This window comes from Rhizobium sp. Leaf262, from assembly GCF_001422245.1.
Lineage (GTDB): Bacteria > Pseudomonadota > Alphaproteobacteria > Rhizobiales > Rhizobiaceae > Agrobacterium.
The window spans coordinates 230687-286912 of sequence record NZ_LMMM01000012.1 but is presented as its reverse complement, the minus strand read 5'-3'; the positions used below and the strand labels follow the sequence as shown (position 1 = coordinate 286912).

The window sequence follows — 56226 nt, the reverse complement described above, 5'->3', positions numbered from 1 at the left end:
GAGAACGACAGTTCAGCCGCAGCAATAGTGCCTTCAGCTTTTTGTCATGCGTATTTCCGTTCGGAGAGGTGGTACGGCTCCACAAGGCAATCGGCTGGAATGCCCCATTCTTTATGCAGCTTGTAGATCATATCAACGGTAAGAGCGCGTTTCCTGTTCAGGACTTCCGACGCGCGCGAGCGCGAGCCGAACAGTGCGGCAAGGTCGCCCTGCGTCCGCCCTGTCATCTCCATATGTGTTTTGATCAAATCCACCGGCTCAGGCGCGTCAATGCGGTGATGTTTGTCCTCAAAGGCTTCTATGAGGGTAGCAAGCACATCGAACCTGTCAGCGTCAGGCGTTCCAAAATCAGGCGGATTGTCGAAATAAGGGCTGATCTCGGCAAGGGCCCACGCAAGATCAGCATCGTTTTTGATGGCACGAATATTGTCCATTACACTGTCTCCGGGTCGATCTGGTCGTATTCCTTATGGGTACCAATAAACTTGATCAAAACGCGTTTGTAAGCATATGCGATATGGACAATCAGGCGATATTTATTGCCCGAAATATCGAAAATGACGCGGTTATCCGAAACGAAATCCACCGTTGCACCAAACGCAGTTTTTACGTCTGAAGGACCGTTCCACTCTGCCTTGCTGACAATCGCGTACCACGTCTTCAAAGGCGTTTCGGCTTGCGCATGACGCTCCCAAAACAGCTTCAATGTAGACTTGGCGATGATCTGCATGTTGAAGATTATAGCGCATTCCCAAATCGGGAACAATGACTAATTCCCAACTTGGGAACTTTAGATGCGCGCATGGAGATTGGCAGGATATCGACGCCAAGAGCAGATTGTGAAAGTGAAATGCTGCGGAGAAAAACTGGTGCCGCTTGCAGGACTCGAACCTGCGACCCCATCATTACGAATGATGTGCTCTACCACCTGAGCTAAAGCGGCTTGCCGGGCGCCGAATATATGTTGGCGCGGCGTATGGCGGGCTGATACAGGCATTGGGGATGGATTTCAAGTCTTGAATACGGCTTCGATCAAAAATCCCGCACCAATCCTTGCAAGATCCATCAAGCCAGAATGCGGGTCTTGGCGGCTTCGTATTCCTTCGCAAGCCGATCCACCAGTGCGGAAACGGGTTCGACTGCCTTTACCGCGCCCACGCCTTGGCCAGCACCCCAGATGTCCTTCCAGGCTTTTGCGCCGCTCGTTGCTGCGCCGAAATCCATTTTAGAGGGATCGGCCACGGGCAGGTTGTCGGGGTCCATGCCGGCTGCAATGATCGAGGCTTTCATGTAATTGCCGTGGATGCCGGTGAAGTAATTGGAATAGACGATGTCACTGGCCTGGGCGTCCACGATGGCCTGCTTATAGGCGTCCGATGCTCTTGCCTCGGTGGTGGCGATGAAGGGGGAACCGATATAGGCCATGTCAGCGCCCATGGCCTGCGCCGCAAGGATCGCGCCGCCATTGGCGATGGCGCCTGCCAGAAGCAGGGGGCCGTCGAACCATTCACGGATTTCCTGCACCAGCGCGAATGGAGAAAGTGTGCCCGCATGACCACCTGCACCCGTCGCCACCGCAATCAAACCGTCCGCACCCTTGCGGATGGCGGAATTGGCGTGTCGGTTGTTGATGATATCATGCAGCACGATGCCGCCATAGGAATGGATCGCGGCATTGACTTCCGGCACTGCGCCTAGCGACGAGATGACGATCGGCACCTTGTATTTGACGCAGAGGCCGAGATCATGCTCCAGCCGCTTGTTGGAAGTGTGGACGATCTGGTTCACCGCAAAGGGTGCTGCCGGTTTTTCAGGGTTGGCGGCGTTATAACTGGCCAAATCCTCGGTCATCATGGCCAGCCATTCGTCCAGCTGGCTTTCCGGGCGGGCATTGAGCGCCGGAAATGCGCCGACGACACCCGCCTTGCATTGCGCGAGCGTCAATTCTGGATGGGAAATGATGAAGAGCGGTGAGGCAACCACCGGCAGTCGAAGATTGTCCCTGAGTACGGACGGCAGCATGTTTCCTCCCATGAATGACGTTTACGCGCACGTAAGATGTAGCGAAGCCGGAAGCGGATGAAAAGCAAAAAAAATCCCAGCAATGTTGCGGCGCGGCTGCCTGTTGCAGCGCTTTGTTATATAACGCGTTGAAATCTCGATAGAGAGAGTGTGGGAGGTGCACACAAGAGGCCATTCGATGCGCCGATATCGCCACGGTGACGTTTTCCCCAAGCCATTCCAATATTTAACAGTTGTCTCTCTTGCGGTTGGGCATGCGAGAGGTTACCGAATCGTAAACGAGCATCGCGCAACGTCGCCGGAATGCCGTTGCGTGCCTTCGGGTGCATAAATGATGCTCTGAATGACGTATCCGCGCATCGCGCTTTCCGAAAATAGACGTAATTTTCGGGCGAATGCGCTGAGCCTGTCGGATGGCAAAGAAAAGGACCGGTAGTGAGCGGACTGGAAACGGCAATCAGAAATGCCCTTGAGAAATCGGACAGATCGAGCGCCGAGGTTCGGGCACGCATCTATCAGTCTTCCCGGCAGGCGCTGGAAGCGGGTCTGCGCAAGCAGGGCATAGACGACCCGGAAATCGTCGCCCAGCAACGACAGCGCCTGGAAACGCTCGTACACGCCATCGAAACCGAAGAGCGAAACCGGCTGCTCAATGTCGTGGAAGACCATGTCCGTCGGGAAGCTGCACGTGCTCCCGTGCCGCCGCCGCCGGTGAGACCAGTAACGCCTGCCGTCACTGCGCCTCAGCGTGACGAGAGGCTTGAGGACGATGTGTTGCCGGTCGAGTCGGATCGTCGAGACGAGCCGCAAAGCGAGATGTCGACGTCAGACGATATCGGTGATTTTAGCGCAGAGCGTGGCGTGGTCGCGCCTGATGCACGATCGGCACCAAGGGCAGATATCGGCTCGCTTGCCTTTACTCCGGAGCGCGCCGCCAAGGCACGTCGCAAGAGGGGATTGGTCGCAAGGCTTTTCATCTATTTCACATTGCTGGCGTTTATCGCATTCGGTGCCTGGTGGGTTTACAGTTCCGGCCTGTTGTTATCGCCCAGCGAACGCGACACCGGCGTGCCTAACCCACCGCCACAGGTGCAATCGGAAGACTTCAATGGGACTGAGGCCCCGCCTGAGCCGAGTGTGGAGGCAGGTCGCGGTTTCTCCGACGACTGGCAGGAGGTTTTCAATGCCGAACGCGGCAATGAAGGTCTCCAGACGGGATCACTTTCAGTCGTCGAGCCCATCACGACACCTGCGGGTAAGGCGGTAAGGCTGACATCGCGCGTTTCGGAGGCCGATGGCGACGTCGCCATCACCGTTCCCACCGAAGTCTTGCGGGAAATGGCGGGCAAATCGTCAACCATTTCGATCACGCTGCAATCGTCAAGCGACCGCCAAACGCAGCTTTCTATCAGCTGCGATTTCGGAAGCCTTGGAGATTGTGCCCGTCACCGCTTCACGGCAACGCCGGAGCGTGCCGATATGTTGATCAATGTCACATTTGATCGGACACTTGCCCCCAACAGTCCCGGACGTATCATCATCAACAGCGATATTGACGGCAACGGTCGCCCGATCAACCTGTATTCGGTGCGCATTCTGCCGGGCCAGTGAGCGGCGCGCGCTTCCGCCAGCCCGGCATGGGATGTATCTTGTCTCGAGCTATTTGAGGAAATCGGGACCGAAGCCGAGAATCTTGCTGTCGATATCGCCGATGACCTTCTTGTCCTTGCCGGCATAGTCCAGCGATTTCAAGATATGTCTGATGAGATTGATGCGGGCGCGACGCTTGTCATTGGCGCGGATAACCGTCCATGGCGCCTCGTCATTGTGGGTCTTTTCCAGCATCAGATTCCGCATGGCCGTGTAATCGTCCCACTTTGTCAGTGCGGCAATATCCATGTCGGATAGTTTCCAGGCCTTCAAAGGGCTGTGGCGTCGGTCATGAAAACGGTCGAGCTGGGTTTCCCGCCCCGTATCCAGCCAGAACTTGAAGAGATGAGTGCCTTCGTGGACGATCATCTTTTCGAGGCGGGGTGCTTCTTTCAGGAAGCGCTTGTGTTCGTCGGGCGTACAGAAGCCCATGATCGGCTCGACACCAGCGCGATTGTACCAGGAACGGTCGAACATGACGAACTCGCCAGCCGTCGGGAAGTGCGAAATATAGCGCTGGAAATACCATTGCCCGCGTTCTGTTTCTGTCGGCTTGGTCAAGGCCACGACACGCGCGGAGCGGGGGTTGAGATATTCCTTGATGACGGAAATGGCGCCACCTTTTCCGGCGGCATCACGCCCCTCGAAAACAGACATGACGCGGGTGCCGGTCGCCTGCAGCCAGGATTGCACCTTAACCAGTTCGATTTGCAATGCTTCCAGCGTCTGGTCGTAGTCTTCCCGCTTCATCTTCTTGTCATAGGGAAAGTCTCCGGCAGATAGCTTCTTCTCCTCCACCCAGTCCGGCAAAACAGGATCGTCGATGTTGAAGATACGTGTCTTTCCGCCGATCTGAAGTTCGACCGAACGGTCCTTGGCGTTTTCGCTCATTATCGCTCCCCGGGTGGCGCCGGTGCTTATCCGGCTTCGTTTCCATCAACTCACAGGCGGACCAAAATTTCAATATGCCGGTCAGGCATGACATCGACCTGTGGGAAAAGACATAGTGATGAATCTCTGTCATGAAAGAGAGATAAAAGGTTCGATACGCTGATTTCAGCGACAAAGGAAAGCGAATGGAAATGGCAGTGACGGAAAGCAGCGGCGCATTCGCACGATATTGGCAGGGTCTGCGACGCAACTGGCTCTCTATTCTTGTCGTCACGCTGCTCGCCATCGTCACGCTCATGGAACTGCGGACACCCTATCTCCCGTTGATGTTGTGGTTCCTGGCGGTGATCGCAATCCTCGCAGCAAGTTCCACAAAGGTTTCGAAGGCAGCCAAACGCTCTGCCGTGGCAGAGGTGAATGAAGACCAGATCGTCAGCGAAAGCCTGATCGCTGGCGTGCGTTCCGGTCTTGCGGTGCTGGATACGCCGGTGTTCATTCTGGATCGAAATGGCAGCGTTCTGTTTGAAAATGCCGCTGCCGAGCGGGCTTTCGGGGTGCTGCCTGTCGGATCGCATATTTCCGGGCGCCTGCGCTCGCCCGGCCTGCTGGATGTCATCAGGGAAACCATCGCCACGGGGCAGCCCAATCAGGTGGAGCATTCCGAGCGCCTGCCGTCAGAACGGGTCTTCATCGTCCGCATTGCACCCGCTGCGATGCAGGAGCAGAAAGACGCAATGCTTTATATCCTGTCGTTCCGCGATATTTCCGAACTGCGCCGTATCGACCGCATGCGCAGCGATTTCGTTGCCAATGCCAGTCACGAGCTGCGCACACCTTTGGCGTCGCTGCGAGGCTTCATCGAAACCATGCAGGGGCCGGCCCGTGACGATCCCAAGGCGCGCGAGCGGTTTCTGGGCATCATGCTCGATCAGGCCACCCGCATGAGCCGTCTCGTCGACGATCTGATGTCGCTGTCGCGTCTCGAACTGCGGGCCAATATCGCGCCGGACCAGCGGGTGGATCTGGTACCGCTGCTGGGTCATGTGCGCGATTCCCTTTTGCCGCTGGCCGACGATCTGGACATCGAGATCAATTTGCACGTTCCGGAGGGCCAGGTGGAGGTGACAGGTGACCGCGACGAACTGGTGCAGGTGTTCCAGAACCTGGTGGAAAATGCGTGCAAATACGGACAGGAGGGAAAGGTGGTCGAAGTCTTCCTGCGCTCAGACGCGGGAAGCCCGGTCGAGGTCAGCGTGGTGGACAAGGGGCCGGGCATTCCGGCAGAGCATGTGCCGCGTCTGACGGAGCGCTTTTACAGGGTCAGTGTCGCAGACAGCCGGTCAAAAAAAGGCACCGGTCTTGGCCTTGCCATCGTCAAACACATCCTCACCAGACACCGCGCTCGTCTGATCATCCGCTCGGAACTGGAGGTCGGTACCGACTTCACCGTCAGATTTTGACATATGATGCTGCGCTCATGAACAAGTTTCAAAAATAGATATTATCATTCAGATACTTAAGTTGTCACAAATACTTCATCGAAATGACATAAAAGGGTGTGGCAAGACTGGTTAAGAAGAGGCCGCCGGGGCAGCCCAGATTGGGCAAGAGGGTAAAAGCTACAGCCGGCAGCGTCCATAAAAGCCCCATGCGGGCCCCATACGGGAGAGTCACATGAATATCGTTAAATTGTACGCAACAGCCTTGGTGGCTTCCGTTGCCTTCGCAGGTGCTGCCGCTGCTCGCGACCAGATCCAGGTTGCCGGTTCGTCCACCGTTCTGCCATACGCAAAGATCGTTGCTGAAACTTTCGCTGAAACCTTCCCTGACTTCAAGGCTCCAGTCGTCGAGTCCGGCGGCACGGGTGGCGGCTTGAAGGCGTTCTGCTCGGGCGTTGGTGAAGGCACCATCGACATTGCAAACGCCTCGCGCCCGATCAAGGCTGACGAACTGGCTGCCTGTAAGGCTGCTGGCGTCACCGACGTTCAGGAAGTCAAGATCGGTTACGACGGCATCGTTTTCGCGATGGACAAGTCCAACAAGGACGTCAAGCTTGAGCCGAAGGACCTGTACCTCGGTCTGGCCGCTGAAATCGTCAAGGACGGCAAGCTCGTTGCCAACCCTTACAAGAAGTGGTCCGAAATCAACAAGGAACTGCCTGATGTAGCGATTGCTGCCTACATCCCTGGTTCCAAGCACGGCACACGTGAAGTCTTCGAAGAGAAGATCATGGCTGACGGCTGCAAGGAAGCAAAAGCAGCTGACGCTATCAAGGGTCTGGTTGCCGACGCCAAGCAGGCTGCTGCAAAGTGCATCGCAGTTCGTAAGGACGGTGCGGCTGTCGACATCGACGGCGACTACACTGAAACGCTCGCTCGTATCGACGCCAACAAGACCGGCCTCGGCGTATTCGGCCTCGCATTCTATGAAAACAACAAGGACAAGCTGAAGGTCGCGACCGTCAGCGGCGTTGTTCCAACAACTGAATCCGTTGCAAGCGGCAAGTACCCTGTTTCCCGCCCGCTGTTCTTCTATGTCAAGAAGGCACATGTCGGCGTTATCCCGGGCCTCAAGGAATATGTCGAGTTCTTCACCTCTGACGAGATGATCGGCCCTGACTCCCCGCTGGCCAACTACGGCCTGGTTGCTGCTCCTGAAGCCGAGCGTAAGGAAATCCGCGCTCAGTTCGAAGCCGGCAAGATCATGTAATCCTGACCGAAGGGCGCGGCATTTCTGTCGCGCCTTTCACCCATCTTTCTGTTGGCAAGACATCGCGTGGGTTGACAGGTCCTATTTATCGTATGACCAAGCGGCCGATGAATATGATGTATCAACCCGGAATGCCTAAGCCAAAAAACGGGAATACGGCACCTGTCGCGAAACCGTCGGACCGCAGGGTTTGATGACGGTTTTCGGATGATCCGATGTGCAAATAACAAAGCTGCCTGATACCGCATCCCCGCTCCTGGTGCGCCGAGGAAAGTCTCCATGAACACATCCATACTTTTACTTATATTAGCGCTGATCGGCATTACCAGCTATCTGCTTGGCTCGCGCCGCGCTGTCGCTCTGGCGGGCGCACGTCCGTCGTCTATGCATTCGAGGGCCGGGTACCATGGCTCCTATGTTCTCGTCTGGGCCATCCTTCCATCGGCGTTCATACTTGCGCTCTGGCTGGCCATCAGCCCCTTCATCATCACGGCTTCGGTGCGTGGCGAGTTTCCCGACGACATCAAGGCGCAGTCTGAGGCGCAGCAAAGCCTCAACTATGGCATGGTGGGCTCGATTGCTCGAGGTTTGCAGCGTCTGACGGCGGAAGAGCTTGCCCAGGCAAAGGCCGATCCTCTGACCCTGCGAGCGCTTCTCGGTTCCAAGGGTGTGGCCATCGCCGGCGACCCGCAGCCTTACATGGTCGAGGCCGCCGAAACGCTGAATACCATGACGTCGGCCAGCAGGCTCGGCATGGTCATCGTGGTGCTGGGCGCAGCGCTCGCTGGTGCCCTCTACGCTCTGCGGGGCATTGCGCCGCGGTTTCGTGCCCGTAACAATGTCGAGAAGGTCATTCTTGCGGCTCTGATGCTGGCGTCCTCCATCGCCATCCTGACGACCATCGGCATCGTCTTGTCGATGCTGACGGAGGCCATCCAGTTCTTCAACATGGTGCCTGCGCAGGAGTTTTTCTTCGGGACGGTGTGGGACCCCCGGTTTGCCGCCGCCGGTTCCACCGATAGCGCCGGTCAGTTCGGTCTCATTCCACTGCTGGCAGGTACGCTCTACATCGGCTTTGTCGCCATGCTGGTTGCGGTCCCCGTTGGCCTGTTCTCGGCGATCTACATGGCCGAATATGCCAGCCCGCGCCTGCGTTCGGTTGCAAAGCCGCTGCTGGAGGTTCTGGCGGGCATTCCGACCATCGTCTACGGCTTCTTCGCCCTGACCACCGTCGGCCCGTTCCTGCGCGATATTTCCTCGCAGATCAACGGTCTGGCCACGGGTGACTATACCAACTTCATCCAGGCGCAGAGTGTTATCACGGCTGGTTTCGTCATGGGCATCATGCTGATCCCCTATGTCTCCTCGCTATCGGACGACATCATTACCGCCGTTCCCCGCGCGCTTCGCGACGGTTCGCTGGGCCTTGGTGCGACGCGCTCGGAAACCGTAAAGAGGGTCATCCTCCCCGCTGCCCTTCCAGGCATCGTCGGCGCCATCCTGATGACCGCCTCACGTGCCATCGGTGAAACCATGATCGTGGTTCTGGCCGCCGGTGTAGCCGCCCGCCTTCAGCTCGATCCTTTCGAGCCGATGACGACGGTGACGGTCAAGATCGTCAGCCAGTTGACGGGCGACCTTGAATTCACCTCGCCGCAAACGCTCGTCGCCTTTGCGCTTGGCATCACACTCTTTGCCATCACGCTTTGCCTCAATATCTACGCGCTCTATATCGTGCGCAAATACCGGGAGCAGTACGAATGACCGACGTCGTTACTCCGGGCGCTATCGCCCCAGCCGCAACGAAGAAGGTCCGTCGCGATATCGGCATCAAGCGCCGTTACGCGTCAGAGCGTCGCTTTCAGGCCTATGGTCTGGCAGCGATCTGCTTCGGCCTGCTGTTTCTGTTTCTCCTGCTCTGGTCTGTCGTCGGCAAAGGTTATACGGCCTTCCAGCAGACGATGATCACTGTGCCGGTGGAGTTTTCCGAACAGATCATTGATCCCGATAATGTCCGTGCGCAGAACCCTGGCAAGCTGATGACCGCGAATTACCCCGTGGTCGCCCGCAATGCCGTTGCCAAGGCACTCGGCGTTTCGCTGGATGATCGCACCAGCCTTCGTGCCGTCAATGCGATGATTTCGGACAGCATCCGTACGCAGCTTCGCGATCTCGTGGTTGCAGATCCCGGTATCATCGGCACGACACGGACCGTGGCGCTTCTTGCCTCCGGCGACCTCGACAGCGTCGTGAAGGGTCAGGTCGACGTATCGGTCAACGAGCAGAACCGTCGTATCTCCGACCAGCAGCTGGGCTGGGTAAAACAACTGACCGAAGCAGGACAGTTGGGCAAGCATTTCAACACCGGCATCTTCTTCAACGGCGCATCCAGCCGTCCGGAAGCGGCAGGTGTGGGCGTCGCCCTCATCGGTTCCTTCTACATGATGCTGATCGTGCTGGTTCTGTCGCTGCCCATCGGCGTTGCCGCCTCCATCTATCTGGAGGAATTTGCTCCGAAGAACCGCCTTACGGATCTGATCGAGGTCAATATCAACAACCTCGCTGCCGTTCCCTCCATCGTTTACGGTCTACTCGGCCTGTCGGTCTTCATCAACTTCATGGGCTTTCCGCGCTCTGCCTCGCTCGTGGGTGGTCTGGTGCTGACGCTGATGACGCTGCCGACGATCATTATCGCCACGCGTGCGGCGCTGAAGGCCGTGCCACCGTCCATCCGTGCTGCGGCTCTTGGCCTTGGCGCATCGAAAATGCAGACGATCTTCCACCATGTGCTGCCGCTGGCCATGCCCGGCATTCTGACCGGCACCATCATCGGTCTGGCGCATGCGCTGGGTGAAACCGCACCCCTGCTGCTCATCGGCATGGTCGCCTTCGTTGCGAACTATCCGACGACGCCGATGGATCCGTCCACGGCGCTGCCCGTGCAGATCTACATGTGGGCGAACGAAGCAGAACGTGCCTTTGTCGAGCGAACATCAGGCGCTATCATCATCCTGCTGATGTTCCTCATCGTCATGAATGTTGGAGCAATCCTGTTGCGCCGCCGCTTCGAGCGTCGCTGGTAGAGGGAGCGGAAATTATGAATATGTTGTCGGAAGCAGCAGTTGAAAAGGCGCTGGACAAGAAAATGAATGAAGCAATGTACAAGATGATCGGCAAGGACGTTTCCGTATATTATGGCGAGAAACGCGCTCTTTACGACGTGAACCTCAACGTGCGGGAAAACACCGTGACAGCGCTGATCGGTCCATCCGGTTGCGGCAAGTCTACCTTCCTGCGAACGTTGAACCGCATGAACGATACGATCGACGGCTGCCGCGTCACGGGCAAGATCACGCTCGACGAGGAGGATGTCTACGATCCATCTATCGACGTGGTTGAGCTGCGCGCCCGGGTCGGCATGGTGTTCCAGAAACCGAACCCGTTCCCGAAGACGATCTACGAAAACATCGCTTACGGTCCGCGCATTCACGGTCTGGCTCGCAACAAGGCGGATATGGACCAGATCGTCGAATCCAGCCTTCAGAAGGCCGGTCTGTGGAACGAAGCCAAGGACCGCTTGCATGAATCGGGTACGGGCTTGTCCGGTGGTCAGCAGCAGCGCCTGTGCATCGCCCGCGCCATCGCCGTCTCTCCGGAAGTCATCCTGATGGACGAGCCCTGCTCGGCGCTCGACCCGATTGCCACTGCCAAGGTCGAGGAACTGATCCACGAACTTCGTGCCAACTACACCATCGTTATCGTGACCCACTCCATGCAGCAGGCAGCCCGCGTGTCGCAGCGCACCGCCATGTTCCATCTGGGCCATCTGGTGGAGGAAAACGACACCGACAAGATGTTCACCAACCCGGACGACCAGCGCACGCAGGACTACATCATGGGTCGCTTCGGCTGATCTGCCGCTGGTTCAAAACCGCCGCGTAGACCGTTGGAGCCCAGTCGGGCTCACGGTCAACCGCACCGAAACTGGAGAATTCGAACATGCCGACACATTCGCATATTACGTCCGCCTATGACGAAGAGCTGAAGTTCCTCACCCGCCGCATCGCCGAAATGGGCGGCCTGGCAGAGCAGATGTGTGCGGATGCCGTCCGCGCGCTCGTCAACTCCGATGCGGCACTCGCCCAGAAGGTGATCTCCGACGATACCATTCTTGATCACGCCGAGCGCGAGATCGGCGACAAGGCCATCGTCACCATTGCCAAGCGTCAGCCTATGGCCGCCGACCTTCGTGAAATCATCGGCTCGCTGCGCATCGCCGCCGATCTCGAGCGCGTTGGCGATCTGGGCAAGAACACCGCAAAGCGCGTCATCGCGGTTGCCGGAACCGGCGTTCCGCGCAAGCTGGCACGGGGACTGGAACATCTTTCCGAACTGGCGCTGGTGCAGCTGAAGGAAGTGCTGGACGTCTATTCCACACGCTCCGCAGAAAAGGCGCAGGCCATTCGCGAGCGCGACGAGGAAATCGACGCCATGTACACCTCGCTGTTTCGCGAGCTGTTGACATATATGATGGAAGATCCGCGCAACATCACCACCTGCACGCATTTGCTGTTCTGCGCAAAGAACATCGAGCGCGTTGGTGATCACGCGACCAACATCGCCGAGACCATTTATTACATGGCGACCGGCAGCCAGCCGCAAGGCGAACGTCCAAAGGACGATAGTTCCAACACACTCGGTGCTATCACTGAGTAAGTTCTGACAACAGCGGCACAATGGGTTCGGAAACGATCTTCGGATGCCGCATGTGTAGATCAACAGGCCAGAGCATCTAGCATGCGTGCGAATGCGCGCATGTCTTTCTGGTAAGACTGGCGGAGTCCTGAGCCATGGTGCCGAAAATCGCAGTTGTCGAAGACGAAGAGGCCTTGAGCGTTTTGCTTCGATACAATCTCGAGTCCGAAGGTTATGACGTGGATACCATTCCACGCGGCGACGAGGCGGAAATTCGTCTGCAGGAGCGGACGCCCGATCTTCTGATTCTGGATTGGATGCTGCCAGGCGTCTCAGGCATCGAGCTGTGCCGCCGCCTCCGAATGCGACCGGAAACCGAACGTCTGCCGATCATCATGTTGACGGCAAGAGGTGAAGAAAGCGAGCGTGTGCGCGGATTGGCAACGGGCGCTGACGACTATGTGGTCAAGCCCTTCTCCACGCCGGAACTGATGGCACGCGTCAAGGCCATGCTGCGACGCGCCCGCCCGGAAGTGTTGTCGTCGGTTCTGAAATGCGGCGACATAGAGCTGGATCGCGAGACCCACCGCGTTCACCGCAAGACCCGCGAAGTGCGCCTCGGCCCAACAGAATTTCGCCTGCTGGAGTTCCTCATGGTCTCTCCCGGACGCGTCTTCTCCCGCTCGCAATTGCTCGACGGTGTCTGGGGTCACGACATCTATGTGGATGAACGCACCGTGGACGTCCATGTCGGTCGCCTGCGTAAGGCATTGAATTTCTCCAATATGCAGGATGTGATCCGCACCGTTCGCGGCGCGGGCTATTCCATGGAAGCCTGAAGGCATTCATCATAGTTGCACAATCACGCGCGCTTGTTCCCTCCATCGAACGGCGCGCGTTTGCATTGCGCGAGGGGCAATGGCGCAGGGAGCGGTTATCTGGTGCTTTTTCAAAAATATATTTTTAGCTGATCCCGATTGAATCGGCGCTATCCAACCTATGAAAATGGGATGTTCTCATCTTCGCCGAAAACAGGATTTTTCTGAGTAAAAACAACCTTCAGGCGCTTCTGCCAAATGGAAAATGCAGCATTCGATATTATATCCCGAAACGCGTCGGTTCTGTTGCAAGATAAATGCTGATTCCAATGATCTGAAATTTAAAGTTTGACTATCCATCGATAAACCTCTATCACTGGTTTATCGATATTTTGCTTGCTGAGCTTTGGTTGCCGCGCGATTAGCACCGCGTTTTGAACTAACCCTTTCCTCTCAAAAACATCGCTATATTCGCACGCAGGGCACATGTTCTGCGATCTACAACTTATGCTTTGAAAGGGTTCATTATGACCACAGGCACTGTAAAATGGTTTAACTCCACAAAAGGCTTCGGCTTCATTCAGCCAGACAACGGCGGAGCCGATGCATTCGTGCACATCTCCGCTGTAGAGCGCGCAGGTATGCGCGAAATCGTAGAAGGCCAGAAGCTGAGCTACGATCTTGAGCGGGACAACAAGTCCGGCAAGATGTCTGCCTGCAATCTCCAGGCTGCTTAATTCGGAATCTGCTTTCCTTTGACCACGGATGTACTGGCACTGTCGAAAGCATGAGACCAATCGAGGTCAGGCACGTTGCCTGGCCTTTTTTTGTGCCGCTGGTCGGCCAGCCCTTGGTGCGCGTCGCTGTTTTGATGATGCTCTGAGCCACTCAATCTCCACCTCATGAAAGTGCATGATGTGGCATGAAAGGGAACTTCCATGACAGAATCCTACAGCAAATCCCGCCAGCAGGCGGAAATCGCATTCGGTGCGACGCAGTCGCAGTTTTTTGCCAAGGGTCACGCGGTCGACGAGCTGAATTCCATCGCTCAGGCGCGGGATGAAAAGACGCTGCGTTTGCGCGAAGCCAGACTTGCCAAGGAATTGCAGGACAGCATTGCCCCGCCCACAAAGGCACCGTCCAAGCGCGGTAAGAAATCGTGACCCTGTCTGGACGGACACGACAATTGGAGTAGAGATTTGAAAAACAGCAGAAACGTGAAAAACAACGAACTTTCTGACCGTCGCAGTGCTGCTGCCGACGCGAAGGCCGCACTTCTTGACGCCTACAAAGCCGCCAAAGAAGCCGCCGAACCCAACCGGGAAGCCAGGCAGGCAGAACGCATCGCCGTGGCGGAAGCCCGCGAAGCACGGCGTGCCGAGCGCGAGCAGCAGAAGCGCGAAGAACAGAGCCGCCTTGAAGCCGAGCGCCTGGCGCACGAAGCCGAACTTGAAGCCGCTGCCAGTGCCGAAGAAGACGCTCGCAAGCTGGCCGATAAAAACCGCATAGCCCGCGTCATAGAAGACGAAGCCGCCCGCAAGGCCGAGCGCGACCGTCGCTATGCCAACCGCAAGGCTCGCCAGGGCTGACGCTATCTGCCATGATCCAGCAGCCATTCGACTGAAGGGCTGCGATCTGGCGGGAAGGACTTTTTGCCATGCTCCTTCCTGAACGCGGGCGTTGAGTCATCAGCCCGCTATGCCTTTGCATCTCCGCGCAGCCATGCCGCCTCGGAGCATCTCGAGCGCTCGTACAATCGTTTCCGCACGCAAAATCTGTCGCAAAACCTCTCTTTTTATGGGAGGCTTGACGTCATTGCATGCAGATACGGTCCGTTTATATGAGCGCATGGCGTCGTAAGGCTATAGAAGCAGCACCGGATATCCGTGACGAGATCGAGCGGGCCTGGTCGCCCATGGCGGCGTGGATAGAGTTACGCCTGTTCTTCGAGACGTGCGTGAAAACCGACGACATGGAAAAATCACGGCGCATCATCGATTATGCGCGCTACTGTCTTTCGGCCCCCGACCAAGAGGTCAACACCGCTGTCATTGTCGGCTTCATAGAGCATCTGGCGGAAGAAGAGCGGGTGCGGGCACGTCTGCCGGAACTGATCACGGCACAAGAGGCGCGCGACTGGCGTGAGATTTTGACCTACCACAGTGATGGGCGGATCGTCGACGCTCTGATCGAAGCCTGCCGATCCCATCGATCATCGTCTGGGCATCCGCGATCCATTCGAGACATTAAAAAAGCGGGCCAATAGACCCGCCTTCGTCCGTTTCGCATCGTAATCGCGGCTTTTAGGCGCGGCGACGTTCACTTACCGGCTGGTAAGCCATCTTGGCGTGGAACTTGCAGTAAGGCGAAGCCTCAGAAGCCTCGCAACCGCAGAAGTGGAAGTCGTCCTTGAGCGGATCGCCGACCGGCCATTTGCAGGTGCGCTCCGTCAATTCCGTCAACGTCAGGCGCAGCGAAGTCGGCAGGGTTGCATTGTTGACGGGCACATATTCGAGAACCTGCGCCGTTTCCATGTCCATCTCGTCCTTCAGCGCAGTTGCGCCTGCGGTACGGACTGTGTTGCGGGCCGGAGCCACGCGGGCCTGGAAGGTGGTCGTGCGCGGTGTCGAAGCCGTGGCGGTCGGCCGCTTTGTGGCAGGACGTGTGGTTGCAACTGTGCCGCCAGCCTTGGCGCGGCCCGGCAGGTTGAGACGGTGCACCTTGCCGATGACGGCGTTGCGGCTGACGCCGCCCAGCTGGGCTGCAATCTGGCTGGCGCTCAGTCCTTCGGACCATAGGCGCTTCAGTTTTTCGACCCGTTCATCAGTCCAGTTCATGCCGCTTCTCCGCTCTTCGCGCAGGCAGAATCTTCCTCTAATGCCATGGAGCAAACCACGCGCAGAGTATCCGCCAGATTGTAGGTGACTAGGTCCGCCGCTTGCGATCTAGTAATTGAGAGTTAACCTAATCGTAGGCAGACTCCGTGACAAGAGTCGGGAGAATCATCTGGAATCGATTTTCCGGTTTTCCCCAACTTGCTTCGTCAGTGAGTCGGAAAAGCAACACCTTGTGGGTCTCCGTTCTGAAGCTACCATGGCTTGAGAATGCCGCAAAACGAGGACATTTGTTGACATCGGCCAGGGAAGCGACAATAGTGCGCTCGCATTCTAGAAATGCCCGAAGCCGCCGTGAGGCGGCATTTTTGATTTTCAGGCACGGGATAACCGATAAGCCCTATTGACAGCGCCTTTGCGCAGGGAGTGATGCAGCCATGGCCGACACCGCGCCATTGTTCGATACGTTTTCCAGAGCCCCTTTGCGCTTCGAGCGCGGCGAGGGCGTGTGGCTCATAACCGAAACGGGCGAGCGATATCTGGATTTCGGTGCGGGCGTTGCGGTCACCTCCGTCGGCCACAGCCATCCCCATATGGTGGAGGCGCTGAAGTCGCAGGCAGAGAAGGTATGGCACCTCTCCAACCTCTATGAAGTCGCAGGTCAGGAGACTCTGGCTAGGCGTCTGACGGATGCAACCTTTGCGGATAAAGTCTTTTTCACCAATTCCGGTGCCGAGGCCCTGGAATGCGCGATCAAGACGGCACGGCGGTATCATTATACCCACGGTCATCCGGAGAAATTTCGCATCATCACCTTCGAAGGCGCGTTTCATGGCCGTACGCTCGCAACCATCGCCGCAGGCGGCCAGCCGAAATATATCGAAGGCTTCGGTCCCAAGGTCGACGGTTTCGACCAGGTGCCGTTCGGTGACCTCGATGCGCTGAAAGCCGCGATCGTTCCCGAAACGGCAGCGCTGCTCATCGAGCCTATCCAGGGTGAGGGTGGCATTCGCTCCGCCGAGTCCGAATTCCTTCGTGAGCTGCGGGCGCTGTGCGAAGAGCATGGCCTGCTACTGATTTTCGACGAAGTGCAGACCGGCGTTGGCCGCACGGGCAAGTTCTTTGCTTATGAACGGTCGGGCGTGGCCCCCGATATCATGGCTGTTGCCAAGGGCATCGGCGGCGGTTTTCCTTTCGGCGCGTGCCTTGCAACGGCTGAGGCGGCATCCGGCATGACGGCTGGTGTCCACGGCACGACCTATGGCGGCAACCCGTTGGCTATGGCCTGCGGCAACGCCGTGCTGGACATCGTGCTGGCGGACGGCTTCCTCCAGCATGTCCGCGACGTCGCGCTGGTCTTTCGTCAGGGGCTCGCCTCGCTGAAAGATCGCTACCCCGACGTGATCGAGGAAATTCGTGGTGAAGGACTGCTGCTTGGCATCAAGGCAAAGGTGCCGTCTGCCGATCTTCTGCAGGCCATCCGGGCCGAACATCTTCTTGGCGTTCCCGCCGGCGACAACGTGATCCGCCTGCTGCCACCCCTTGTGGTGACGGCGGAGGAAGTGCGCGACGGTCTTGCACGCCTTGAAAAAGCAGCGGAAGCACTGACCACGAAACTGGCAAAGAGCGCCTGACAGGCGCGCCCGGGCTGGCAGGGGTCGCCCGTATTATGGGACTTTTTAAAAATGGCATCAGCAAAGCATTTTCTAGACCTTTCGGCCGTCGGTTCGGAAGACCTGCGGGTCATTCTCGATGACGCACGCAGCCGCAAGATCGCCACCAAGAACGGAACGGCGGAAAAGCCGCTGGCCGGTAAGATGCTGGCGATGATTTTCGAAAAGCCATCAACCCGCACCCGCGTGTCCTTCGATGTGGGCATGCGTCAACTGGGCGGCGAGACGCTGTTTTTGTCCGGCACGGAAATGCAGCTGGGTCGCGCCGAAACCATCGGCGATACAGCCAAGGTGCTGTCGCGCTATGTCGATGCGATCATGATCCGCACGACCGATCATTCGCGTCTTCTGGAACTTGCCGAACATGCGACGGTGCCCGTCATCAACGGCCTAACCGACGATACACATCCATGCCAGATCATGGCGGATATCCTGACATTCGAAGAGCATCGCGGCCCAGTCAAAGGCAAGACCATCGCCTGGACGGGTGATGGCAACAACGTGTTGCATTCGCTGGTCGAGGGTGCCGCCCGTTTCGGTTATCGCATGAACATGGCCGTGCCGATGGGCTCCGAGCCGCATGACCGGTTCTTGAACTGGGCGCGCAACAATGGCGGCGAAATCATGCTGTGCCATGATGCGGATCGCGCCGTTGATGGTGCGGACTGCGTCGTGACCGATACGTGGGTCTCCATGAACCAGGAGCACAAGGCGCGTGGCCACAATATCTTCCAGCCTTATCAGGTCAATGCGGCGCTGATGGGCAAGGCCAACAAGGACGCATTGTTCATGCATTGCCTGCCTGCGCATCGTGGTGAGGAGGTGACGGATGAGGTCATCGACGGGCCACAATCCGTGGTGTTCGATGAAGCCGAAAACCGCCTGCATGCGCAAAAAGCCATCATCGCATGGTGCATGGGCGTCATCTGATTTCGCATCCGGCACCCACCTTCGGGGCGGTGTGCCGGAGGGTTGAAATTTCGCACTGGCTTCCCATTTCTAGTGCCAGTCGATGCTGCCGGATGTTTTGAAGGCGGCTTTTCATCAATTGTTCATCGCACACAGCCCCGGTAGCGGTTTCGCTTTCCGGGCGTCTGTGCAAGAACGAATATTATACCCGTCGCGATATCGGTCACGGCATTGATGTGTCGCAAGCGGTTGCGGACATGCGGACGGGCGTCAAGGAGTTGGATATGGCAGATGTAACGGTAGAGCTGGATAGCCTTCAATTCGCAGGCGATGACAAGGTCGTCCCCTTTCAGGTGGAAGGTCTCGACGTGCGTGGTCGTGCCGTTCAGGTCGGCCCGCTTCTGAATGCTATTTTGGAGCGGCACGATTACCCGCCCGTGGTCGCGCGTCTTCTGGCAGAGGCCGTTGTCTTGACGGCACTGATCGGCACCTCGCTCAAATTTTCCGGAAAGCTCACCCTCCAAACCAAGGGAGATGGTCCAGTCGATCTTCTGGTGGCCGATTTCACGGCGCCGGAAAACATGCGTGCCTACGCCCGTTTCGATGAAGAGCGGCTGGCGGAAGCCACGGCTGCTGGCCAGACTTCGCCGGAAGAGTTGCTGGGTAGCGGCATCCTTGCCTTCACTATCGATCAAGGTGTGGGCATGCAGCCTTACCAAGGCATCGTGCCACTGGACGGGTCGTCGTTGGAAGCCATTGCAGGTGTTTATTTCCGGCAATCTGAACAGTTGCCGACCCGGGTCAGGCTTGGCGTTGCGGAGCTGTTCGATCGGGGTGCCGATGGCAAGCCACGCCATGGCTGGCGTGCGGGCGGCATCATCGCACAGTTCCTCCCGCAGGCACCTGAACGTCTTCGTCCGCAGGATCTGCCGGGCGGAGATGGCGACGAGGGCGACTTCGAGGTTGCCCATGACGATGCCTGGAACGAAGCGGTGGCACTGATCGACACCGTACATATGGACGAACTGACCGATCCGCAGGTTCCAGCCGAAAAGCTGTTGTTCCGGCTGTTTCACGAGCAGGGCGTACGCGTCTTTGATCCGCAATTGATCGTGGACCGCTGCAACTGCTCACGCGAAAAGATCAAGGGCGTTCTATCGGGATTCTCCGCCGAGGAGATCAACGATAGCCAGGAGGACGGCGTCATTTCTGTTACCTGCGAGTTCTGCTCGACGACCTACCGTTATCCGGTCGAGGAAGTCGCGGCGGTCGATTGAGAACGAAAAAGGCGGGAGCTGATCCCGCCTTTTATGCCTAACGCCCAGCGCTATTGTCTAGCGGCAGGTTACTTTGCTCGTTTCGCAGCCAATCCGGTTCATCGTAACGTTGATTGGCGGATACACGAAATCATCCTTTTTCTGGTCGGATGCCGCATTGACCACCGCCATGACGACAATGCCTGCCAGACCGGCATTGCTACCAGATGACATGCGCTGGTCGGCAGATTTGTTGACTGCGACAACATTGGCAACGCCAGGCCTGTAGCCGGTGGCCGTGCAGCGCACGGAGATAGGCCGGGAAGCGTAGCCATAGTCGGGAACGCGTACTTGGGCAGGCGTCTTAATCGACGCCTTATAACCATCGCTCTCGAGCACGCAATCAACAGCTTCAATTTCAGATCGAGTGCTAAAGTCGGAGTCGTTCTTCTTCGTGTACTCGTAGGTTCTTATTGTTGCGATCTCGTTGCCCCGCAGCGCAGGTATATCTTGCCCAGCAGTCCGTTGAGGCGCCAGGACGTCGCCGTGCTGAATGTTGGGTGAAGTCGGCGTTGCGGCAACGCTCATGGCAATTGGCTTATGTGTCTGGCAGCCACTAAGCGCCATTCCAGACACTGCAATGGCGGGAATAAGAAACCGAAAAATCATGCTGTTGAGTCCCTGCGATCAAATATGCGCGCATTACACGCGTATTGCATATTTGAGCAACTCTAATGCGTGAATTTCCCCGTTATCTCGATATAGCCTTATCGAAGTTTTACAAACTGCGGCTAAACTCTAATTCAAAACCCGAGACAAGCCGGGGCTGTCCAGAGAGAAAGCGGGAATGGCGACGGTAAAGACTTCACCCGTATCGGCCTGCATCTCATAATGGCCGAACATCATTCCCGAGGGAGTATCGAGCGGGCATCCCGACGAGTATTCATAGCTATCGCCGGGCTTCAAATGCGGCTGCTCGCCGATAACGCCGGGTCCCGACACCTCGTCCACTTGCCCGCTTTCATCCGTAATGTGCCAGTAGCGATTGACCAGGGTGACTGCAATATCCGAGTTGTTCGAAATCACGACCGTGTAACCCCAGACATAACGACTGTCATCCGGGTCAGATTGCTCTTCAAGATAATAGGGGTCGACAGTGACCTCGATATCCCTCGTCAGCGCACGGTACATTCACAGGGCCTTAAGTAATTGCTTGTTCAACCACTCTACACTACAGGCGCATGCCATCGTCAAGAAACTCAAAGCCATATTAGCTTTGCTTTACAAAACAGTCGCATATTTCGTCTGTCTGAAACGCGGTTGTCGGTAAATATCGCTTGATCCGGCGCTGCTGGATCAGTGGCGAAGGGAAGATAGCCCGACAGCATGCCGGGCCATCATTGATGGATATCAGGCAGAAACCTTGGCCAGCGCGGCTGCAAAATCCTCCAGCAGGTCATCGGTATCTTCGATGCCGCAGGAAAGACGCAACGTGCCACCGGAAATGCCCAGTTCCGCACGGGCTTCATCCGTCAGGTTCTTGTGCGTGGTCGTGCCAGGATGAGTGATCAGGCTCTTGGCATCGCCCAGATTGTTGGAAATCTTGACGACTTCAAGCGCGTTCTGCAACTGGAACGCCGCTTCCTTGCCGCCCTTCAGTTCAAAGCATACCAGCGTCGAGCCGCCCGTCATCTGCTTGGCGATGATATCGGCCTGCGGATGGTCGGCGCGACCGGGATAGATCACCTTGGCGACCTTCCCCTGATCGGCAAGGAAATCGGCAATCTTGCCCGCATTGGCCGTCTGCTGGCGCACGCGAAGCGGCAACGTTTCGATGCCCTTCAGCAGGGTCCAGGCGTTAAAGGGAGACATGGCCGGGCCGGTATGGCGGAAATAATCCTGAAGCTCTTCCTCGATCCATTTTTTGTCGGAGAGAACGACGCCACCCAGGCAACGGCCCTGACCATCGATGTGCTTGGTCGCGGAGTAGACGACGATATGCGCACCCAGTTCCAATGGCTTCTGGAAAAGCGGCGTGGCAAACACGTTGTCGACCACCAGCTTCGCGCCGATCTGGTTGGCGAGCTTAGCAACGCCGGCGATATCGACCACTTCCAGCGTAGGGTTTGTCGGGCTTTCGAGGAAGAACAGCTTGGTGTTGGGCTGGATCGCCTTTTCCCAATTGGCCAGATCACGACCATCGACCAGCGTGCATTCGATGCCGTATTTCGGCGCCAGTGTTTCGACAACCCACCGGCAGGAACCGAACAGGGCGCGCGCAGCAACGATGTGGTCGCCTGCCTTCAACTGGCACAGAATGGCAGCGCTGACGGCAGCCATGCCGGATGCCGTGGCGCGCGCATCTTCGGCACCTTCCAGCAGGCACATGCGCTTTTCGAACATGTCATTGGTCGGGCTGGCGTAGCGGGCGTAGATAAAACCGTCCGTCTCACCCTTGAAGCGGGCTTCCGCCGCTTCCGAACTTTCATAAACGAAGCCCTGCGTCAGATAGATCGCTTCGGATGTTTCACCATATGGGGAACGCCGTGTGCCGCCGTGTACCAGCTGTGTTGCCGGGCGCCATTTCTTGCTCATGTCATCACCTTACAAACAAAAAAACCGGTCGCAAAAGCAGACCGGTTACAAGCACCCGGTCTTTTTAGCCACTTATTTAACGTGGCTGCAAGCCGACCGGCCAAATCACCACGGGATAAGATTGCCTTAACTCCGTTAACGACTTGCGTCAATGCTTTCCTTTTGGTTTTGTCGCCGTGAAAAGGGATGATGAAACCATGACGAGAACGACAGGCATATTGGCGGATGGCGCGATCCGGGAACTGTTCGGCTCTGGCCAGTTGAAGAGCGAGCGGGCTCTGGATGCCGACCAGATTCAGCCCGCCAGCCTCGATCTACGTCTGGGCGCAAAGGCCTATCGCGTCCGCGCCAGCTTCATGCCTGGCCCCTCTACCAAGGTCATCGAGAAGCTGACCCGCCTCAGCCTGCACGAGATCGATCTCAGCAACGGTGCTGTTCTGGAAACCGGCTGCGTCTACATCGTGCCTTTGATGGAAGCGCTAGCACTTCCCGCTGGCATGTCGGCATCGGCCAACCCGAAAAGCTCCACCGGACGTCTCGACATCTTCACCCGCGTCATCACCGATTACGCGCAGGAATTCGACAAGATACCGGCTGGCTATAACGGCCCGCTCTATCTCGAAATAAGCCCGCGTACCTTCCCCATCGTCGTGCGTCAGGGCTCGCGCCTGTCGCAAATTCGCTTCCGCATCGGCCATTCCGTGCTGAACGAGGCAGAACTGCTCGGCCTCCACGAAAGCGAAACCTTGGTGGCCAGCGAGACGCCCAACGTTTCAGGCGGTGGCATTGCTCTTTCCATTGATCTTCAAGGCTTCGGTGAACTGGGGCTGATCGGCTATCGCGGCAAGCATCACACCGCTGTGGTTGACGTCGACCAGAAAGCCGCGCATGAAGTGCTGGATTTCTGGGAGCCGATCCACGCACGCGGTCGCGCCGAGCTGATCCTCGACCCCGATGAATTCTACATCCTCGTCTCGCAGGAAGCCGTCCATGTTCCTCCGCTTTACGCAGCTGAAATGACTCCCTACGACCCGCTGGTCGGCGAGTTCCGCGTCCACTACGCCGGCTTCTTCGACCCCGGCTTCGGCCACGCCAGCGCCGGCGGCACCGGCAGCCGAGCGGTGTTGGAGGTCAGAAGCCACGAAGTGCCCTTCATCCTAGAACACGGCCAAATCGTCGGCCGCTTGGTCTATGAACATATGCTGGCCAGACCCGACGGCCTCTACGGCTCTGGCCTCGGCTCCAACTATCAAGCGCAAGGCCTGAAACTCTCCAAACACTTCCGCGCCGAATAGCGCAAAGCTTGACAGCCCCCAGGAACTATCAGACCTTGGGGTCTGCGCGGGTGTAGCTCAATGGTAGAGCAGCAGCTTCCCAAGCTGAATACGAGGGTTCGATTCCCTTCACCCGCTCCAATCCATTTTTAGAAAAACAGCTCCGAAGCAAAGCCTCGGAGCCATTTTGTTATCTGATGGGCTTGATGAGCCCCTTCTATTTCTTGTTATGGCGCGCGATTTGAGGAGGACGTTACGCGGTTCATCAACTGGCGGGCGGGAGAGCGTCTTTCGTCGGGATGATGCTGGTTGGTTGAGTGGCGTCTGTTTCGAATTTTCCGACAAGGACGAAAAAGGCTTCCGCTTCTCTAGCAAGAGAGTGGCTGGCCCCGGTTCTTCCACCATCGCGCGTTCTGTTGCGTGCCCTGCTCCATCTGCGAAGCCGTTTGATTGATCTCCTTGATCGTGGATTGTTCGCGTGAAGCGTCCACGATGGACAGGACGTTGACGCTAAGAGATCGGCAATTCCATTGGGCGCAGCTCATTTTTTAAACGCTGGCTGGTAACTGACCGTTCTCCAATGCGCAGCGACAACGGAGCTTGCCTCTCACAAACAGCTCGTCCATCTACGTGTCAAAGTGTATGCTATTTACTGTTGTCAACACGAAATTTTAACATTTAACGCTTTTTCGGAACAAAAGCCGTCGGCCTCACGTTGGTATTCCAAATAGAAAAAAGGAATTACCAATGTCTAGCATGGTAAAACTCATTTCTGCCGCTGCAATGATCGCAGGTTTTTCGGCCGTTACTATCGTCCCCGCTCATGCGCTGAGCGTCATCGGCCCTGCCTATGAAGGCCAGGCGGACGTCAAGGGTCAGACCTACAGCAACCCGCCCGTCGCCTTCGTTGGAAGCGCTGCAGAAAACGCAAATTCTACGGGTTTGTCCCTTTCTCCGCAGGAAATTCAGCATGTGAAATGGTGCGCTGAGAAATACCCGTCCTACCACGCGACTGGCAACAGCTATCAAACAAAGCAGGGTTTGCGAACGGAGTGCCGCTCGCCATACTGATGTGGTGGATGTGATGCTACAACGATAATACTATAATGATATAGTAAATTGGTTAGAAATTTCTCATTTATTCTTGGATACGGGCGTATGGGGCGTTTTGTTCCACACAAAGGGTTTATAGCGTAGCTCGTAAATTGCTCGCCAAGCGGCAGCCGATAGCATGAGCCAGTAGATTGGTGTGTACATCCATCGTTTCCCTACCATAACCCGTTCGTGGTCGATCATGGCTCGCTGACCCATCAGCAAAAATATCGTATAGCTCCCAACAAGGTTGAGCGTGTCGATGCAGGCAAGGACCAATTGCGACGACGACAGGGAGGCCGGTCCATGCGTTATGATGGTCCCTCCTACGGTAAGCAGGTAAATGATGAAAAGCGGATGCGTGAGAGATGAGAGCAGCATACCGCCGATCAACAGGTGAAAGACAAGATAGGCTTTCCATCCCATCTCATGTGCAATTTTGATGGGTGAGCGCATCATGACCAGCCAGCTTTGCAGCCATCCCTTGAACCAACGACTGCGCTGCGCAAGCCAGGCCGAGATGTCGGTCGGGGCGTCCTCTAACGTCTGGTAGCTGATGACGTCTGAATAATAGCCCATTCTGTAAAGCCGCATGCCCAGATCCGCATCCTCGGTGACGTTATAGGGGTCCCACGCCCCAACGCTTCGCAAGATGGATGCGCGAAAATGATTGGAAGTGCCGCCAAGGGGAAGCGGCATGCGCATGCGGGCAAGCATTGGCAGCATGCGTCGGAAGAGCGCGGAATATTCCAGCGAAAACGAAGAGGTCATCCATGAGACATTGGCATTGCTGATGATCAGCGGCGCTTGCAGGCTTGCGAGTTTATCGCAGCCATCACGAAATCGGGCATAGGCTTCCCGCAACTGCTTTGGGTGCGGTCTGTCCTCGGCATCGTAAATCGCTATGAATTCTCCGCGCGCGCCAGCCAGCGCATAGGTCAGCGCTTTCGGCTTGGTGCGGGGGAGCGAAAATGGCACATGTACAATCTCGATATGCGGCCCGAGCTGGATACGGTCTATCGATGCCAGTGTGATCGCATCGTCGGCTTCGCAGACGAGCTTTATATCCAACCGTGATTTTGGCCAGTCGAGCCTGTTCAGAGCATTGACGAGTTGTTCCACAACAGCTTCTTCGCGGTAGAGGGCCACGAGAATGGTGTAGACGGGCAATTGCTGATCCTGCGACTGTTCCACCAATTTCAGGGTGCGTCGATCGGGACGGAGGCGCAACGGTGCCAGACGGAACAGGATAGCGGCCATATAAAGAGCCGCTGTGAGGATATGCATCAGGTTGAACGTTAACGAGGGAGAGAATAGCGTGGCGCAAATGAGTATGGCTGCTCCAACGCCAAGCAAAAATCCCTGTGTTCCGAGCAATGTGATGCGCGCCGAATAATGGGGTGTGGCATCTAAGAGCGCATTCAGCGTTTGCCGCGTGCGCCTTTGTTCACCCGCCTGCCACACTGCCTTTCGCAATGAAGAGGGAGTGGTGACGACGAGATCGCGTCCCAGATCCGGAGACGCGTCCAGCGCCTCTTTCAGTCTCTCGATACTGGCGACATCCGGCACGATTGCGATATAGGGCATGGCATTCCTCGGCGACAGGCGTACCATCCTCGTTTCAAGGAGTTGGACGTCCAGCGAAGACGTGTCGACCACTTGGCAACCGTCCAGCTCCGCCATGAAAGGCAACCGTAGAAAGCGGGCGAAGGCCCCGAAATAGGCGTCCTCCGTGACCATTCCGCTGGCGAGTAGCTCAGCCTCGAAGGTTGAGCCATTGTTCAGTGCACGGGCTGTGAATGCTTCAACATAGGGCTTTCCAAGCCCCAGTGATCGGAAAAATGCAGCATCGCTGCTCTCTTGCGGTTCGGCATTCAGACCCCGCACATGGTCGCCGTCGATTGAATCGAACGCGACAATTTCACCCCGCACAAGCATCGCATTTTGCGATTCTTGTGTATACTCAGTAGAACGAAACATACATACCCGCCACCTTTGCAGGTGGTGCCCCGAAATTGCCCCAGCGGATCATACATATGCGCCCTATAGTTGCACCCCTGAAAATCGCGGGTATATTTGCTTCTTTCATCAGCGCGAGCCTTTTTTTGAGCCCAAAGACGCTGCATGCCGAAGGCTTGGGCGATAACGGGCGGCTTCCGGTTCTGTTCGATACGCAGGAGCGTCTGCCGGGTGCAGACTTATCGACGATCCCGCGCGTGCGGTTTTTGATGTCGGTGGATTTTCCACCGTTCAACTTCACTGATCAGGATGGCCGTCTCGTCGGTTTCCATGTCGATCTGGCGCGTGAGATTTGTGCGCAGCTGAAGATAGAGAGTAAATGTCAGGTGCAGGCTTTGCCTTTCGATGAGCTGGAAGCAGCAGTGGAAATGGGCGAGGGAGAGGCCGTCATGTCCGGCATTGCATCCAACGCGGATCTGCGTAAAAGTTTCAGTTTTACAAGGCCTTATATGCTCTTGCCTGCCCGGTTCGCCGTGAACAAGGCATCGCGGCTGGAAGGTCAGGCCGCAAGCGCGCTCTCGGGCAAGAAAGTGGGTGTGATCAGCAATTCACGCCACCAGGCCATGCTCAAGGCCTTCTTCCCCACGCTTGTTGCCAATGGCTTTGATGGGTACGATCCCATGTACGAGGCGCTGAAAACCGGAAAAATCGACGCAATTTTTGCGGATGGATTGCGGTTGCCCTTCTGGGTTTCGGGTACGGCATCAGAAAATTGTTGCGCGATGTTCGATGGGCCATATATGTCGGACAAATTTCTGGGCGAAGGCCTATCGATCATGACGGTCGATCCGGAAAACAAACTGGTTCCGGCCTTCGATCAGGCGCTGGCGGCACTGTCGCGCAATGGCCGGCTGGAAGAAATATACCGACGCTATTTCCCGTACGGGTTGTTCTAATTTAGATTTTACTGACTTGCCCAGATGATACGAGCCATCCACTCCACGTCAGCCAGGTCAAAGCTGCGGTTGGGATGTTCGGGGTTGAGCGAGAAGAGTTCGATAGTCTTTGCGGTTTGACGCGCCAGCACCTTGGCCATGACCTCGCCGTCCTTGCTTTTGACCACGACGCGGTCGCCCCGCCGCACCTGCGCGCCCGGCTCCACGATCAGCACGTCGCCATCGCGGTAAAGCGGCATCATACTGTCGCCTTGAACTTCCAGCGCGTAAACGCCCACCTTGTTGGCGGGGGAGGCGGGGAAGTCGACGATATCCCAACCCTGACCGGCGGGAAAACCGCCATCATCGAAAAAGCCGCCAGACCCCGCCTGGGCAAAGCCCAGCAAAGGAATGGCCCCCGTCTGTGGTGGAAAATTACCGTCGGGAAGCGTATTCTTGTCCGCATGGTTCAGCGCATAGCCAAAAAACTGGTCGATAGTGGCGCCGGTCGCCTCCAATACCTTGGAGACGGATTCGGTGGAGGGCCAGCGCTGCCGCCCATCCGGCCCCAGCCGCTTGGATTTGTTAAAAGATGTCGGGTCCAGTCCCGCTTTCCGTGCCAGCCCGGAAGGCGTCAACTGGTTACGGTCTGCAAGCGTATCGATCGCACTCCAGATATTATCGTGTGACAGCATGGTTCAATAGCCCGGATGGAGCGGCGTCGTCACGCGGCTCGCTTCAGTATCTGGCGAAATTTAGCCAAACGCATGCGAAGAGTAAAGTAAAAAAGGAATAAAATCCTTATTTGCTAGGCCACCAGCGTCGACATGTTGATCTTGGAAAGCTGGATGACGGCTTGGGTGCGGCTGTCCACTCTCAATTTCAGTAATATTGCAGAAACGTGGGCCTTGATTGTGGCCTCCGATACACCGAGTTCATAGGCAATCTGCTTGTTGAGCAAACCTTCGCCCACCATGCCCAAGACCCGGCTCTGCTGCGGCGTGAGCGTGCGCAGGCGGTTGATCAGGTCTGCCATATCGGCGTCCTGCTCCTGCCCGGACTGGCAGGATGCCGGTACCCACACATCACCTTCCAGCACGGCACGAATCCCGGCGCGCATATCCTCGATGCCGGAGGATTTTGAGATGAAGCCGGAGGCGCCGAGCTCGATGGCGCGGCGCATGGTGGCCGGATCGTCGGTGGCGGAAACGATGACGATGGGCAGGCTGGCGAATTCCGCCCGCAGCGCCATCAGGCCGGAAAAACCGCTGACACCCGGCATGGCAAGGTCCAGCAACATCAGATCGGCGTCGGGCTCAAGCCCTGCGGCGGCCTTTGCCGCGTCGAAATCGCCTGCTTCGATGATGGCATTGTCGCCTTCCAGCCCCGTTACCGCCTGGCGAAGCGCGCCGCGAAACAGGGGATGATCATCTGCAATGATAAAGGTGAGTTGTGACATGCAGCGCCCCCTCCCAAAGGCATTTCATGTATATCCCATATTTGGCGCAGATCGGTTGGTCGTCAAGCGACTTCAATCCAAAAGCTAAATCAAGAATTGCGTGAAATGCGGCTGCAACACAAGCGTTAGATTGCTCGCAACACCCGTCAGTTCCCATCTACACGCAAAATTCTGTGTGAAGCGGTGGACAAGGCACGGCATTTGCGGCAAACCGCCCGCATATGAAGGAGACGCCGCATGCGTGACACGCCCCCCATCATTGAAACGCCCGTGATCTACAAGATCGTACCGACTGCCCTTTGGCGGGACGCGAAGGAAGCGGGTGTGTTCAAAGGCGCGGCCATCGATCTCACGGATGGCTTTATCCATTTTTCCACCGCGGCCCAGGTCAAGGAAACCGCGCAGAAGCACTTCGCCGGTCAGGACGATCTTCTGCTGGTGGCGGTGGATGGCGCTGCGCTGGGGGACAAGCTGGTGTTCGAAACCTCGCGTGGCGGCGATCAGTTCCCCCATCTCTATGCGCCCTTGCCCTTGGAAGCGGTCCTGTGGGAAACGCCGCTGACGCTTGATGACGATGGTGCCCACCAGTTCCCGGAGATTGCATGATGAGCGGAATTTTTTCCTCGATTGGTCGGCGCGGCCTGTTTCTGATGGACCCGGAAGTGGCCCATGGCATGTCGATCACGGCGCTCCGCTCTGGCTTCATCCCCACCTGCATGGTGCCGCACGATCCGCGCTTGCAACAGACGGTCGCCGGTCTCGTTTTCCCCAACCCACTCGGCATGGCAGCGGGCTATGACAAGAATGCGGAAGTGCCCGGCCCACTTCTGAAACTGGGCTTCGGCTTTACCGAAATCGGCACGGTCACGCCGCGCCCGCAATCGGGCAATCCGAAACCGCGCATCTTCCGGCTGGTGGAAAACGAAGCGGTCATCAACCGCCTCGGTTTCAACAATGAGGGACATGCGGCAGCACTCGCGCGCCTTATCGCCGCCGGTCTGCGCGGCCTCGTCGGCGTCAATATCGGTGCCAACAAGGATAGCGAAGATCGCATCGCCGATTACGTCAAGGGCATCGAAACCTTTGCCTCCGTCGCCTCCTATTTTACCGCCAACATCTCGTCGCCCAACACGCCGGGCCTGCGAGACTTGCAGGCGCGCGAAAGCCTGTCGGCGCTGTTGAAAGCCGTGCTGGAAAAGCGCGATGCCGAGGCACAGAAGCTCAACCGCGCCCTCCCGGTCTTCCTAAAGATCGCACCCGATCTGACCGAAGAAGGGCTGGACGATATCGCCGCCGAAGTTCTGGCCCATAATCTCGATGGCCTCATCGTTTCCAACACGACGCTATCTCGTGATGGCCTGCGCCCCGGCCAGAACAATGGCGAGGCGGGTGGTTTGTCCGGCAAGCCACTCTTCGATCTCTCCACCACCGTTCTCGCCAAGATGCGCAAACGCGTCGGCCCCGCTCTGCCCATCATCGGTGTGGGCGGCGTGTCATCGGCTGAGACCGCGTTGGAGAAAATCCGCGCCGGTGCCGATCTCGTGCAGCTCTATTCCTGCATGGTCTATGAGGGACCAGCTCTGCCGGGCCGAATCGTGCGCGGGCTGTCAACGTTGGTGGAGCGTGAACGGGTTGGGAATATCGGGGAGTTGCGGGATAGTGCGGTGGATCGCTGGGCGGAGCGGGGGATTTAAGGCGCCCACCTCTCTTCCGTCATCCTAGGGCTTGTCCCTAGGATCTAATCACGCCTCCAAAATCGCAACGTAGCAGATGCTCGGGACAAGCCCGAGCATGACGAAGAACGCGATGAAGAGACCGAACCTTTGACCTTCGCCTCGCGGCCTTCAACCCAAATCCATCACCGACACAACACCATCGCCCAATACGGCCTGTTCTTCGCAGTTGCATCGTAAGCAACGGCCACACCCAACCCGCCATAATTCCCCAGCATATTCTCCAGATGGTGCGGAGAGCCAATCCACGCCTTCACCACCCGCTCGACCGTATCCTGTCCAGCCGCCACGTTTTCCGCCGCAGGCAGAGGCACGTCGCCGTCCTTCATGCGGATGAGAAAACTGTCGGTAAGGCCGATGAGATGCGCCATTTTCTGCGCTTTTACCATTCGGTTGGCCTGAAAGGCGGCGGCCTGTTGCGCGGCGCTGTTAGCGGAAAGCGCAGATAACCCCTTGGAACGGCGAAGCTCGTTGACCATGGGCAGCGCCGCGGCCGTTTCATCGCGGGTGCCGGAGGCGATGCCCTTGTTGGTGGGTGTGGAAACGCAGGCCGATAGCAGCGTGCCGGCGGAAACCAGCACGAAGCCGCGCCGGGAGAACGTCATCGGGGAATGTTGGGTCATACTATCGGCGGAAGCTCAAAAGGCGAAGGATGATGAAGACGGGGATGACGATGACGGCACCTGCCAGCAGATAATCGCCAATGCTGCCCAGGGCGCGGAAGCCGCTGTGCCAGAGGTCGAGTATGAAATCTCTGACGCCATAAATGATGTTCCACGGTGTCAGGCCAAAGACAGCCATAACGAAGCCGACGATCAGCGATACGACCAGCAATTTTATGATCGTGCGCGCTACACTGTCACCCAGCACCTTATCCACTTCACCCGCCATATGCAAAATCTCCTGAATTCAGCCAAGACATAGAAAGCATGGTGCCTCTATGCAAGCTTCGGCGCAGTCTACGCGCCATATTTGCCGCTGCCATGAAATAGGACTTGAGTTTTTTTATGGCTTGATGAAAGACAGCCCACCTCTTTCAGGAAAGCGTGCATGGCCCCACACCAGTTTTCGTCCGGCGATGCCATCGCAGACCGGCGCGCAGATTACGCCCGCATGTTGGCGGAAAGCGCAGATCACGCCGCAGCAGCGGAATTGATGGAGCAGGCGCTGGAGCTGACACCATCATGGGCGGCAGGCTGGGTACAGCTGGGAGATTACTGCGACAAAGCTGGGCAGAGGGACAAGGCAATTACCGCCTATGAGACAGTCGATCGGCTGGACCCCGAGGGCATTTTCGCCGCGCCTCTGAAGCTCGCCGTGCTGGGCGCCGCCGAAACACCGGAGCAACCGCCCAGCGCCTATATCGAAGGCTTGTTCGATGATTACGCAGACCGTTTCGAAACTTCGCTGGTCGAAAAGCTGGAATACAGCGTCCCGCAGAAACTCGCAGCGTTGATCGAAACGGCAAAACCGGCCAGCGGCAAATTCACCTGCACGGTCGATATCGGCTGCGGTACCGGTCTGCTGGGTCTCGAAATCCAAGATTGGACGCAGCGCCTCGAAGGCTTCGACATCTCCACCAATATGCTGGCCAAGGCAGAGGAAAAGGCCATCTACCGCCATCTGGCCCAAGCCGATCTTTCGCTCCCGGCGGAAACATCCGGTCTCTTTACTGATGATCTCGCCTATCACCGCGCCGATCTGGTCGCAGCCGCAGATGTGATGATGTATCTCGGCAGTCTGGAAACCGTCATTTCGCTGGTCTTGGCGCTGCTGGCACCGGGAGGCACCTTCGCCTTCTCGGTGGAAGATGCGGGCGATGAGGGCTTTGTCCTTCAACCATCCCTGCGCTATGCCCATTCGGAAGCCTACGTTCGCGCGCTTTTGGAAGCGTCCGGCCTGCAAGTGCTGGAAACCCGGAAAACCACCATTCGCAAGGACGCCGGAAAACCCCTCCTTGGCATTCTGTTTCTTGCCAAAAAACCTGCCTGATCTTTTCGTTTCTTGCATTTTTATCGATAGGTCAGCCTTGCTTACATATCGATATTGAAACTGCCCCTGTTGCAGTGCAAAATAAGCCCAATCGCGCGATCCATTACGACAGATGCGAAACGCGACGATACATATTCAGACAGCACCGACAGTTCCGTTTTGGGGTAGCGCGCATGGCATTCACGAGAAGCGTTTATGGCATGTGGAGTGCCGATCCGGCCAAGCACGCGCCCTTGGAAGACATTCAGGGCATCGTTACCGGTAGCATCGTCTCGGCCCTCGGCTTCTACCTTCTCGCCAAGGTCGGCCTGCTCACCGGCGGCACCGCTGGCGTCGCCTTTCTCCTGCATTACGCCTTCGGCATCAGCTTCGGCCTGCTGTTCTTCCTCGTCAATCTGCCCTTCTATTACCTGTCCTTCCGCCGTCTCGGCCTTGCCTTTTCGCTCAAAACCTTCATCGCCATCGGCTTCGTTTCCGTGCTGACTGAACTGGAAAGCCGCTGGATGGTGGTCGAAAGCATCAACCCGCTCTGGGCCGCACTGCTTGGCGGTTTGCTTCTCGGCTACGGCCTTCTGGCGCTATACCGCCACCGCGCCAGCCTTGGCGGCATCGGCATTCTCGCCATCTATATTCAGGATCGTTTCGGCATCCGCGCCGGTCTCATCCAGCTTGCCTTCGACAGCTGCGTCATGATCGCAGCCTTCGCGGTCATCAATCCCGAAACGGTGCTTTATTCCATCGTGGGCGCCTTCGTCTTGAACCTCTTCCTCGCTATCAACCACCGCTCGGATCGCTATATCGTCGTGCGCTGACCGCTTGAATTTTCTCTCCACCCGGCGCAAACAGTGAAACGTAACGTGGGGACGATCATGAGCGACGTAGCGGAGCGTAAACGCATCCGATTTTGGGCATCGACATCAGATAAGCATTCCCTCGTGGAGGATGCTCAGGCCGTCGTCGCGGGCAGCATGCTCGCCTCTCTCGGCGTGGTGCTTCTGTCGGGCGGTGGTCTGCTGACCGGCGGTGTCGTCGGTGTCGCCTTTCTTCTGCACTACGCAACAGGACTCAGCTTCGGCCTGCTGTTCTTTCTTGCCAACATGCCGTTCTATTATCTCGCCTTGCGCCGTCTCGGTCTGGCCTTCACCATCAAGACCTTCTGCGCCGTTGCGCTCACATCGGTCCTATCAGAATATCTGCCGCACCTCATCGTGCTGCAAAACGTCAACCCCATCATCGCTGCCCTTTTCGGCGGGTTGACGGTGGCCGCAGGCATGCTTGCCCTGTTTCGCCACCGCACAAGCCTTGGCGGCTTCGGCATTCTGGCGCTCTATCTGCAGGATCGCTTCGGCATCCGCGCCGGGCTGGCGCAACTGGCATTCGATTGCACGGTCCTTGTCTCTGCCTTCTTCGTCGCCACCCCCTTCATCATTCTCTGCTCCATCCTCGGCGCGCTGGTCATGAACCTCGTCATTGCGGTCAATCACCGAAACGACCGCTATATCGCGATGTAAGGCCTTCTTTTTCGCCCGTGTTTCACTACTTTAGAGCAGTGAAACACACAGAGCCCCCCATCTCCGGCGTCGATGTCGGCACCTTGCCTTTATCCTTCCAGAAATGGTTCGGCGAAAAAGGCTGGAGCCCACGCGCCCATCAGCTGGAACTATCCGCCCGCGCCCGGGCTGGCGAAAACATGCTGCTGATTGCGCCCACAGGGGCGGGCAAAACGCTGGGCGGCTTCATGGCTTCGCTCACCGATCTGGCAGAACGCGGCAAGGTGCCACCCGGCTCGGCCTTCGTCGGCGTCCATACGCTTTACATTTCGCCGCTCAAAGCGCTGGCCGTCGATATCGAGCGCAACCTGATGAAGCCGGTATCGGAAATGGGCCTGCCCATTTCGGTCGAAACCCGCACCGGTGATACGCCGCAGTCCAAGCGCCAGCGCCAGAAGCTGAAACCGCCGGACATTCTGCTGACGACGCCGGAGCAGGTCTCGCTGCTGCTCGCCAACAAGGAAGCCGAACGCTTCTTCAAAGACCTGAAATATGTGGTGCTGGACGAGCTGCATTCGCTCGTCACCTCCAAGCGTGGCCATCTTCTGTCGCTGGCCATTGCCCGCATCCGCAAACACGCCCCCGCCATGCGCACCATCGGCCTCTCTGCCACGGTGGCAGACCCCATGGATTTGCAACGCTATCTCAGCCCGCAGGCGGAGGGCGAACCCACCGCCGGGCTCATCACCGTGGATGGCGGCGCAAAGCCTGATATCGCCATTCTCGGCACGGAGGAGCGCATTCCATGGTCCGGCCACTCGGCGCGCTATGCCATGCAGGACCTCTATCCGGCCTTGAAGGCACACAAGACGACGCTGATCTTCGTCAACACCCGCTCGCAGGCGGAGCGCATTTTCCAGGAACTCTGGACCATCAACGACGACAATCTGCCGATTGCGCTGCATCACGGCTCGCTGGATGCAGGCCAGCGCCGCAAGGTGGAAGCGGCCATGGCCGACAACAAGCTGCGCGCCGTCGTCGCCACCTCTACGCTCGATCTCGGCATAGACTGGGGCGATGTCGATCTTGTCGTGCATGTCGGTGCGCCCAAGGGCGCCAGCCGCCTTGCGCAGCGCATCGGTCGCGCCAATCACCGCATGGACGAACCCTCCAAGGCCATCCTCGTGCCAGCCAATCGCTTCGAGGTCATGGAATGCCGCGCGGCGCTGGATGCCAACTACATCGGTGCGCAGGATACATCACCGATCGCCGAGGGTGCGCTGGATGTGCTCGCCCAGCATGTGCTGGGCATGGCCTGCGCCGAACCCTTCGACGCCGATGACCTTTACCGCGAAGTCACCACCGCCTCGCCCTACGCCGACCTGCCGCGCGAAACCTTCGACCGTATCGTCGATTTCACCGCCACCGGCGGCTATGCCCTACGCACCTATGAGCGTTACGCCCGCATCCGCCAGACGAAAGACGGCCTGTGGCGCGTCTCCAACCCGCAGGTGGCGATGCAGTACCGCCTCAACCTTGGCACCATTGTCGAGGCGGCAGAACTGAATGTCCGCATGGTCAAGCGCAATGCCAAAGGCACAATCGGGCGCGGCGGCATGTCGCTCGGCAAGGTCGAGGAGTATTTCCTCGAACAGCTGGTGCAGGGCGATACGTTTCTCTTCGCAGGAAAGGTGCTGCGCTTCGAAGGCATCCGCGAAAGTGAATGCCTCGTCAGCCAGGCCTTTTCTATGGACCCGAAAATCCCTTCCTATGCGGGCGGCAAATTCCCGCTCTCCACCTATCTGGCAGATCAGGTGCGTTCCATGCTGGCCGATCCCGCCCGCTGGCACGCCTTGCCGGATCAGGTGCGCGACTGGCTGGCCATCCAGAAAGAAAAATCTATCATCCCCAAACGGGATGAACTGCTGGTCGAGACCTTCCCCTTCCGCAAGCGCTTCTTCATGGTCATGTACCCCTTCGAGGGGCGCTTGGCGCACCAGACGCTGGGCATGCTGTTGACCCGCCGTCTGGAGCGGGCAGGGGCCAAGCCCATGGGCTTCGTCGCCACGGATTACTCGCTGGCCATCTGGGCTCTGGAAGATATCGGCAGACGCCTGCAATCAGACCGCCTGTCGCTGCCAGACCTGCTGGACGAGGATATGCTGGGCGATGATCTCGAAGCATGGCTCGACGAATCCTTCATGCTCAAACGCACCTTCCGCAATTGCGCGATCATCTCTGGCCTCATCGAGCGCCGCCATCCCGGCAAGGAAAAAACCGGGCGGCAGGTCACTGTTTCTGCCGATCTTATTTATGACGTTCTTCGCAGCCATGAGCCCGATCACATCCTGCTGGAGGCCACGCGTCGCGATGCCGCAGCCGGACTTTTGGACATTGGCCGTCTTGGCGATATGTTAAGGCGAATCAAGGGCCACACCACCCATTGCGCTCTGGAGCATGTTTCGCCACTCGCCGTTCCGGTCATGATGGAAATCGGGCGCGAGACGGTGCCGGGTCAGGCTCTAGACGATGTGCTGGCCGAAGCTGCCGATGAGTTGATTGCGGATGCGATGTCATGATGCATCCGCCTAGAAGATATGAAGGACAAAACCGAAACGTGCTGAGCCGACTTGCCCTGAGCGACAAATTTGCCACCGGCTTCGAATGCCTCGGCTCGGAAACCGCCATCAACGGTGTGGCCGGCTGGTGCGATCCGCTGGGCGGGCTCTACCTGCCCGACCTCTCGCTACTGGTCGTCTCGGATTTGCACCTGGAAAAAGGTGCCGCCTTTGCCCGTCGCGGCCGTCTTCTGCCCCCCTATGACACCATCGCCACCCTCAAAATCCTGTCCTCGCTGATCACCCGCTACGACCCGAAAATCGTCGTCAGCCTCGGCGATAATTTCCATGATCGCATCGGCTCGCAGCATCTGCCTTTGCCTTTGCGCGATCTCATCAAGGAGATGGCGCGGGGACGTGAATGGATATGGATCAACGGCAACCACGATCCCGATGGCACGGTGGATTTGCCGGGTTCGTCATCGGATGAAATGTTCTACGGGAACCTCGTTTTCCGGCACGAGCCGAAAGCGGGCTCATCAGAAGGCGAAATTGCCGGCCACCTCCACCCCGCCGCCACCGTCCGCCGCCGCGACAAATCGGTGCGCCGCCCCTGCTTCGCCACCGACGGCATCCGTATGTTGATGCCCGCTTTCGGTGTCCTCAGCGGCGGTCTCGATCTGCGACACAAGGCGATGAAGGGCCTGTTCGATCATTCGGCGCTGGTTGCGCATCTTCTGGGTCGGGACCGGATTTACTCGGTGCGGTTCAACAACCTGCTCGGCTGATCGTCTTCAGTGATAGGCATTTGCCGCAACAGCACTCTTGTCGATGTTCGCACTGGCCAGCTCAAGAAAACGGTCTAGCGGACATGCTCCATCCCTAGCTTCGCTTTCGCATCCGGACATGGCAATCGCTGCCTGAAGAGGCGGTGACCGGTCATCGATCACGGAGGCGTTGCGGATCTGGTCGAGCGATGGCGCAACGAACCCCATGCGGACATAGGCTTTACCTGCGCCGTCATGCAGCCGCTCGAAGGTCAAGGCCCCGGTTGGCGGTGTCTCGTCGTCCAGATAGGGCGGTATTTTCCAGTGAATGCCGAGCAGGGTCGCGATTTCTGCCTGCTGCGTATCGCTGCCCATGAATAGCAAGAATTTGGCGTTCGGCGGCCCGTCCTTGGAGGGCTTCGTGTCCAGCGACAGCAAAATCTGGTTGAGGAAGTTCGAGGCGTCGCGTTGCGCCAGATAGGGCACACGGTTTCCCACGTCGTATTTCATTTGCCGCAGGGCAGACAGACGGATGATGTCGTCCGCCGTCGACGCCTTGCCGAACGCGACCTGATCAGGCGGAAAGCCATTGGCATATTGCAGCAGAAAAATCTGAACGGCAGTGCCCGCTTCTGCAAGCGGCCCTTTCACGGAAACGCTTGCTGACTTATCAATTTTGGCGGCTTTGACGTCGAGCGTCCACGGACGGTTCTGAAGCGAGCAGGCGCCGTCGACCGCATCGCAGCCCAGGATCGCGTCCATTTCCTTCATCAACGGTGCGGCCTTTTCCTTCATCCCGTCGAAGCTGCCGCCAGCGGCCTGCAGAATCGCAGCCTTCGCTTTTTCGACGTCGATTGCGCCAAGCGCGGTCGAGGATGCCTCATAGAGCGGGTCGGGACCATCGCCCTTGAAAAAACCGACTTTGAGCCCGCACCCTTCAAACATCGCCGACAGGATCACATTGCCGGTATCGATGGTGCGTTGAACCGTGCTGTTGGCCCAGCCGAAAACAGTATCCGGCGCGGGGCATCCGCTTAAAGGCACGAGGCCTTTGGTAGCGAGCATGCCAGCTTCCCATTTGCCCAGTTGTGTCGCAGCCTTGGCCCCATGCGGCGTCAACTGGCCGTCCTGCGCATCCCAGACCGGCCACTGTTTGGCAGACATCTGCGCAAGTTCCTTGCTGCTGGTCTGCGGGCGGACGCCATGACGCATCAGTGCAATATATTTGTCGCTAACCAGCGTCTCGGCGTATGCAGAAACGGACGTGGTGAAGGTGATGAAGGCTACAAGAAGGATCCGGTCGAGGCGCATGTTTTCATCCTCAAAATCGCTCAGTCTCGAGTGACGAATAGGATCGCTTCGTGAAGTTTTCGTGACCCTCAGTCGCGACGGAACAGAATACTGGCGCCCCAGCCAGTTACGACGGCCAGTAACACGCACAGAAAGCCATAGACGACAGGTGTCTGGTGCGCGGCATCGGTAATCGCCTGCTCCATGCCGGTCTTGACGACACGTAGTCGCAATTCCTTCTGCGCTATCGGCAGGCCGCTTTTGAACAGATAGGCGCGCGCCGTATGCACCCCGTTCGGTACATTGGCTGGCAGGCGCAGTGTCGCCCAGAACAGGCCGGTTCGCTCCAGCCGCACACCGGTCGTGTCGTTGCGATAGATGCCGCTCGACAGTTTCAGACGACGATAGGCTTCCTGAAAATCATAGACATTGTCAGGCACACCTGAAAACACCGCGCTGCGTAGCGGCAGATGATCGACGCCCAGCCCCATGGCTTTCAGCGTTCCCGGTGTGGCGATGTTGTCTATATTGCGGGTGCTGGCCATGGAGTATGACTCCGGCAGCGGCGCAAAGGTGATCGCGCTGGTGTTGATCCAGATACCGGCCACCCGGCTTTTCTTGCGCACGGTGGAATATTCGTTCGGCCCCTCCAGCGTCACCACGATGTCGTATTGACCGATGGCCAGCAGCAACTGGTCGGCATTGTTGAGCGCGCCGAACATGGTGAAGTCAGCACCACGAAAATCCGAGGCGATGGAAATTTCCGTCGTGGATGCACCGATTTCGATGTTTTCCTGCAAAGTTCGCGTCTGACCGGCTGCGTCAGGCTGGATCGCCAGCGGTGGCGTCTGAGCCAGTGCGAGACTGCAGCAGATACCAAAAACGGCTGCGATGGCGGCGGCGCGGATCAATAGCCCAGCCCCCCGACAGCCACCGAAAACAGGTCTTCAGGCCGCACCACCAGCCCAATGGCAAGACGGATCCCGACCGCCAGCACCAGCAGCGCCAGAAGCGCGCGCAACTGTTCGCCGCGCAGTTTCTGGCCGACGCGTACGCCGTACTGCGCACCGATGACACCGGCCAGCATCAGAATGAAGGCCAGCACGATATCGACGGAATAGTTGGTCGCCGCCTGCACGATGGTTGTATAGGCGGTCACGAAAATGATCTGGAACAGCGAGGTTCCGACAACGACGTTGGTCGGAATGCGCAGGAGATAGATCATCGCAGGCACCATGATGAAGCCGCCGCCCACACCCATGATGGAGGTGAGCACGCCGATGCCGAATCCGAGGACGATAATCGGAATGACGCTGAGATAGAGCTTCGATTTCTTGAAGCGCATTTTCAGCGGCAGACGATGCACCCAGTTATGGTGGCCCGGGCGACGCAGCGTCACTGTTTCATTGCGCGCGGTGCGGCGAATGGCCGAGATGCTTTCTTTCAGCATCAGCGCGCCGACGGTAGACAGAAGAATAACGTAAAGCAGTGAAATGATGAGGTCTAGCTGGCCGACGCTGCGCAGCAGCGTAAACAGCCACACGCCAAGCGTCGCCCCACACAGGCCGCCGATCAGCAGCACCGTTCCCAGCTTCACATCCAGAGTACCGCGCCGGAAATGGGTAATCGAGCCGGAAACGGACGATGCCACGACCTGATTTGCGCCAGTGGCGACGGCCACGACAGGAGGAATATTGTAGAAGATCAAAAGCGGCGTGATGAGAAAGCCGCCGCCGACGCCGAACATGCCGGACAGAAATCCCACAGCCGCGCCCATGCCGAGAATGATGAATATATTCACCGAAAGTTCTGCAATGGGCAGATAGACAGTCACAGTAGGACCTCGGACATGCGGACCTCGGACGTGGTAGCGTCCAAAACGGCAAAAACCGCCATCAGGCGGGCCTTGCCACGAAGGGATGGTATCTGTCTGAAGGGTCAAGGCGAGCGGCCATGCGACCTTTCATCGGTCATGCCCTTGGCAGGCATGAGTGTCAATTATTCAACGGCAAATACGTTGATAATTTGGAAAGAAAGGTCGAACGCCGAATTACTTGTTGCGGGCGAGCAAGGCCGTGACCAGTTCGTCCGTAATGCGACCATCCGGCGTTTGGCCAACGGACTTCTGGAAGTCCTTGATGGCGGTAACGGTATTCTTGCCCAGCTTGCCATCCGGCTCGCCAGCCTTGAAGCCATTGTTGTTGAGAATGGCCTGAATGTTGCGGATCGCCTTCTGCATGTCGACGGACGAGGTCTTGATCTCTTCGCCGCCGGTCCATTCGGCAGGCGTGTTTATGGAATTGGCCTCTTCGTTCAGCGGCGTCACCTGCCATGAATCAACCTTCGCCTTGGCGCTGGCAAGCTGCTCGGGCCGCATGGCCTTGGCGACGTCCTCGCGCTTCTGGCCCGCATCCATGTCGCCGTCGCGGGCGGCGATGGCAAACCACTTGTAGGATTCTTCTAGGCTCTGCTGCACGCCGCTGCCGCGGGCGTAGAGAATGGCAAGGTTGAACTGGCTGTCGCGAACGCCGAGGTTGGACGCCTTGATGAACCAGTCGCCAGCGGCCTTGAAATCCGGTGCACCGGCAGCGTCGGACGCAAGCAGCACGGCGAGATTATGCATTGCGCCTGCATTGCCCTGATCTGCGGCCATCTGGTAGTAACGTTTGGCTTCGGGAAGATTGCGCTCTACGCCGTTTGCCTTCTCATACATGTTGCCGAGGCGGTACTGGGCCGGTGCCAAACCGCGGTCGGCAGCCAGCTTGTACCACTTGGCGGCTTCCGTCCGGTCGGCAGCGACGCCGCGACCGTCGGTAAAACGTGCTCCGATCTCGAATAGCGCCTGCGCATCGCCCTTGGCGGCGGCCTCGGCCAGCGATGGTGGGGTAATGTTGGCCGGAACAGCAATCGGCTCTGCTGCGCGCAAATCGGTCTTCGCGAACTCAGGCTGCGTGACGTCGGATGGGGCAGTTGCAGCGGCTGGCTGCAGGTGTTCTGCAACGTCCGATATCTTCGGCGTCGTCGGTGCAACGATCGTCGGCGTTTCCTGCGGAAGTCGCGCGCCACCGATCGGTCTGGTATCGATCAGGTGTTCGGCCTTGTCCGCATCCGCCTGCATCCGTTCCCCGGCTGCTCTGGCGCTTTCATCGATGGTGCTCTCGACCGGGATCGTAACGGCGGGTTCGACCTTGGCCGATGTCGTTTCCGGTTCTGCTGCCGGCGGGGCAGACATGGGTTCGACGGTCTTCGGCTCGGTCGCAACGGCAGGAGGCGTTGCTTCACCACCCACGAAGGACTTGATCGCAGGCATGGCCATCATCGCCAGAAGAATGGCGCCGATTCCGAGCAGCAGGGGTCGACGGTAACGGGACAGCGCAGAACCCTGCTTCTGATCCGTCGTGTCGCGCTGCATGCGTGAGGCCGAGCCTCTTTCGGGCACGCTTTCCTGCGCTGCGGCCTGGGCGGCGCGGCGCGCGGCAGCGATGAAATCGGCTCGGTTGTCACCTTCGCCTGCACCGGCGCGGGCTGCTGCCGTCTGGCTAGCACGCACACGCTCGAGAATTTTCTTAATGTCCGGCGCACCGGAGCCGGGCTCCAGCAGTTCCGTTTCGATGTCGGCCTGCAAGGCATCGACAGGATCAAGTGCTGGGGCCGGATCGATAAGGGTGCGGGCCGAAACCTCGTTTTGCGGTGCGTCTTCCGTCTTTGCCGCGCTGGACTTGAACCGACGGGTCAGTCCAGAAAGCAGGCCACGCTTTGTCGGCACGTCAGACTTCGCCGCCTCAGGCGGCACCAATGTCTCCGTATCAGCGCCCGACACGTGTTCCACCGCGCTGCGGCCTTCTTGCGCGATCAGCCCGTCTTCGGGAAAGGTGGCAGCCGGCATGCGTGCATGGCCGTCATAATCCGCCCACTCCCGATCGGCATCTGTGCTTGCAGCCGATGCCGGTGCGCGCGATCCACCACGGCTGTCCAGATTGTCGAGACGCCCGGCGATCTGGACCAGCGTTTCATGCAACGCTTCGAAGGTGCGGTGCGTGCGCTCTTCTGTATTGCGGCTCAAACCTTCCAGCTTGCGCAGGTCGTTGGCCAGTTCCGTCAAAATGGCGATGTCGCCATTGGTTGCCGTTTGCGCCAGATTGTTGCGCGTGTGTGCTTCCAGCACCGCTTCCGCAGCCTGACGTGCCGCCTCGATGATGTATTCGTCGCTCGAGGCCATATAGTCTTCGATGGCCGACATGCGTTGGTCCAGCTCCGGCGACATGCCGGTGGTCTCGACGGCAGCCGCCGGTGCCTTCGTTTCATCCAGCTTGGCGGCGATGTCGCTCAGGCGATCTTCCAGCCGCTTGAACGCGGTGTCGTAGGACAGGGCCTTGGCCGGAGCAGGCTTTGCTTCGATTTCCTCGATACGGCGGGCGATCTTTTCCAGCCGCTCCGCCAACTTGTCGTTGACCGCACCGGTGCCGAGCTCGTCGATCTTACGTGAGATATCGGTGAGGAAGGTGGTCAGTTCCGGCTGCTGGCTGGAAGGGCGCTGCGAACGCTCCAGCAAGAGCGAAAGCTGATCGAGGCGTTCACCCAGCTGCGAGACGCTGCGTTCTGCAGACAGTTCTTCGATGCGGCTTGTCAGGGCGTCAAGACGCAGGCCCAAGGCTTCGGACGGCTTGTCCTTTGCCTTCGAGTAGTCGCTCAGCGCATCCATCTGTGAAGACAGAGAGTTCAGCCGATTTTCCAGCCGGTCAGCCAAAGCGGGATCGAAGGACGGGGCAGGCCGGTTTCCGGCGGCGGCAATGGCGCGGCTGATTTCATCCAGCCTCTGGTCGAGGCCGGAGAAATGCTCGTCATAGCCTTGATCGTTGGGCTGCACATGCTTGCCGATATGCTCGACGGCACTGGCGATGGTCAGCAGTTTCTCTTCCAGTGCCCGCACGCTGGCATTGCTGCCGACCGAACCGAGCTGGCTCTTGATGTCATCCAGCCGATAGGCCAGTGCCACGATTTCTTCCTGAAGCGGTGCGGTGTCGAAGCCGCGCAGGGTATCCTCGACATTGCCCCAGCGTTCTTCCATGCGGTGCATGCTGTCTTCGCGGGCAACCTGATCCATCAGGCTGCGAAGCTCTTCGAATTCGCTGCGTAACGCTTCTGCGTCCGGCGAGGTCGTCTGGCCCATACGCTCGATACTGGCAGCCAGCCGTGCGACATCCTCACGGATATCCTCGGCAAAATCCTGGGTTTCGGCAAAGGTCCGGATATTGCGAAGTTCGGAGCGCACACCCTGCATTTCGCGGGCGACACCTTCGGAGATCTCGTGCTTCAGTTCCTGCCGCAGGCTGACCAGTGCCTCTGCCACTTCGCGCAACGCAGCATCGCCCTGGGCGGGTGCTGGTGGTGGAGGTGCGGTGCGTTCGTAGCGTGCGGTTGGGCGGGGGCGTGCCGGTGGAATGGCGGTGGAGGCGCGGTAGTCACGGTCGCTGTAGCGACGATCGAGATCCCGCTCGGCGGACAGATCCGTGCGGCGCGGCATCTCCGCCTGCTGGCGTTCCCAGCGTGCGTCGAGCGCCTGCTGACGCTGGCGGATTTCGTTGACAGGGTCGAAGCGTAGATTGGATGAAGGTCGCGCCGGGCTGCCGGTCATCGCCGCGCGTTCGGTTTCTGGGCGGGATTGCGCGTTGTCGTAGGCCTGGCGACCGGGCTTGGCACCCAGCAGATCGTCGATACGGGCTTCAAGTCCTTCGATGGTACGGTTGAGCGCATCCAGCGACGATCTGTCACTGTGCTGCTGGGAGTTTGATCGCAATCCGTTCATCTTCCTGCCCGCTTCATCGTTGCCCGGTTATTCGCTTGGTCCCCATGGTTGGAGCAAGCAAAGGTCTTTTAAATTCGGCCACAGGAACCACGCGATTCTCGAAGCGGTCCCTGAAGACGAACAATTGCAGAAATGTGGTTAACAAATTATTAATTAGCAGTTCCTGTTTTAACGATTTCTTTAGTATTAGGCTTGCGCGAAGCTTGTCACGGCTGACGCAAACTTGAGGTAGAGTTGAATCCGACTCGCCATATTCGTGCAAAATGTCATTTGACGTTTACGCGCACGTCAAATATTGTCACCGCATATGAGGCCGGAGCAGTCCGGCGCGCGATGTGGAGGATCGTCCGTAATGCCTGTTTACAAGGCCCCAGTTCAAGACACACTTTTCATTCTCAATGATGTGCTCGGCATCGAGCGCTACAACAATCTGCCCGGCTTCGAAGATGCGACGCCTGACATGATCGAGGCGATCACGGGCGAGGCGGCGAAGCTTGCCGAAGAGCAGCTCTTCCCGCTCAACCTGTCTGGCGACCAGCAGGGCTGCAAGCGCGCAGAAGACGGTTCGGTCTCCGTACCTGACGGTTTCAAGCAGGCTTACGATGCCTATTGCGAAGGTGGCTGGACTGGCCTTGCCGTGCCGCCAGAGTATGGCGGGCAGGGGCTTCCCTACACGTTGCACGCCGCCATCGGTGAATATATGTCGTCGGCCAACCTGTCGCTGATGATGTATCCGGGCCTCACGCAGGGTGCTATTGCCGCCGTTCTGGCGCATGGTTCCGATGAACAGAAGCAGACCTATCTGCCGAAGATGGTCGAGGGAACATGGTCCGGCACCATGAACCTGACCGAGCCCCATTGCGGCACCGACCTTGGCCTGCTGCGCACCAAAGCCGTGCCGCAGGGCGACGGCTCTTACAAGATCACCGGCCAGAAGATTTTCATCTCGGCTGGCGAACATTCCATGACCAGCAACATCATCCATCTGGTTATCGCCCGCATCGAAGGTGCGCCAGAGGGCACCAAGGGCATCTCGCTGTTCATCGTGCCGAAGTTCCTCGTCAATGACGATGGCTCGGTCGGCGCACGCAACGGCGTCGTCTGTGGTGCGCTTGAGCACAAGATGGGCATTCACGGCAACGCCACCTGTGTGATGAATTACGATGACGCGACCGGCTATCTCATCGGTGCCGAGAACAAGGGCCTGTCGGCCATGTTCGTGATGATGAACGAAGCCCGCCTCGGCGTTGGCCTGCAAGGTCTGTCGGTTGGCGAAATCGCCTATCAGAACGCCGTGGAATATGCCCGCGAGCGTATTCAGGGCCGCTCTCTCTCGGGTGCCAAGGCACCGGAAAAGAAGGCCGATCCGATTATCGTTCACCCCGATATCCGCCGCACGTTGATGACCATCAAGGCCTATAACGAGGCTGGCCGCGCCTTCCTGCTCTGGACCGCGCTGCAATCGGACATTGCCCACCGCGCAACCGACGAGAAGGAACGCCAGGCAGCAGACGATCTGCTGGGCCTCGTAACGCCTATCCTCAAGGGTGTGCTGACCGACAAGGGCTTCGATCACGCTGTGATGGCCCAGCAGGTCTTCGGCGGTCACGGCTATATCGAAGAACACGGCATGAGCCAGTATGTGCGCGATGCCCGCATCACCATGATCTATGAGGGTGCCAACGGCATTCAGGCGCTCGACCTTGTCGGCCGCAAACTCGGCCTCAATGGCGGCCGTGCCGTTATGGCGCTGTTCAAGGAAATCGGTGATTTCTGCGAGGAAAACCGCGCCGATGAAAGCCTCACGCTCTACACTAAGGGTCTCAAGAAGGGCCTGAACGACCTTCAGGCGGCCACCATGTGGTTCATGCAGCACGCCATGGCCAAGCCAGACAATGCCGGTGCCGGTTCGACCGACTATATGCACCTCTTCGGCCTCGTGGTGCTGGGTTACATGCAGGCACGCATGGCAAAGGCCGCACAGGCTGCGTTGTCCTCGGGTTCTGCATCGGATGAGCAGTACCTCAAGACCAAGCTCGTCACGGCGAAGTTCTTCATGGAACGCATTCTGCCGGAAACAGCGGTTCGCAAGATCCGCATTGAGGCCGGTGCCGACACGATGATGGAACTGGCTGCGGAAGCGTTTTGAGCACGGACTCCCTCCCCCTCGTGGGGAGGGTTGGGGAGGGGTTCTCCCCAAGGTCTATGCCACTGAATTCAGGTGCGCACGCGCCGACAGGGAGATGAGAAATGACTGACGTTTATATCTACGACCACGTCCGCACCCCGCGCGGGCGCGGCAAGAAGGATGGATCGCTGCACGAAGTGCCGTCCGTCCGCTTGGCCGCCAAGACACTGGAAGCCATCCGCGACCGCAATGGACTGGATACATCCACCGTCGATGACATCATCATGGGCTGTGTCGATCCGGTCATGGATGCCGGTGCCGTTATCGCCAAGGGTGCGGCGTTCGAGGCCGGTTATTCCACCAAGGCACCGGGCATGCAGATTTCACGCTTCTGCGCTTCGGGTCTGGATGCCATCAATTTCGCAGCCGGCAAGGTTGCGGCAGGCGCGGACGATATCGTCATCGCAGGCGGCGTGGAAAGCATGTCGCGCGTCGGCATGGGCATGTCCGGCGGTGCCTGGTACATGGACCCTTCCGTCAGCTTCCCGGCCTATTTCATGCCGCAGGGCGTATCTGCCGATCTCATCGCTACCAAATACGGCTTCAGCCGCGATGACGTGGATGCGTTTGCCGTGGAAAGCCAGAAGCGCGCCGCCCACGCCTGGGAAAACGGCTACTTCAAGAACTCCGTCATTCCGGTGAAAGACCAGAACGGCATCACCATTCTCGACCGTGACGAGCATATGCGTCCCGGCACGGATATGCAGGCGCTCGCCTCGCTTAACGCATCCTTCCAGATGCCGGGCGAAATGGGCGGCTTCGAAGCCGTCGGCATCATGGCGCATCCGGAAGTGGAGCGCATCAACTACGTCCACCACGCGGGTAACTCATCGGGCATCGTCGATGGTGCCGCTGCTGTTCTCGTCGGCTCCAAGGCTGGCGGCGAGAGCATGGGCCTGAAACCCCGCGCCCGCATCCGCTCATTTGCCAATATCGGCTCCGACCCGGCTTTGATGCTGACCGGCCCGGTTGATGTCACCGAAAAGCTGCTGGCGAAAACCGGCATGTCGATTGCCGATATCGACCTCTTCGAACTCAACGAAGCCTTCGCCGCCGTCGTGCTGCGTTACCTTCAGGCGTTCGACATCAGCCACGACAAGATGAACGTCAACGGCGGCGCGATTGCCATGGGCCACCCGCTGGGTGCCACCGGCGCGATGATCCTCGGCACGGTTCTGGACGAGTTGGAACGCCGCGATCTCAACACCGCACTGGTCACGCTCTGCATCGGTGCGGGCATGGGCACGGCAACGGTTATCGAGCGGGTTTGAATGCGCAGCGCCGCTGCCCTTACCTCCGTCATCCCGGCCTTGAGCCGGGATCCAGCAGCGCCGCGTCTGCGGCGCGAAAGGGTTCTTTGACGCGACAGACGTCGCGTCACTGGATTCCGGCTCAAGGCCGGAATGACGGTGAGAGACAGGCAGACGGCATCGAGAAATTCAGGGAAGAGGAATCCCACTATGAGCACTTATACCAATTTCACCGTCGAAACAGACGCAGACGGCATCGCCCTTGTCACCTGGGACATGCCGGAAAAATCCATGAACGTCTTCACCGCGCAGGTGCTGGAAGAGCTGGATGCCATCGTGGATGCCACGGTGGCGGATGCTGCCGTCAAGGGTGTGGTCTTCACATCGGGCAAGAGCACGTTCTCCGGCGGCGCTGATCTGTCGATGATCAAGTCCATGTTCTCCTTCTACCATGAGGAGAAGGAGAAAAACCCGGATGAGGCCGCCAAGAAGCTGTTCGATCTCGTCGGCAAGATGAACTGGCTGTACCGCAAGCTGGAAACCAACGGCAAGCCCTGGGTGTCTGCCATCAATGGCACCTGCATGGGCGGCGCGCTGGAACTGTCGCTGGCCTGCCATGGTCGCGTTGCTTCCAACGCCAAGAGCGTCAAGCTGGCACTGCCGGAAATCAAGGTCGGCATCTTCCCCGGTGCCGGTGGCACGCAGCGTGTCTCGCGTCTCACCGATGCGCAGTCCGCGCTTCAAATGATGACGACCGGTCAGTCGCTGACGGCCAGCCGCGCCAAATCCATGAACCTCGTCCATCAGGTGGTGGAGCCGGATCAGCTGATCCCCACTGCCAAGCAGATGATCAAGGACGGCCTGAAGCCCGTTGCGCCATGGGATGAGAAGGGCTTCAAGGCCCCCGGCGGTGGCATCTGGACACCCGCTGCCGCCCAGCTCTGGCCCGCAGCCCCGGCCATTCTGCGCCGCGAAAGCGCTGGCAATTACCCCGCAGCACTCGCCATTCTGAAATGCGTGTACGAAGGCCTGCAATTGCCCTTCGATACGGCCTTGAAGGTCGAACAGCGGTATTTCACGGAAATCCTTCGCTCGAAGGAAGCCTTCGCGATGATCCGCTCGCTGTTCATTTCCATGCAGGAACTGGGCAAGGGCGCACGCCGCCCCGCGGGCCAGCCAAAGAGCGATCTGAAACACGTCGGCGTCGTCGGCGCTGGCTTCATGGGCGCATCCATCGCTTACGTCACCGCCGTTGCCGGTCTCGACGTCACCCTCATCGACCGCGATGATGAAGCCGCCGCCAAGGGCAAGGCCACCTGCGAAGGTCTGGTGAAGGACAGCGTCGGCAAGGGCCGCATGACGCAAGAAGAGGGTGCCGCCATCCTCGCCCGCATCACGCCAAGCTCGGATTATGCCTCGCTGAAGACAGCAAACCTCGTCATCGAAGCCGTGTTCGAAGACCGCGACGTGAAGAAGGCCGTGATCGAAGCGGTGGAAGCGGTGCTCCCGGAAGGTGCGATCTTCGCCTCCAATACCTCTACCCTTCCCATCACCGGTCTCGCCCAAAACTCCAAGCGCCCGAGCGATTTCATCGGCATCCACTTCTTCTCGCCCGTCGAAAAGATGATGCTGACCGAAGTCATCCTCGGCAAGGAAACGGGCGACAAGGCACTGGCCGTGGCGCTGGACTACGTCGCCAAGATCAAGAAGACACCGATCGTCGTCAACGACACCCGCGGCTTCTTCGTCAATCGCTGCGTCTTGCGTTACATGGCTGAAAGCTATGACATGCTGATCGAAGGTGTGCCCGCCGCCATGATCGAAAATGCCGCGAAATTCGCGGGCATGCCTGTGGGACCGCTGGCGCTGAACGATGAAGTCGCCATCGACCTCTCCTACAAGATCCTCAAGGCCACCGTTGCCGATCTGGGCGAAAAGGCTGTCGATCCGCGCCATATGGAGCTGGTCAAGAAGATGGTGGAAGGCGAGGGCCGCTTTGGTCGCAAGAACGCCAAGGGCTTTTACGATTATCCGGCCAAGCCCGCCAAGAAGTCTCTCTGGCCCGGCCTGAAGGACCTCTATGCGCAAAAGAAGCCTGAGGATGTCGACATGGACGTGCTGAAACAGCGCTTCCTCGTCACCATCGCTCTGGAAGCGGCCCGCACCGTCGAAGAAGGCATCGTCACCGATCCACGCGAAGCCGATGTCGGCTCCATCCTTGGCTTCGGCTTTGCGCCATACACCGGCGGCGCGCTGTCCTATATCGATGGCATGGGCGTGAAAACATTCGTGGAGCTTGCGGAAAAGCTCAGCCAAACCTACGGCCCGCACTTCAAGCCAACCGCGCTGTTGAAGGATATGGCCGCCAAGGGCGATACCTTCTATGGTAGGTTCGATCCCTATGGGGCCGCCGCAAAGGCAGCCTAACACCGCAGGCACTCAACCATTAACAGGCCTTTCGAGGCCTGTTTTTCTGTCGGCAGCAATCTGTAATTGTTTTATCATTGTATAATATCAAAAATATAAATCACTTTTACTCAGGCTGGGTGTGCCTGCTCAATTAACCTTTGTCTTAGCATTCTTCATTACTTGATATTATTTAAGTGACATAATAACGGCTTATCCTCTATATCGAATTTGGCAACGGGTGAGGCACCATTGCTGACAGATATAGCGCGCCTCGATCCCAGAGGACTTCCCCCATGAAAAGAACTATCCTTGCTGCGACCATCGTTCTGGCACCCTTTTTTGCCCAGGCCGAAACGCTGAAATTTCCCAGCGAGGCACCCATCGCCTCGGTCAAAATCCCGGACGATTGGAGCCCGAAAGAAACCGAATCCGGCATCGATGCGACATCGCCAGATTCAGCGATCTACTTCTCCATCGACGTTGCCAATGATAAGACCATGGACAAGGTCATCGACGATGCCATCAAGTTCCTGACGGACAATGGCGTAGAAATCGATGCCAATTCCAAGTCCGATTCCGGCGATGTCGACATCAACGGCATGAAATTCGGCAGTATCGAGTTCGACGGCAAGGATGAAGACGGACCGGTCGATGTCTCCCTCGGCTTCGCCTCACCGAGAGACGGCAAAATGCTGGTCGTGACCTATTGGGGCACGAAAGCCACGCAGTATGCGCACCATAGCGAACTGGTCGGCATTCTACAGTCCCTGAAGCCTGTGAAATAATCGTTCCACCCTGAAATAAAGTAGGACGCTACCGCAAAAGCGGCGGCGTCCTTCGACGTTCGGGTCGAGCCATCGGATACGATAAACACTGCATCCTTTTCCTCACTGCTGCGTTTGCAGAATATTGCCATCCGGTCGCAGCTTGTGGCCACAAATGCATATGAGAGGAAAATTGAATGCGGGCGCCAATACGTTCCCATGGTTTCGACAAGCCGTCAGACCTTGAAGATGAACTGTCTCAACTGGACGACGACGTGAAATCAACCGCAAAAAAGCCGCCCGTCCGCGCAAAACCATCGGAAAAACACGGCGTAGAAGCGTCGCTTCGCGAAGATGTGGCAGAGCTCCGTCGCGAGGTGGACGCTATTCGCAAGCAGGTGGAAAAGTCGCAGGCAGCGCGCACGTCACAGCACGGCACGTCGCGCCACGGCGCAGACCTGGCCAACTGGCTACCCGTCGTCCGCTCAGTCGCCATCACTTCGCTGGCGGGTCGCATCTTCGCATCATCACCAATCATGGCCCTGCTCGTTGCAGCAGTTCCCTTCGCATTGGGGTTGTCCGCAGGGTCCCGATAAAATGTAGCGACAAAACTCAATGATTCAGACGGCCTGCACAAGCGGGCCGCTTTTGTTTGCATAAGCGAGACAGCTACAGTCCGCCGTTAAAAATCAAATACCTTAGAAGCTTTGCCCCACCTTTTGTCACCAACCGCACTCTCTTCAAAGCCTGCCCACAGCCGCGGCCAAAAAACTGTCAAAAAAGTTGAATCAGGCGCTTGCCATGGCCGAACAAGATGTTATAACCCCGCTCACTTCCGGGGCAGCAAGCTTCTCCGGCGCTTCATAAAAGCGAAGGTTCGACAAGAACCTGTAGTGCCCGAATAGCTCAGTTGGTAGAGCAGCGGATTGAAAATCCGCGTGTCCGTGGTTCAAATCCGCGTTCGGGCACCATTAACTTCTTAGAATTATTGGTGTTTTTTAAAGCTCTTTGATCCCGCTTATACTGGAAATACGCTAGCGCACATCTAGCACACTCCGCAAATAGCTCTTTTCTTTCAAGTCTTGTCTTGCCGACTTAGGCGCGGATTAGCGCAGCTTTAACGCAGGCGTGCTAGCAACGTAACCGATTTCGGAGAGTTTCATGTTGCAGCGTACCAAGCAGCCATTTGCCCTTTTTCAGCGCCCCGGTGGGACCATCTGGTCGGTTCGCTTTTCAGCGGGCGGCAAGCAGGTTCGAAAAAGTCTGGAGACAGAGAATTTTGAAGAGGCTCATCACAAGGCCTATCAAATCTGGAGCGAAGCGAACTATCGCGTAAAGAACGGCTTTACACCAGTTGTCCGTCCTTTCTCGGAAGTGGCTGAAGAATTTATCAAGCTTGTCATTGCCGAAAGCGAACGCAATGACCGCAGCGAGTATCATCCCCGCGACTGGCCTCCCGTCATTCGGCGTTACCTTGTGGGATTTTTTGCAAACAAACCGATTGATACCGTCCGTGAACCCGACATCGAACGGTATATGGAGTGGCGGCGGAATTACTGGGTGTCAGGTCCGGGTAAGGACATCGAATTCATCCGCTATGAACGCAATGGTAAAATTCTGCGACGTTCGGCGCGTCATGAAATCCCAACGATCAGCAGGCAGAGGGGTGAACTGACTATCGTTCGGGCCTTGTTTCGGCAGACAGTAAAATGGGGTTATTGCGGTAATCTCGAGATTCCTGACATCAAGGTCCGCAAGCGGATTGATAACAGTCGCCCCAGCTTTACGCCGGAGGAATTTGAAACGCTCATCGACAGCAGCCTCCAGCGCATTTATCCAGACCACAGCGGAAAGGGGAAATTGATCCGTGGACGAGATGGTCGAGTATGGCGGCAGTTTCGGCAGAATATGCATGTTATCTCCGACAGGCTGAAACTACACGCCCATATCGAAATCGCCTCCGGTACAGGCATGCGACCAACGGAACTTAAAAATCTCAACTGGGGCCATGTCGTCGGCTTCCGCTCGGTGCGTGTAAGCAAGCTGGCAGATCAGGATGTGCGGTTTCAGGTGCAGGGGAAGGGTAAGCATGGCGCTGTCGTGCCTCAACTTTCCGTCATTCCATGGCTCCACACGCTTTGGGATGCTTTCGAGCGAGAGTTGGGGCGGGGGCCGGATGATAATGATCCCGTTTTTGCCGATCAGAATGGGCAACGAATTCAGAGTTTCAAAAAAGGCTTTTCCGAGCTTTTGAAGGTCTGCAATCTACAGAAGGATTTTCGTGGCGTGGCGCGCACGACATATTCGCTACGGCACTATTATATCTCCGAGATGATAGCGCGGGGCGTTGATGTTTACGACATCGCTCGGAATACGAGAACTTCTATCGCCATGATCGACAAGCATTATGGTCAGGTCAGCACCGAGCGCCGCAAGGATCAGCTTAGGCCTGATCATAAGGAATGGTGAGTAAGAGCGGATGCTTTGCGCACCGAACTCAGTCTGTTCGTTTTAGGAACCGAGCCGGCTTATTTTCCCGAGTTCCCGCGCTGTTCATTCGTACGATTAATCTTTCGCAGAACGACATGAATGGTCGATAGGAAAAAATAAAACATCCAGCTTAACCAGACGGCTGCATCGTAACCCGTTTTCTGTTTTTCATTATGATGTCTTATCCCGAAATTGTTAGCGATATTGAACAGATCGCTTTCGTCCTTGTGTTCGATAACAGTTTTCACCTGTGGACGAAGATATTCGAGTACGTCAGCCAGATCGCGAACAGCTTGCCGCCGATCATCAATACTTGACCCATGACGCCGATATTGAGCTATAGCCGTGTCAATGCGACCGCGAATATTTTCGTCCTTAGTTGGGGTGTCAGCGGCAAAAATCGCTTCGAAACCCTGTTCGGCCTTGTGCAGGACGTCACCGGTTTCCGATAATTCAAACTCCCCCTCATAAAGATCGAGAAGATCGTTGATTTTTTGACGGAAAACTCTTTCGCCCTCGTGCTTGTTAAAGGTTTCCCAGTGCATGCCGCAGTCGTTAAACGAGTGATACGTCCCATCAATCGGCTTTGACACAACTGAAAAGAGATATTCGATGACGTCCAATAAATCGTCTTCTGTGAAGAACGGGCATTTTTCCTCAATGGGCCAAAGTCCATCTTTTCGAAGCTTAAGCATCATGTCGAGATCGGGAGATAATATGAGACCGGGCACATCCCCTTGGTCGACGCAGTACCACCCAAGGTATTCATTGAAATAGCCTTCAGCTCGGATGTCGCGGAACAAACGAATGAACAAATCTCTGATGACCTCGAGCGGAAACCCCGCTGCATTCTTATTTTTTCCTGTTCTGACCGAGTAAAATTGCTTCGCCATGTGCAACTCCTTTGGTGCTCTAGATACACCAAATCCGCGCACTGTGTCTCCCACCTACAGAACTCTTCGCTCGCCCTTTTGGCAGACGGCTGTATCCGGGAAACACTTGCAACAGTTTCAGAAAGGACACAGAATGTCGCATCTTAAGGCCCTAAAGCTCACGTCTGCCGTACCTGTTCGCGCAACTGTCGATCCTGTACAGCGGGCGCGGGAAAAAATGATCGCAACGCTGACTGAGCAGAAGCAGATGGCAGAGGCGAAGATAGCCGGTCAGGCGTTCGCGCCCACACATACGGTTCGTCGTAAGAATGCCGAGGGGCAGCGCGTTGAGGTTGAAACCCTCAAGCGCGTCCGTCAGGGATGGTTCACGGATGCGACGGGCAAGGTCTTCTTCGTGCTGCGCTATGCGGGCAAGTCCATCGACTTCGCCAAAGACAAGAATGCCATCGAAGTCGGAGAACTGGTAACTCTTCCGGCGATCATCGATACGCTGGTCGACGCAGTCCGCGCAGGTGAGCTCGACGTACAACTGGCGGCTGCTGCTGCAGAGCGAGGCAAGATGCTGCGCAAAACGAGCTAAGCAACGCAATCCTCTTCAAGCTACATACGAACCCCATGAGATGGATACCATCTCATGGGGTTCGTGGTTCTGGCGATGGGTCCAAGGGAGCGTCAACGGCACGTGGTTCCCGCTCACCGCTGTCACGCTGCACTTCAGGTCTTGCCCGCATTCCTTGATATGTCTGTGCTTCTGCATGATTGCGCCGGATGCTGTCCCTTGCGCTGTTGCCCCCAGCCTAACGGCATTGCGTGTTTTGATCACCCTCCACTTCTTAGCTCGCTCTCTCAGGCAAAAGGCAGTTTTCTCCCGCCGGAACAGAAGCGGGAACTATATGCGAGAGCACCAAAAGAGATCGCGCTGCCACAGCGACAACGACAATCGCAAGAATATCGAGCAGGCAAGGATCGATCTCGCCCTGCTATTCATGACCGACCTACATGTGGGCGCGATCTCCTTCCATAAGCAAAAGGCCAAGGGATCATCTTTGGACCTTGTTTACGAGATAGGCGGGGTTGTTCACCGCCGAAGCTACCTGTCACCGTTGTCCTGGCGTGCGATCATGCTGTTTGCTCTCGACGAGGGCGAGAAAGTCACCGTTCACGAGATGGACCGACCGGGCCGATATCAGCGGCTCTTTCCGAGAACTTTAATGCACCGCCTGGACTGGCATGCAAGACTGGACGCGGATTTCCCGCCCGTTGCCCGCCTCTATGATCCGAACGGGTACGCCGTGATGTTGCTGACCCGCAGCCGTTTTTGCGGTCACGCTGTCGATACCCTACACAGTCTCGGAGAAGGCAAACCTGTGTTCCAGCCATTGTGGATTTCCGACATCATGGCGCTACGCCCGATGCTTGGCATCGAGTTCATTCGGGATGAGACCTTCACGGCCACTCTACCGATCAGCGCCTATATCAAGGCAGCGGCCAAGTCCGGGCGCATTCCCGATGCGCCTGAATTATCTGAATTGGACCTTTCCGGCGCTGTTCCGTCGCTCCCGTCGCCAGAGCCTGCGCAGGTCATCTCCCGCATCTTTGACCAGCAATGTCGAGAGCATCCACAGATGGAACAGCTCCGTGGGCGGACGATCTACGAGGATTACAAATTCTAGCCTCCGCCGCCTATGGTTTTGCTACGACAACTCGACCCGGACGACCCGATAGGCAGTTCCTCACAAAGTCGCGGCGATCCAGCAAATGTTCCGATCCCATCCGCAGGCCTTGAGCCCCGTACTTCGCCGCGATGACCTCGTTGCCCTTCTTC

At 57.7% G+C, this 56226-nt stretch carries 53 protein-coding genes, 3 tRNA genes and 1 riboswitch (2 of these 57 only partly in view); of the genes, 36 read left to right on the top strand and 20 right to left on the bottom strand.

Going from position 1 to position 56226, the window contains the following annotated elements; translation table 11 throughout:
• Positions 1-28, top strand: partial view of a hypothetical protein gene (locus ASF29_RS24690; protein ID WP_200925535.1) — the end only. 137 nt of this gene lie to the left of the window's left edge; the window shows 28 of its 165 coding nt (coding positions 138-165); its start codon lies beyond the left edge, outside the window; the stop codon is at positions 26-28.
• Positions 29-44: 16 nt separating this feature from the next.
• Here the strand turns inward: ASF29_RS24690 and ASF29_RS12370 are convergent, their stop codons facing one another.
• From ASF29_RS12370 to ASF29_RS12355, 4 genes are all read right to left on the bottom strand, one after another.
• Positions 45-434 carry a type II toxin-antitoxin system HigA family antitoxin gene (locus ASF29_RS12370; protein WP_062450972.1) on the bottom strand — a complete coding sequence of 130 codons (390 nt, stop codon included), beginning with the start codon at positions 432-434 and terminating at the stop codon, positions 45-47.
• Positions 434-730, bottom strand: coding sequence for a type II toxin-antitoxin system HigB family toxin (locus ASF29_RS12365; protein ID WP_062450971.1), 297 nt, complete (start codon positions 728-730; stop codon positions 434-436). The genes ASF29_RS12370 and ASF29_RS12365 overlap by 1 nt, the downstream gene beginning before the upstream one ends.
• 137 nt (positions 731-867) lie before the next feature.
• Positions 868-943, bottom strand: a tRNA-Thr gene (locus ASF29_RS12360).
• A 122-nt stretch (positions 944-1065) separates the two neighbouring features.
• On the bottom strand, positions 1066-2022 hold the full coding sequence (locus ASF29_RS12355) for a nitronate monooxygenase family protein (RefSeq protein WP_062450970.1): 957 nt from the start codon (positions 2020-2022) through the stop codon (positions 1066-1068).
• 435 nt (positions 2023-2457) lie between these two features.
• Between ASF29_RS12355 and ASF29_RS12350 the strand changes: the two genes are divergently transcribed.
• Entirely contained in the window at positions 2458-3633 is a 1176-nt protein-coding gene (locus ASF29_RS12350) for a hypothetical protein (protein ID WP_062450969.1), read from the top strand.
• 48 nt (positions 3634-3681) lie between these two features.
• On the opposite strand, the gene ppk2 is transcribed toward ASF29_RS12350, so the two are convergent.
• Complete coding sequence (gene ppk2, locus ASF29_RS12345) at positions 3682-4563, bottom strand: polyphosphate kinase 2 (protein ID WP_062450968.1); 882 nt, start codon at positions 4561-4563, stop codon at positions 3682-3684.
• Between the two features lie 191 nt (positions 4564-4754).
• Between ppk2 and phoR the strand changes: the two genes are divergently transcribed.
• From phoR to ASF29_RS12290, 11 genes are all read left to right on the top strand, one after another.
• Positions 4755-6023, top strand: a complete 1269-nt coding sequence (gene phoR / locus ASF29_RS12340; protein ID WP_062451041.1) for a phosphate regulon sensor histidine kinase PhoR — start codon at positions 4755-4757, stop codon at positions 6021-6023.
• A 214-nt stretch (positions 6024-6237) separates the two neighbouring features.
• Positions 6238-7272: a substrate-binding domain-containing protein gene (locus ASF29_RS12335; RefSeq protein ID WP_062450967.1), complete on the top strand. Its 1035-nt coding sequence runs from the start codon at positions 6238-6240 to the stop codon at positions 7270-7272.
• 279 nt (positions 7273-7551) lie between these two features.
• The gene (pstC, locus tag ASF29_RS12330) at positions 7552-9036 is read left to right on the top strand and encodes a phosphate ABC transporter permease subunit PstC (protein ID WP_062450966.1); all 1485 of its coding nucleotides are present in this window, start codon (positions 7552-7554) and stop codon (positions 9034-9036) included.
• A complete protein-coding gene (pstA, locus tag ASF29_RS12325; protein ID WP_062450965.1) occupies positions 9033-10355 on the top strand; it encodes a phosphate ABC transporter permease PstA in 1323 nt (440 codons plus the stop codon). The genes pstC and pstA overlap by 4 nt, the downstream gene beginning before the upstream one ends.
• A 14-nt stretch (positions 10356-10369) precedes the next feature.
• Entirely contained in the window at positions 10370-11185 is an 816-nt protein-coding gene (gene pstB / locus ASF29_RS12320) for a phosphate ABC transporter ATP-binding protein PstB (RefSeq protein WP_062450964.1), read from the top strand.
• Positions 11186-11271: 86 nt separating this feature from the next.
• Positions 11272-11988 (top strand): phosphate signaling complex protein PhoU, encoded by a 717-nt coding sequence (phoU, locus tag ASF29_RS12315; RefSeq protein ID WP_062450963.1) that lies wholly within the window; start codon positions 11272-11274, stop codon positions 11986-11988.
• A 134-nt stretch (positions 11989-12122) separates the two neighbouring features.
• Entirely contained in the window at positions 12123-12806 is a 684-nt protein-coding gene (phoB, locus tag ASF29_RS12310; protein WP_045229896.1) for a phosphate regulon transcriptional regulator PhoB, read from the top strand.
• Between the two features lie 506 nt (positions 12807-13312).
• On the top strand, positions 13313-13522 hold the full coding sequence (locus tag ASF29_RS12305; protein ID WP_042617912.1) for a cold-shock protein: 210 nt from the start codon (positions 13313-13315) through the stop codon (positions 13520-13522).
• A 201-nt stretch (positions 13523-13723) separates the two neighbouring features.
• Positions 13724-13948, top strand: a complete 225-nt coding sequence (locus ASF29_RS12300; RefSeq protein WP_062450962.1) for a hypothetical protein — start codon at positions 13724-13726, stop codon at positions 13946-13948.
• Between the two features lie 36 nt (positions 13949-13984).
• Positions 13985-14374: a DUF6481 family protein gene (locus tag ASF29_RS12295; RefSeq protein ID WP_062450961.1), complete on the top strand. Its 390-nt coding sequence runs from the start codon at positions 13985-13987 to the stop codon at positions 14372-14374.
• 230 nt (positions 14375-14604) lie between these two features.
• Positions 14605-15051, top strand: coding sequence for a hypothetical protein (locus ASF29_RS12290; protein ID WP_062450960.1), 447 nt, complete (start codon positions 14605-14607; stop codon positions 15049-15051).
• 37 nt (positions 15052-15088) lie between these two features.
• Here ASF29_RS12290 and ASF29_RS12285 read toward each other — a convergent pair whose 3' ends face one another.
• The gene (locus ASF29_RS12285) at positions 15089-15622 is read right to left on the bottom strand and encodes a GcrA family cell cycle regulator (RefSeq protein ID WP_062450959.1); all 534 of its coding nucleotides are present in this window, start codon (positions 15620-15622) and stop codon (positions 15089-15091) included.
• Between the two features lie 434 nt (positions 15623-16056).
• Here ASF29_RS12285 and ASF29_RS12280 point away from each other — a divergent pair, with 434 nt between their 5' ends.
• From ASF29_RS12280 to ASF29_RS12270, 3 genes are all read left to right on the top strand, one after another.
• Positions 16057-17253, top strand: a complete 1197-nt coding sequence (locus ASF29_RS12280) for an aspartate aminotransferase family protein (protein WP_062450958.1) — start codon at positions 16057-16059, stop codon at positions 17251-17253.
• Positions 17254-17304: 51 nt separating this feature from the next.
• Positions 17305-18222 (top strand): ornithine carbamoyltransferase, encoded by a 918-nt coding sequence (argF, locus tag ASF29_RS12275; RefSeq protein ID WP_062450957.1) that lies wholly within the window; start codon positions 17305-17307, stop codon positions 18220-18222.
• Positions 18223-18485: 263 nt separating this feature from the next.
• Positions 18486-19478 (top strand): Hsp33 family molecular chaperone, encoded by a 993-nt coding sequence (locus ASF29_RS12270; RefSeq protein WP_062451040.1) that lies wholly within the window; start codon positions 18486-18488, stop codon positions 19476-19478.
• Positions 19479-19535: 57 nt separating this feature from the next.
• On the opposite strand, the gene ASF29_RS24395 is transcribed toward ASF29_RS12270, so the two are convergent.
• The 3 genes from ASF29_RS24395 to ASF29_RS12255 form a co-directional block, all read right to left on the bottom strand.
• Positions 19536-20126: a hypothetical protein gene (locus ASF29_RS24395; RefSeq protein WP_156462644.1), complete on the bottom strand. Its 591-nt coding sequence runs from the start codon at positions 20124-20126 to the stop codon at positions 19536-19538.
• Between the two features lie 129 nt (positions 20127-20255).
• Positions 20256-20648, bottom strand: coding sequence for a Co2+/Mg2+ efflux protein ApaG (gene apaG / locus ASF29_RS12260; RefSeq protein ID WP_062450955.1), 393 nt, complete (start codon positions 20646-20648; stop codon positions 20256-20258).
• Between the two features lie 219 nt (positions 20649-20867).
• Positions 20868-22052, bottom strand: a complete 1185-nt coding sequence (locus ASF29_RS12255; RefSeq protein WP_062450954.1) for an O-succinylhomoserine sulfhydrylase — start codon at positions 22050-22052, stop codon at positions 20868-20870.
• 43 nt (positions 22053-22095) lie between these two features.
• Positions 22096-22174, bottom strand: a riboswitch (SAM riboswitch).
• A gap of 75 nt (positions 22175-22249) precedes the next feature.
• Here ASF29_RS12255 and ASF29_RS12250 point away from each other — a divergent pair.
• The 3 genes from ASF29_RS12250 (at position 22250) to ASF29_RS12240 (ending at position 24397) form a co-directional block, all read left to right on the top strand.
• The gene (locus tag ASF29_RS12250) at positions 22250-23347 is read left to right on the top strand and encodes a 2'-deoxycytidine 5'-triphosphate deaminase (protein WP_062450953.1); all 1098 of its coding nucleotides are present in this window, start codon (positions 22250-22252) and stop codon (positions 23345-23347) included.
• Positions 23348-23393: 46 nt separating this feature from the next.
• A tRNA-Gly gene (locus tag ASF29_RS12245) sits at positions 23394-23467 on the top strand.
• 606 nt (positions 23468-24073) lie between these two features.
• A complete protein-coding gene (locus ASF29_RS12240; RefSeq protein WP_062450952.1) occupies positions 24074-24397 on the top strand; it encodes a BA14K family protein in 324 nt (107 codons plus the stop codon).
• Between the two features lie 63 nt (positions 24398-24460).
• Here the strand turns inward: ASF29_RS12240 and ASF29_RS12235 are convergent, their stop codons facing one another.
• Positions 24461-26356, bottom strand: coding sequence for a glycosyltransferase family 2 protein (locus tag ASF29_RS12235; protein WP_244473542.1), 1896 nt, complete (start codon positions 26354-26356; stop codon positions 24461-24463).
• Between the two features lie 98 nt (positions 26357-26454).
• Between ASF29_RS12235 and ASF29_RS12230 the strand changes: the two genes are divergently transcribed.
• Positions 26455-27333 carry a transporter substrate-binding domain-containing protein gene (locus ASF29_RS12230; protein ID WP_082453476.1) on the top strand — a complete coding sequence of 293 codons (879 nt, stop codon included), beginning with the start codon at positions 26455-26457 and terminating at the stop codon, positions 27331-27333.
• Positions 27334-27341: 8 nt separating this feature from the next.
• Here ASF29_RS12230 and ASF29_RS12225 read toward each other — a convergent pair whose 3' ends face one another.
• Together ASF29_RS12225 and ASF29_RS12220 are read right to left on the bottom strand one after the other, a co-directional pair.
• Positions 27342-28007, bottom strand: coding sequence for a helix-turn-helix transcriptional regulator (locus ASF29_RS12225; protein ID WP_062450950.1), 666 nt, complete (start codon positions 28005-28007; stop codon positions 27342-27344).
• A 113-nt stretch (positions 28008-28120) separates the two neighbouring features.
• Positions 28121-28771, bottom strand: coding sequence for a response regulator transcription factor (locus ASF29_RS12220; protein ID WP_062450949.1), 651 nt, complete (start codon positions 28769-28771; stop codon positions 28121-28123).
• 237 nt (positions 28772-29008) lie between these two features.
• Here ASF29_RS12220 and ASF29_RS12215 point away from each other — a divergent pair, with 237 nt between their 5' ends.
• Together ASF29_RS12215 and ASF29_RS12210 are read left to right on the top strand one after the other, a co-directional pair.
• On the top strand, positions 29009-29377 hold the full coding sequence (locus tag ASF29_RS12215) for a DUF952 domain-containing protein (protein WP_062450948.1): 369 nt from the start codon (positions 29009-29011) through the stop codon (positions 29375-29377).
• Positions 29377-30465: a quinone-dependent dihydroorotate dehydrogenase gene (locus tag ASF29_RS12210; protein ID WP_062450947.1), complete on the top strand. Its 1089-nt coding sequence runs from the start codon at positions 29377-29379 to the stop codon at positions 30463-30465. Before ASF29_RS12215 ends, ASF29_RS12210 begins: the two co-directional genes overlap by 1 nt.
• A gap of 164 nt (positions 30466-30629) precedes the next feature.
• On the opposite strand, the gene ASF29_RS12205 is transcribed toward ASF29_RS12210, so the two are convergent.
• Positions 30630-31127, bottom strand: coding sequence for a CAP domain-containing protein (locus tag ASF29_RS12205; protein WP_062450946.1), 498 nt, complete (start codon positions 31125-31127; stop codon positions 30630-30632).
• A gap of 1 nt (position 31128) precedes the next feature.
• Positions 31129-31395 carry a DUF6460 domain-containing protein gene (locus ASF29_RS12200; protein ID WP_062450945.1) on the bottom strand — a complete coding sequence of 89 codons (267 nt, stop codon included), beginning with the start codon at positions 31393-31395 and terminating at the stop codon, positions 31129-31131.
• A 159-nt stretch (positions 31396-31554) separates the two neighbouring features.
• Between ASF29_RS12200 and ASF29_RS12195 the strand changes: the two genes are divergently transcribed.
• The 5 genes from ASF29_RS12195 to pdeM all read left to right on the top strand — a co-directional run bounded on the left by ASF29_RS12195 (position 31555) and on the right by pdeM (position 37332).
• Entirely contained in the window at positions 31555-32496 is a 942-nt protein-coding gene (locus ASF29_RS12195; RefSeq protein WP_062450944.1) for a methyltransferase, read from the top strand.
• A 200-nt stretch (positions 32497-32696) separates the two neighbouring features.
• Positions 32697-33308 carry a YitT family protein gene (locus ASF29_RS12190; RefSeq protein ID WP_062450943.1) on the top strand — a complete coding sequence of 204 codons (612 nt, stop codon included), beginning with the start codon at positions 32697-32699 and terminating at the stop codon, positions 33306-33308.
• A gap of 57 nt (positions 33309-33365) precedes the next feature.
• On the top strand, positions 33366-34007 hold the full coding sequence (locus ASF29_RS12185) for a YitT family protein (RefSeq protein WP_062450942.1): 642 nt from the start codon (positions 33366-33368) through the stop codon (positions 34005-34007).
• 38 nt (positions 34008-34045) lie between these two features.
• Positions 34046-36565: a ligase-associated DNA damage response DEXH box helicase gene (locus ASF29_RS12180; protein ID WP_062450941.1), complete on the top strand. Its 2520-nt coding sequence runs from the start codon at positions 34046-34048 to the stop codon at positions 36563-36565.
• 38 nt (positions 36566-36603) lie between these two features.
• Entirely contained in the window at positions 36604-37332 is a 729-nt protein-coding gene (gene pdeM, locus ASF29_RS12175; protein WP_062450940.1) for a ligase-associated DNA damage response endonuclease PdeM, read from the top strand.
• Positions 37333-37338: 6 nt separating this feature from the next.
• Here pdeM and ASF29_RS12170 read toward each other — a convergent pair whose 3' ends face one another.
• The 4 genes from ASF29_RS12170 to ASF29_RS12155 form a co-directional block, all read right to left on the bottom strand.
• Positions 37339-38622, bottom strand: coding sequence for a histidine-type phosphatase (locus tag ASF29_RS12170; protein ID WP_062450939.1), 1284 nt, complete (start codon positions 38620-38622; stop codon positions 37339-37341).
• A 68-nt stretch (positions 38623-38690) separates the two neighbouring features.
• Positions 38691-39512, bottom strand: coding sequence for a TIGR02186 family protein (locus ASF29_RS12165; RefSeq protein ID WP_062450938.1), 822 nt, complete (start codon positions 39510-39512; stop codon positions 38691-38693).
• A complete protein-coding gene (locus ASF29_RS12160; RefSeq protein WP_062450937.1) occupies positions 39509-40435 on the bottom strand; it encodes a sulfite exporter TauE/SafE family protein in 927 nt (308 codons plus the stop codon). The genes ASF29_RS12165 and ASF29_RS12160 overlap by 4 nt, the downstream gene beginning before the upstream one ends.
• 216 nt (positions 40436-40651) lie before the next feature.
• A complete protein-coding gene (locus ASF29_RS12155) occupies positions 40652-44407 on the bottom strand; it encodes a peptidoglycan-binding protein (protein WP_062450936.1) in 3756 nt (1251 codons plus the stop codon).
• Positions 44408-44759: 352 nt separating this feature from the next.
• On the opposite strand from ASF29_RS12155, the gene ASF29_RS12150 reads away from it, so the two are divergent.
• The 7 genes from ASF29_RS12150 (at position 44760) to ASF29_RS12120 (ending at position 53487) form a co-directional block, all read left to right on the top strand.
• Positions 44760-46556, top strand: coding sequence for an acyl-CoA dehydrogenase C-terminal domain-containing protein (locus tag ASF29_RS12150; protein WP_062450935.1), 1797 nt, complete (start codon positions 44760-44762; stop codon positions 46554-46556).
• A 101-nt stretch (positions 46557-46657) separates the two neighbouring features.
• Entirely contained in the window at positions 46658-47866 is a 1209-nt protein-coding gene (locus ASF29_RS12145) for an acetyl-CoA C-acetyltransferase (RefSeq protein WP_062450934.1), read from the top strand.
• A gap of 189 nt (positions 47867-48055) precedes the next feature.
• Positions 48056-50272, top strand: coding sequence for an FAD-dependent oxidoreductase (locus tag ASF29_RS12140; protein WP_062450933.1), 2217 nt, complete (start codon positions 48056-48058; stop codon positions 50270-50272).
• A 275-nt stretch (positions 50273-50547) separates the two neighbouring features.
• Positions 50548-51039, top strand: a complete 492-nt coding sequence (locus ASF29_RS12135; RefSeq protein WP_062450932.1) for a hypothetical protein — start codon at positions 50548-50550, stop codon at positions 51037-51039.
• Between the two features lie 176 nt (positions 51040-51215).
• The gene (locus tag ASF29_RS12130; protein ID WP_062450931.1) at positions 51216-51614 is read left to right on the top strand and encodes a hypothetical protein; all 399 of its coding nucleotides are present in this window, start codon (positions 51216-51218) and stop codon (positions 51612-51614) included.
• Positions 51615-51913: 299 nt separating this feature from the next.
• Positions 51914-51989, top strand: a tRNA-Phe gene (locus ASF29_RS12125).
• A gap of 190 nt (positions 51990-52179) precedes the next feature.
• Positions 52180-53487, top strand: a complete 1308-nt coding sequence (locus ASF29_RS12120) for a tyrosine-type recombinase/integrase (RefSeq protein ID WP_062450930.1) — start codon at positions 52180-52182, stop codon at positions 53485-53487.
• 59 nt (positions 53488-53546) lie between these two features.
• Here the strand turns inward: ASF29_RS12120 and ASF29_RS12115 are convergent, their stop codons facing one another.
• Positions 53547-54401 carry a hypothetical protein gene (locus ASF29_RS12115; protein WP_062450929.1) on the bottom strand — a complete coding sequence of 285 codons (855 nt, stop codon included), beginning with the start codon at positions 54399-54401 and terminating at the stop codon, positions 53547-53549.
• Between the two features lie 133 nt (positions 54402-54534).
• Here ASF29_RS12115 and ASF29_RS12110 point away from each other — a divergent pair, with 133 nt between their 5' ends.
• Positions 54535-54981 (top strand): hypothetical protein, encoded by a 447-nt coding sequence (locus ASF29_RS12110; protein WP_062450928.1) that lies wholly within the window; start codon positions 54535-54537, stop codon positions 54979-54981.
• A 313-nt stretch (positions 54982-55294) separates the two neighbouring features.
• Positions 55295-56074 carry a DUF2958 domain-containing protein gene (locus ASF29_RS12105; protein WP_062450927.1) on the top strand — a complete coding sequence of 260 codons (780 nt, stop codon included), beginning with the start codon at positions 55295-55297 and terminating at the stop codon, positions 56072-56074.
• 10 nt (positions 56075-56084) lie between these two features.
• Here ASF29_RS12105 and ASF29_RS12100 read toward each other — a convergent pair whose 3' ends face one another.
• A protein-coding gene (locus tag ASF29_RS12100) for a hypothetical protein (protein WP_062450926.1) crosses the window boundary here: on the bottom strand, positions 56085-56226 show its final stretch. The gene runs 773 nt beyond the window's last position; 142 of the gene's 915 nt are visible here — the last part of the coding sequence; its start codon lies off the right edge, out of view — the gene reads right to left on this strand; the stop codon is at positions 56085-56087.

What these genes read in the sequence shown, in the direction of transcription:
- ASF29_RS12370 (WP_062450972.1), bottom strand. Translation starts at nt 434, where the DNA reads ATGGACAATATTCGTGCCATCAAAAACGATGCTGATCTTGCGTGGGCC.
- ASF29_RS12365 (WP_062450971.1), bottom strand. Translation starts at nt 730, where the DNA reads ATGCAGATCATCGCCAAGTCTACATTGAAGCTGTTTTGGGAGCGTCAT.
- ASF29_RS12355 (WP_062450970.1), bottom strand. Translation starts at nt 2,022, where the DNA reads ATGCTGCCGTCCGTACTCAGGGACAATCTTCGACTGCCGGTGGTTGCC.
- ppk2 (WP_062450968.1), bottom strand. Translation starts at nt 4,563, where the DNA reads ATGAGCGAAAACGCCAAGGACCGTTCGGTCGAACTTCAGATCGGCGGA.
- phoR (WP_062451041.1), top strand. Translation starts at nt 4,755, where the DNA reads ATGGCAGTGACGGAAAGCAGCGGCGCATTCGCACGATATTGGCAGGGT.
- ASF29_RS12335 (WP_062450967.1), top strand. Translation starts at nt 6,238, where the DNA reads ATGAATATCGTTAAATTGTACGCAACAGCCTTGGTGGCTTCCGTTGCC.
- pstC (WP_062450966.1), top strand. Translation starts at nt 7,552, where the DNA reads ATGAACACATCCATACTTTTACTTATATTAGCGCTGATCGGCATTACC.
- pstA (WP_062450965.1), top strand. Translation starts at nt 9,033, where the DNA reads ATGACCGACGTCGTTACTCCGGGCGCTATCGCCCCAGCCGCAACGAAG.
- pstB (WP_062450964.1), top strand. Translation starts at nt 10,370, where the DNA reads ATGAATATGTTGTCGGAAGCAGCAGTTGAAAAGGCGCTGGACAAGAAA.
- phoU (WP_062450963.1), top strand. Translation starts at nt 11,272, where the DNA reads ATGCCGACACATTCGCATATTACGTCCGCCTATGACGAAGAGCTGAAG.
- phoB (WP_045229896.1), top strand. Translation starts at nt 12,123, where the DNA reads ATGGTGCCGAAAATCGCAGTTGTCGAAGACGAAGAGGCCTTGAGCGTT.
- ASF29_RS12305 (WP_042617912.1), top strand. Translation starts at nt 13,313, where the DNA reads ATGACCACAGGCACTGTAAAATGGTTTAACTCCACAAAAGGCTTCGGC.
- ASF29_RS12300 (WP_062450962.1), top strand. Translation starts at nt 13,724, where the DNA reads ATGACAGAATCCTACAGCAAATCCCGCCAGCAGGCGGAAATCGCATTC.
- ASF29_RS12290 (WP_062450960.1), top strand. Translation starts at nt 14,605, where the DNA reads ATGCAGATACGGTCCGTTTATATGAGCGCATGGCGTCGTAAGGCTATA.
- ASF29_RS12285 (WP_062450959.1), bottom strand. Translation starts at nt 15,622, where the DNA reads ATGAACTGGACTGATGAACGGGTCGAAAAACTGAAGCGCCTATGGTCC.
- ASF29_RS12280 (WP_062450958.1), top strand. Translation starts at nt 16,057, where the DNA reads ATGGCCGACACCGCGCCATTGTTCGATACGTTTTCCAGAGCCCCTTTG.
- argF (WP_062450957.1), top strand. Translation starts at nt 17,305, where the DNA reads ATGGCATCAGCAAAGCATTTTCTAGACCTTTCGGCCGTCGGTTCGGAA.
- ASF29_RS12270 (WP_062451040.1), top strand. Translation starts at nt 18,486, where the DNA reads ATGGCAGATGTAACGGTAGAGCTGGATAGCCTTCAATTCGCAGGCGAT.
- ASF29_RS24395 (WP_156462644.1), bottom strand. Translation starts at nt 20,126, where the DNA reads ATGATTTTTCGGTTTCTTATTCCCGCCATTGCAGTGTCTGGAATGGCG.
- apaG (WP_062450955.1), bottom strand. Translation starts at nt 20,648, where the DNA reads ATGTACCGTGCGCTGACGAGGGATATCGAGGTCACTGTCGACCCCTAT.
- ASF29_RS12255 (WP_062450954.1), bottom strand. Translation starts at nt 22,052, where the DNA reads ATGAGCAAGAAATGGCGCCCGGCAACACAGCTGGTACACGGCGGCACA.
- ASF29_RS12250 (WP_062450953.1), top strand. Translation starts at nt 22,250, where the DNA reads ATGACGAGAACGACAGGCATATTGGCGGATGGCGCGATCCGGGAACTG.
- ASF29_RS12240 (WP_062450952.1), top strand. Translation starts at nt 24,074, where the DNA reads ATGTCTAGCATGGTAAAACTCATTTCTGCCGCTGCAATGATCGCAGGT.
- ASF29_RS12235 (WP_244473542.1), bottom strand. Translation starts at nt 26,356, where the DNA reads ATGCTTGTGCGGGGTGAAATTGTCGCGTTCGATTCAATCGACGGCGAC.
- ASF29_RS12230 (WP_082453476.1), top strand. Translation starts at nt 26,455, where the DNA reads ATGCGCCCTATAGTTGCACCCCTGAAAATCGCGGGTATATTTGCTTCT.
- ASF29_RS12225 (WP_062450950.1), bottom strand. Translation starts at nt 28,007, where the DNA reads ATGCTGTCACACGATAATATCTGGAGTGCGATCGATACGCTTGCAGAC.
- ASF29_RS12220 (WP_062450949.1), bottom strand. Translation starts at nt 28,771, where the DNA reads ATGTCACAACTCACCTTTATCATTGCAGATGATCATCCCCTGTTTCGC.
- ASF29_RS12215 (WP_062450948.1), top strand. Translation starts at nt 29,009, where the DNA reads ATGCGTGACACGCCCCCCATCATTGAAACGCCCGTGATCTACAAGATC.
- ASF29_RS12210 (WP_062450947.1), top strand. Translation starts at nt 29,377, where the DNA reads ATGAGCGGAATTTTTTCCTCGATTGGTCGGCGCGGCCTGTTTCTGATG.
- ASF29_RS12205 (WP_062450946.1), bottom strand. Translation starts at nt 31,127, where the DNA reads ATGACCCAACATTCCCCGATGACGTTCTCCCGGCGCGGCTTCGTGCTG.
- ASF29_RS12200 (WP_062450945.1), bottom strand. Translation starts at nt 31,395, where the DNA reads ATGGCGGGTGAAGTGGATAAGGTGCTGGGTGACAGTGTAGCGCGCACG.
- ASF29_RS12195 (WP_062450944.1), top strand. Translation starts at nt 31,555, where the DNA reads ATGGCCCCACACCAGTTTTCGTCCGGCGATGCCATCGCAGACCGGCGC.
- ASF29_RS12190 (WP_062450943.1), top strand. Translation starts at nt 32,697, where the DNA reads ATGTGGAGTGCCGATCCGGCCAAGCACGCGCCCTTGGAAGACATTCAG.
- ASF29_RS12185 (WP_062450942.1), top strand. Translation starts at nt 33,366, where the DNA reads ATGAGCGACGTAGCGGAGCGTAAACGCATCCGATTTTGGGCATCGACA.
- ASF29_RS12170 (WP_062450939.1), bottom strand. Translation starts at nt 38,622, where the DNA reads ATGCGCCTCGACCGGATCCTTCTTGTAGCCTTCATCACCTTCACCACG.
- ASF29_RS12155 (WP_062450936.1), bottom strand. Translation starts at nt 44,407, where the DNA reads ATGAACGGATTGCGATCAAACTCCCAGCAGCACAGTGACAGATCGTCG.
- ASF29_RS12150 (WP_062450935.1), top strand. Translation starts at nt 44,760, where the DNA reads ATGCCTGTTTACAAGGCCCCAGTTCAAGACACACTTTTCATTCTCAAT.
- ASF29_RS12145 (WP_062450934.1), top strand. Translation starts at nt 46,658, where the DNA reads ATGACTGACGTTTATATCTACGACCACGTCCGCACCCCGCGCGGGCGC.
- ASF29_RS12140 (WP_062450933.1), top strand. Translation starts at nt 48,056, where the DNA reads ATGAGCACTTATACCAATTTCACCGTCGAAACAGACGCAGACGGCATC.
- ASF29_RS12135 (WP_062450932.1), top strand. Translation starts at nt 50,548, where the DNA reads ATGAAAAGAACTATCCTTGCTGCGACCATCGTTCTGGCACCCTTTTTT.
- ASF29_RS12130 (WP_062450931.1), top strand. Translation starts at nt 51,216, where the DNA reads ATGCGGGCGCCAATACGTTCCCATGGTTTCGACAAGCCGTCAGACCTT.
- ASF29_RS12120 (WP_062450930.1), top strand. Translation starts at nt 52,180, where the DNA reads ATGTTGCAGCGTACCAAGCAGCCATTTGCCCTTTTTCAGCGCCCCGGT.
- ASF29_RS12115 (WP_062450929.1), bottom strand. Translation starts at nt 54,401, where the DNA reads ATGGCGAAGCAATTTTACTCGGTCAGAACAGGAAAAAATAAGAATGCA.
- ASF29_RS12110 (WP_062450928.1), top strand. Translation starts at nt 54,535, where the DNA reads ATGTCGCATCTTAAGGCCCTAAAGCTCACGTCTGCCGTACCTGTTCGC.
- ASF29_RS12105 (WP_062450927.1), top strand. Translation starts at nt 55,295, where the DNA reads ATGCGAGAGCACCAAAAGAGATCGCGCTGCCACAGCGACAACGACAAT.